The 56,518-nt window shown below is 63.4% G+C and carries 54 protein-coding genes and 1 pseudogene (2 of these 55 running past the window's edge); 29 read left to right on the plus strand and 26 right to left on the minus strand.

Features of this window, described 5'->3' with window-relative positions:
- Nucleotides 1-1,067, minus strand: the 5' portion of a protein-coding gene (locus FAZ95_RS34055) for an ATP-binding protein (protein WP_137336784.1). The gene continues 91 nt to the left of window position 1, outside the view; the window shows 1,067 of its 1,158 coding nt (coding positions 1-1,067); the start codon lies at nt 1,065-1,067; the stop codon falls past the left edge of the window.
- Between the two features lie 52 nt (nt 1,068-1,119).
- A complete protein-coding gene (pdxR, locus tag FAZ95_RS34060; RefSeq protein WP_137336785.1) occupies nt 1,120-2,709 on the minus strand; it encodes a MocR-like pyridoxine biosynthesis transcription factor PdxR in 1,590 nt (529 codons plus the stop codon).
- Between the two features lie 128 nt (nt 2,710-2,837).
- On the opposite strand from pdxR, the gene FAZ95_RS34065 reads away from it, so the two are divergent.
- The 3 genes from FAZ95_RS34065 (at nt 2,838) to FAZ95_RS34075 (ending at nt 6,532) form a co-directional block, all read left to right on the plus strand.
- A complete protein-coding gene (locus tag FAZ95_RS34065; protein WP_137336786.1) occupies nt 2,838-4,124 on the plus strand; it encodes a 4-aminobutyrate--2-oxoglutarate transaminase in 1,287 nt (428 codons plus the stop codon).
- Nucleotides 4,125-4,154: 30 nt separating this feature from the next.
- Nucleotides 4,155-5,624 (plus strand): NAD-dependent succinate-semialdehyde dehydrogenase, encoded by a 1,470-nt coding sequence (locus FAZ95_RS34070; RefSeq protein ID WP_137336787.1) that lies wholly within the window; start codon nt 4,155-4,157, stop codon nt 5,622-5,624.
- A 260-nt stretch (nt 5,625-5,884) separates the two neighbouring features.
- On the plus strand, nt 5,885-6,532 hold the full coding sequence (locus tag FAZ95_RS34075; RefSeq protein WP_137336788.1) for an outer membrane lipoprotein: 648 nt from the start codon (nt 5,885-5,887) through the stop codon (nt 6,530-6,532).
- A 94-nt stretch (nt 6,533-6,626) separates the two neighbouring features.
- Here the strand turns inward: FAZ95_RS34075 and pcaF are convergent, their stop codons facing one another.
- Nucleotides 6,627-7,829: a 3-oxoadipyl-CoA thiolase gene (gene pcaF / locus FAZ95_RS34080; protein WP_137336789.1), complete on the minus strand. Its 1,203-nt coding sequence runs from the start codon at nt 7,827-7,829 to the stop codon at nt 6,627-6,629.
- A gap of 326 nt (nt 7,830-8,155) precedes the next feature.
- Between pcaF and FAZ95_RS34085 the strand changes: the two genes are divergently transcribed.
- Nucleotides 8,156-8,980 carry an IclR family transcriptional regulator gene (locus tag FAZ95_RS34085; protein WP_137336790.1) on the plus strand — a complete coding sequence of 275 codons (825 nt, stop codon included), beginning with the start codon at nt 8,156-8,158 and terminating at the stop codon, nt 8,978-8,980.
- Here FAZ95_RS34085 and FAZ95_RS34090 read toward each other — a convergent pair.
- On the minus strand, nt 8,977-10,566 hold the full coding sequence (locus tag FAZ95_RS34090; RefSeq protein ID WP_137336791.1) for an MFS transporter: 1,590 nt from the start codon (nt 10,564-10,566) through the stop codon (nt 8,977-8,979). The two genes, FAZ95_RS34085 and FAZ95_RS34090, sit on opposite strands and share 4 nt — an antisense overlap.
- A 144-nt stretch (nt 10,567-10,710) precedes the next feature.
- On the opposite strand from FAZ95_RS34090, the gene FAZ95_RS34095 reads away from it, so the two are divergent.
- From FAZ95_RS34095 to FAZ95_RS34130, 8 genes are all read left to right on the plus strand, one after another.
- Nucleotides 10,711-11,601: a LysR family transcriptional regulator gene (locus tag FAZ95_RS34095; RefSeq protein ID WP_137336792.1), complete on the plus strand. Its 891-nt coding sequence runs from the start codon at nt 10,711-10,713 to the stop codon at nt 11,599-11,601.
- Nucleotides 11,602-12,131: 530 nt separating this feature from the next.
- Entirely contained in the window at nt 12,132-12,353 is a 222-nt protein-coding gene (locus FAZ95_RS39650; RefSeq protein WP_175425716.1) for a hypothetical protein, read from the plus strand.
- 419 nt (nt 12,354-12,772) lie between these two features.
- Nucleotides 12,773-13,591 carry a DUF3658 domain-containing protein gene (locus tag FAZ95_RS34105; RefSeq protein ID WP_137336794.1) on the plus strand — a complete coding sequence of 273 codons (819 nt, stop codon included), beginning with the start codon at nt 12,773-12,775 and terminating at the stop codon, nt 13,589-13,591.
- 148 nt (nt 13,592-13,739) lie between these two features.
- Entirely contained in the window at nt 13,740-14,891 is a 1,152-nt protein-coding gene (locus tag FAZ95_RS34110) for an AAA family ATPase (protein WP_137336795.1), read from the plus strand.
- A 205-nt stretch (nt 14,892-15,096) separates the two neighbouring features.
- Nucleotides 15,097-15,837 carry a DsbC family protein gene (locus FAZ95_RS34115; RefSeq protein ID WP_137336796.1) on the plus strand — a complete coding sequence of 247 codons (741 nt, stop codon included), beginning with the start codon at nt 15,097-15,099 and terminating at the stop codon, nt 15,835-15,837.
- Between the two features lie 322 nt (nt 15,838-16,159).
- Nucleotides 16,160-17,356: a macrolide transporter subunit MacA gene (macA, locus tag FAZ95_RS34120; RefSeq protein WP_137336797.1), complete on the plus strand. Its 1,197-nt coding sequence runs from the start codon at nt 16,160-16,162 to the stop codon at nt 17,354-17,356.
- 2 nt (nt 17,357-17,358) lie between these two features.
- Nucleotides 17,359-19,320, plus strand: a complete 1,962-nt coding sequence (locus FAZ95_RS34125; RefSeq protein ID WP_137336798.1) for a MacB family efflux pump subunit — start codon at nt 17,359-17,361, stop codon at nt 19,318-19,320.
- Between the two features lie 13 nt (nt 19,321-19,333).
- On the plus strand, nt 19,334-20,758 hold the full coding sequence (locus FAZ95_RS34130; RefSeq protein ID WP_254700088.1) for an efflux transporter outer membrane subunit: 1,425 nt from the start codon (nt 19,334-19,336) through the stop codon (nt 20,756-20,758).
- Nucleotides 20,759-20,916: 158 nt separating this feature from the next.
- Here the strand turns inward: FAZ95_RS34130 and phnN are convergent, their stop codons facing one another.
- The 3 genes from phnN to phnF are packed head-to-tail and all read right to left on the minus strand — an operon-like array spanning nt 20,917 to nt 23,089.
- On the minus strand, nt 20,917-21,483 hold the full coding sequence (gene phnN / locus FAZ95_RS34135) for a phosphonate metabolism protein/1,5-bisphosphokinase (PRPP-forming) PhnN (RefSeq protein WP_137336800.1): 567 nt from the start codon (nt 21,481-21,483) through the stop codon (nt 20,917-20,919).
- Complete coding sequence (locus FAZ95_RS34140) at nt 21,480-22,325, minus strand: DUF1045 domain-containing protein (protein ID WP_254700090.1); 846 nt, start codon at nt 22,323-22,325, stop codon at nt 21,480-21,482. The genes phnN and FAZ95_RS34140 overlap by 4 nt, the downstream gene beginning before the upstream one ends.
- Nucleotides 22,322-23,089 (minus strand): phosphonate metabolism transcriptional regulator PhnF, encoded by a 768-nt coding sequence (phnF, locus tag FAZ95_RS34145; RefSeq protein ID WP_137336801.1) that lies wholly within the window; start codon nt 23,087-23,089, stop codon nt 22,322-22,324. The genes FAZ95_RS34140 and phnF overlap by 4 nt, the downstream gene beginning before the upstream one ends.
- A 182-nt stretch (nt 23,090-23,271) precedes the next feature.
- Here phnF and phnG point away from each other — a divergent pair, with 182 nt between their 5' ends.
- From phnG to FAZ95_RS34190, 9 genes are all read left to right on the plus strand, one after another.
- A complete protein-coding gene (gene phnG, locus FAZ95_RS34150; protein WP_137336802.1) occupies nt 23,272-23,763 on the plus strand; it encodes a phosphonate C-P lyase system protein PhnG in 492 nt (163 codons plus the stop codon).
- Entirely contained in the window at nt 23,763-24,383 is a 621-nt protein-coding gene (phnH, locus tag FAZ95_RS34155) for a phosphonate C-P lyase system protein PhnH (RefSeq protein WP_137336803.1), read from the plus strand. The genes phnG and phnH overlap by 1 nt, the downstream gene beginning before the upstream one ends.
- Nucleotides 24,383-25,522, plus strand: coding sequence for a carbon-phosphorus lyase complex subunit (locus FAZ95_RS34160; RefSeq protein ID WP_137336804.1), 1,140 nt, complete (start codon nt 24,383-24,385; stop codon nt 25,520-25,522). The genes phnH and FAZ95_RS34160 overlap by 1 nt, the downstream gene beginning before the upstream one ends.
- A complete protein-coding gene (locus FAZ95_RS34165) occupies nt 25,519-26,478 on the plus strand; it encodes an alpha-D-ribose 1-methylphosphonate 5-phosphate C-P-lyase PhnJ (RefSeq protein WP_137336805.1) in 960 nt (319 codons plus the stop codon). The genes FAZ95_RS34160 and FAZ95_RS34165 overlap by 4 nt, the downstream gene beginning before the upstream one ends.
- Nucleotides 26,475-27,245, plus strand: coding sequence for a phosphonate C-P lyase system protein PhnK (gene phnK / locus FAZ95_RS34170; RefSeq protein ID WP_137336806.1), 771 nt, complete (start codon nt 26,475-26,477; stop codon nt 27,243-27,245). Before FAZ95_RS34165 ends, phnK begins: the two co-directional genes overlap by 4 nt.
- 10 nt (nt 27,246-27,255) lie before the next feature.
- Nucleotides 27,256-28,014 (plus strand): phosphonate C-P lyase system protein PhnL, encoded by a 759-nt coding sequence (gene phnL, locus FAZ95_RS34175; protein WP_137336807.1) that lies wholly within the window; start codon nt 27,256-27,258, stop codon nt 28,012-28,014.
- A gap of 31 nt (nt 28,015-28,045) precedes the next feature.
- Nucleotides 28,046-29,179, plus strand: a complete 1,134-nt coding sequence (locus FAZ95_RS34180; protein ID WP_137336808.1) for an alpha-D-ribose 1-methylphosphonate 5-triphosphate diphosphatase — start codon at nt 28,046-28,048, stop codon at nt 29,177-29,179.
- A gap of 268 nt (nt 29,180-29,447) precedes the next feature.
- On the plus strand, nt 29,448-30,233 hold the full coding sequence (locus FAZ95_RS34185; protein WP_137336809.1) for an ABC transporter substrate-binding protein: 786 nt from the start codon (nt 29,448-29,450) through the stop codon (nt 30,231-30,233).
- A gap of 251 nt (nt 30,234-30,484) precedes the next feature.
- The gene (locus FAZ95_RS34190) at nt 30,485-31,600 is read left to right on the plus strand and encodes a succinylglutamate desuccinylase/aspartoacylase family protein (RefSeq protein WP_137336810.1); all 1,116 of its coding nucleotides are present in this window, start codon (nt 30,485-30,487) and stop codon (nt 31,598-31,600) included.
- An 82-nt stretch (nt 31,601-31,682) separates the two neighbouring features.
- Here the strand turns inward: FAZ95_RS34190 and FAZ95_RS34195 are convergent.
- Nucleotides 31,683-31,881, minus strand: a pseudogene (locus FAZ95_RS34195) (MetQ/NlpA family ABC transporter substrate-binding protein); the annotation flags it as partial.
- A gap of 186 nt (nt 31,882-32,067) precedes the next feature.
- Here FAZ95_RS34195 and FAZ95_RS34200 point away from each other — a divergent pair.
- The 4 genes from FAZ95_RS34200 (at nt 32,068) to FAZ95_RS34215 (ending at nt 34,843) form a co-directional block, all read left to right on the plus strand.
- The gene (locus FAZ95_RS34200; RefSeq protein WP_137336811.1) at nt 32,068-33,234 is read left to right on the plus strand and encodes a porin; all 1,167 of its coding nucleotides are present in this window, start codon (nt 32,068-32,070) and stop codon (nt 33,232-33,234) included.
- 303 nt (nt 33,235-33,537) lie between these two features.
- Nucleotides 33,538-33,792 (plus strand): DUF2866 domain-containing protein, encoded by a 255-nt coding sequence (locus FAZ95_RS34205; RefSeq protein ID WP_137336812.1) that lies wholly within the window; start codon nt 33,538-33,540, stop codon nt 33,790-33,792.
- A gap of 142 nt (nt 33,793-33,934) precedes the next feature.
- Nucleotides 33,935-34,321 (plus strand): DUF6232 family protein, encoded by a 387-nt coding sequence (locus tag FAZ95_RS34210; RefSeq protein ID WP_137336813.1) that lies wholly within the window; start codon nt 33,935-33,937, stop codon nt 34,319-34,321.
- A 180-nt stretch (nt 34,322-34,501) separates the two neighbouring features.
- A complete protein-coding gene (locus FAZ95_RS34215; RefSeq protein ID WP_175425835.1) occupies nt 34,502-34,843 on the plus strand; it encodes a hypothetical protein in 342 nt (113 codons plus the stop codon).
- A 56-nt stretch (nt 34,844-34,899) separates the two neighbouring features.
- Here the strand turns inward: FAZ95_RS34215 and FAZ95_RS34220 are convergent, their stop codons facing one another.
- Nucleotides 34,900-37,353 carry a glycogen/starch/alpha-glucan phosphorylase gene (locus FAZ95_RS34220; protein WP_137336814.1) on the minus strand — a complete coding sequence of 818 codons (2,454 nt, stop codon included), beginning with the start codon at nt 37,351-37,353 and terminating at the stop codon, nt 34,900-34,902.
- 302 nt (nt 37,354-37,655) lie between these two features.
- On the opposite strand from FAZ95_RS34220, the gene FAZ95_RS34225 reads away from it, so the two are divergent.
- A complete protein-coding gene (locus FAZ95_RS34225; RefSeq protein ID WP_137336815.1) occupies nt 37,656-37,883 on the plus strand; it encodes a hypothetical protein in 228 nt (75 codons plus the stop codon).
- Nucleotides 37,884-38,083: 200 nt separating this feature from the next.
- Here the strand turns inward: FAZ95_RS34225 and FAZ95_RS34230 are convergent, their stop codons facing one another.
- Nucleotides 38,084-38,707, minus strand: coding sequence for a glutathione S-transferase family protein (locus tag FAZ95_RS34230; protein WP_137336816.1), 624 nt, complete (start codon nt 38,705-38,707; stop codon nt 38,084-38,086).
- Between the two features lie 102 nt (nt 38,708-38,809).
- Nucleotides 38,810-39,115, minus strand: a complete 306-nt coding sequence (locus tag FAZ95_RS34235) for an NIPSNAP family protein (RefSeq protein WP_137336817.1) — start codon at nt 39,113-39,115, stop codon at nt 38,810-38,812.
- A 286-nt stretch (nt 39,116-39,401) separates the two neighbouring features.
- On the opposite strand from FAZ95_RS34235, the gene FAZ95_RS34240 reads away from it, so the two are divergent.
- Nucleotides 39,402-40,757 carry an MFS transporter gene (locus tag FAZ95_RS34240; protein ID WP_137336818.1) on the plus strand — a complete coding sequence of 452 codons (1,356 nt, stop codon included), beginning with the start codon at nt 39,402-39,404 and terminating at the stop codon, nt 40,755-40,757.
- A gap of 15 nt (nt 40,758-40,772) precedes the next feature.
- Here the strand turns inward: FAZ95_RS34240 and ltaE are convergent, their stop codons facing one another.
- The 12 genes from ltaE to FAZ95_RS34300 all read right to left on the minus strand — a co-directional run bounded on the left by ltaE (nt 40,773) and on the right by FAZ95_RS34300 (nt 52,166).
- Nucleotides 40,773-41,777 carry a low-specificity L-threonine aldolase gene (gene ltaE / locus FAZ95_RS34245; RefSeq protein ID WP_137336819.1) on the minus strand — a complete coding sequence of 335 codons (1,005 nt, stop codon included), beginning with the start codon at nt 41,775-41,777 and terminating at the stop codon, nt 40,773-40,775.
- Between the two features lie 211 nt (nt 41,778-41,988).
- On the minus strand, nt 41,989-42,720 hold the full coding sequence (locus FAZ95_RS34250; RefSeq protein ID WP_137336820.1) for a peptidoglycan DD-metalloendopeptidase family protein: 732 nt from the start codon (nt 42,718-42,720) through the stop codon (nt 41,989-41,991).
- Nucleotides 42,721-43,117: 397 nt separating this feature from the next.
- Nucleotides 43,118-43,459 carry a DUF4148 domain-containing protein gene (locus FAZ95_RS34255; protein WP_137336821.1) on the minus strand — a complete coding sequence of 114 codons (342 nt, stop codon included), beginning with the start codon at nt 43,457-43,459 and terminating at the stop codon, nt 43,118-43,120.
- 276 nt (nt 43,460-43,735) lie between these two features.
- Nucleotides 43,736-45,145: an NADP-dependent phosphogluconate dehydrogenase gene (gene gnd, locus FAZ95_RS34260; protein ID WP_137336822.1), complete on the minus strand. Its 1,410-nt coding sequence runs from the start codon at nt 45,143-45,145 to the stop codon at nt 43,736-43,738.
- Nucleotides 45,146-45,470: 325 nt separating this feature from the next.
- A complete protein-coding gene (locus tag FAZ95_RS34265; RefSeq protein ID WP_137336823.1) occupies nt 45,471-46,100 on the minus strand; it encodes a DUF938 domain-containing protein in 630 nt (209 codons plus the stop codon).
- Nucleotides 46,101-46,136: 36 nt separating this feature from the next.
- Nucleotides 46,137-47,000: an NAD-dependent protein deacetylase gene (locus FAZ95_RS34270; RefSeq protein WP_137336824.1), complete on the minus strand. Its 864-nt coding sequence runs from the start codon at nt 46,998-47,000 to the stop codon at nt 46,137-46,139.
- Nucleotides 47,001-47,146: 146 nt separating this feature from the next.
- Complete coding sequence (locus FAZ95_RS34275; RefSeq protein ID WP_137336825.1) at nt 47,147-47,449, minus strand: DUF971 domain-containing protein; 303 nt, start codon at nt 47,447-47,449, stop codon at nt 47,147-47,149.
- A gap of 10 nt (nt 47,450-47,459) precedes the next feature.
- Nucleotides 47,460-48,467 (minus strand): HEAT repeat domain-containing protein, encoded by a 1,008-nt coding sequence (locus FAZ95_RS34280; protein ID WP_137336826.1) that lies wholly within the window; start codon nt 48,465-48,467, stop codon nt 47,460-47,462.
- 20 nt (nt 48,468-48,487) lie between these two features.
- Nucleotides 48,488-48,733 carry a 4Fe-4S dicluster domain-containing protein gene (locus FAZ95_RS34285; protein WP_137337739.1) on the minus strand — a complete coding sequence of 82 codons (246 nt, stop codon included), beginning with the start codon at nt 48,731-48,733 and terminating at the stop codon, nt 48,488-48,490.
- Nucleotides 48,734-48,743: 10 nt separating this feature from the next.
- Complete coding sequence (locus FAZ95_RS34290; RefSeq protein WP_137336827.1) at nt 48,744-50,498, minus strand: fumarate reductase/succinate dehydrogenase flavoprotein subunit; 1,755 nt, start codon at nt 50,496-50,498, stop codon at nt 48,744-48,746.
- On the minus strand, nt 50,495-51,298 hold the full coding sequence (locus FAZ95_RS34295) for a GntR family transcriptional regulator (RefSeq protein ID WP_137336828.1): 804 nt from the start codon (nt 51,296-51,298) through the stop codon (nt 50,495-50,497). The genes FAZ95_RS34290 and FAZ95_RS34295 overlap by 4 nt, the downstream gene beginning before the upstream one ends.
- A 193-nt stretch (nt 51,299-51,491) precedes the next feature.
- Nucleotides 51,492-52,166 carry a type 1 glutamine amidotransferase domain-containing protein gene (locus FAZ95_RS34300; protein ID WP_137336829.1) on the minus strand — a complete coding sequence of 225 codons (675 nt, stop codon included), beginning with the start codon at nt 52,164-52,166 and terminating at the stop codon, nt 51,492-51,494.
- 162 nt (nt 52,167-52,328) lie between these two features.
- Between FAZ95_RS34300 and FAZ95_RS34305 the strand changes: the two genes are divergently transcribed.
- Entirely contained in the window at nt 52,329-52,778 is a 450-nt protein-coding gene (locus tag FAZ95_RS34305; protein WP_137336830.1) for a hypothetical protein, read from the plus strand.
- 33 nt (nt 52,779-52,811) lie between these two features.
- Here the strand turns inward: FAZ95_RS34305 and FAZ95_RS34310 are convergent, their stop codons facing one another.
- The 3 genes from FAZ95_RS34310 to FAZ95_RS34320 form a co-directional block, all read right to left on the minus strand.
- The gene (locus FAZ95_RS34310) at nt 52,812-54,293 is read right to left on the minus strand and encodes a purine-cytosine permease family protein (protein WP_137336831.1); all 1,482 of its coding nucleotides are present in this window, start codon (nt 54,291-54,293) and stop codon (nt 52,812-52,814) included.
- Nucleotides 54,294-54,409: 116 nt separating this feature from the next.
- Complete coding sequence (locus FAZ95_RS34315; RefSeq protein ID WP_137336832.1) at nt 54,410-55,054, minus strand: helix-turn-helix transcriptional regulator; 645 nt, start codon at nt 55,052-55,054, stop codon at nt 54,410-54,412.
- Nucleotides 55,055-55,104: 50 nt separating this feature from the next.
- Entirely contained in the window at nt 55,105-56,070 is a 966-nt protein-coding gene (locus tag FAZ95_RS34320) for an ornithine cyclodeaminase family protein (protein ID WP_137336833.1), read from the minus strand.
- Nucleotides 56,071-56,351: 281 nt separating this feature from the next.
- On the opposite strand from FAZ95_RS34320, the gene FAZ95_RS34325 reads away from it, so the two are divergent.
- On the plus strand, nt 56,352-56,518 hold the start of the coding sequence (locus FAZ95_RS34325) for an ABC transporter substrate-binding protein (protein ID WP_137336834.1). It continues 616 nt past the right edge of the window; only the first 167 of its 783 coding nucleotides appear in the window; it begins with the start codon at nt 56,352-56,354; its stop codon lies off the right edge, out of view.

A 56,518-nucleotide genomic window follows, 5' to 3' on the forward strand; every position in this document is an offset into this window, starting at 1 on the left:
AGATTCTCATTGAGCAGTTCATTGATTAAGGGTTGGATTTCCTCGGGCGCCAAAGGACGGCCGATCGCCTTAGCATAGGCGTCGATCGCATCGGCGGAGTAGAGTCCCTTCACTTCGGTTTTCGCGCTCGCGACCCGATCGAAGATCGCCGCCGCCAAGCTCCCCAATCGTTCGAGCTTGTTCAGCTCCACGTCAGCGGCGGATGCCCGCAACGTCGCAGCGATGACCGGAAAAAACTGATCGGGATCCGCACCGTCAGGCAAGGCGGCGACCTGCCGCAACGCTTTGATCATCTCTTCGGGCCGCGAACCCAGCTTGACGAAGCCCGCGTATGCGGCGTCCCGCGACGGAACCCGGGATATTCCGGCACTGCGTAGCGCATTCAGCAAAAAATCGATGTACGCGATGTCGAGAACCGGGTACTCGATCGAGGTGGCCCCCTGGAATGCCTGGGCGCGCTGGACCGTCAGTTCGTTGACCTTGGCGCGATGCGACCCGGTGCCGATAAGGATGAAGTGTCCCGGCGTGATGGGCCGCAAGTTGACGGCGTCGCGGGCCGCCTTGAGCGCAATCAGCAGCTTGTGGCCATCCTCCGTCGTCGTCGCCTGCTGAACTTCATCGATGATGAGAACCACGTCGGTTTGAGCGACGTCCACCAGTTTCACCAGCACCTGCTCGAGCGTCGCACCCTGGGCCGTACCGATCGCATCCAGATTGAATCCCAGCTTGAAACCCGCTGCCCCGACATCGAGACCTTTGATGCGCCGCAGCTTGCTCAATAGAGATGATGCAGGCGCCTCGAGTTCTTTCAGCGCCTGTTTAATCGAGTTCTGCACCAAAGTCGCCGGATTGGCCTGCGTGTCGGTCCACAAGTCGACGTAGATGACCAGGGCACCGGCGTCCGCCAAGCTCGGAATCAGATCGTTCAACAAAAATGTCGTCTTACCGATTCGACGCAGACCGGACAGGAACAAACCGGAGCGCAATCCCACATCCAAAGGCCCTGGGCGGAGTAACTGCTGCGTCATTTGGGCGGCAAGCGCTTGACGTCGAAAAAGGGTGCTCATCGGGAATTACCCAGAATTATGGGAATTCAATAATTATAGCATTCCAATAATTTCATATAATTTGGCTGCCCTCACCCGGAACGCCCTCCCGCAGCTCCGCTTCGTCAATCGCCCCCGCCAGCAACTCGAACGACGGCACGATCTCCTCATCCGGCACGCACGCGTAGCCGATCAGCAACCCGGACGCCGAGCGCGCCGGCTCCGCGTAATATCCCGACAACGGCCGCACGACGATGTTGCGCTCCAGCGCGGCGGCAGCCACGTGGCGGTCGTCCGCGCCCTCGGGCAATTGCAGCACCAAATGCAGCCCGGCATCGCCGCCGACCGTCGGCAACGCGTCGCCATAGCGCCGCGCGACCGCATCGAGCAAGTTCTGCCGCCGCTGTCCGTAAAGCGTGCGCATCCTGCGGATATGCGAGGTGAAATGCCCTTCGGCGATGAACTCGGCGAGCACCGCCTGCTGCAATAGCTGCCCTTCCCGGTACAACTCGGCGCTCGCGGTCGCGAAGCTCTCCGCGAGCCCCTCGGGCACGACCAGATACCCCACGCGCAAACCTGGAAACAGCGTCTTGCCGAAGCTCCCGACGTAAATCACCTGCCCCGCCGTATCGAGCCCCTGCAGCGACGCGAGCGGCCGGCTGCCGTAGCGGAATTCGCTGTCGTAGTCGTCTTCGATGATCCAGCACTGATGTTGGCGCGCGTACTCGAGCAGCATGCGGCGGCGCGCGAGCGTCATCACCATGCCAAGCGGATATTGATGCGACGGCGTGACGAGCATCAGCTTCGGCGGATTCGCGAGATCGTCGGGCGAAGGCGCGATCCCTTCGGCGTCGACGCCGATCGGACGCGAGCGCAGCCCCGAGACGTGCAGCACGCTGCGCACGCCCCAATAGCACGGGTCTTCGGTCCAGATGAGGTCGCCGGGGTCGGACAAGAGACGCACCGCCAGATCGATCGATTGATGAATGCCCGTCGTGATGATGATCTGCTCGGGCGTGCAGCGCACCGAGCGCGACGTGCGCAGATAGTCGGCAAGCACATGGCGCAGGAGCGCCAGACCGCCGCCCGGCGCATAGGTCAGGAGTTCCGGGCGCAGCCGGCGCCAGTATTTGCTGCTGATGCGGTTCCACACTTGCGCGGGAAAGCGCGACACATCAGGCACGCCGGGCATGAACGCGCCCCATTGGCGCTTCGAGACGCCCGCGCCCGCGACGAGACGCGCGCCGCGCGTCGACAGCGCACGCACCGCGGTTTGCAACGGCAGCGCCGAGGCGTCGAGCCCCGCGCCATGCCCGCCGGCGCGCGCCGCTTTCGCCGCGTCCCCGGCGACGCGCGCCGGCTCCGCCGTCTCAGGCGCGCCCAAGATCTCGTCCGGCGTGCTATCCGCGACGAACGTGCCGCGCCCCGTCCCCGACGTCACATAGCCTTCGAGCGCCAATTGCTCATAGACCTGCGTCACGGTATTGCGCGCAATTCCAAGCTCGTTGGCGAGCAGCCGCGACGACGGCACCTTCGTCCCGGCCGGCAGCTCGCGCGACAGGATCGCCTGCTGCAGCAGCCGATGCAGCTGCCGGTAGACCGGTTGTCCGTTGCCGCGCTCGATCCGCTGCGCAAGCCAGTCCGACAGTACGCTCGCGCGCATAAATTGGCCCCTACATTTTCATTAAAATGGCTCTAATAATTGGAGCCAAACCTGATTATAGTCGTCACATCGGGCGGCTTGATGCCGCACACCTGCTCGAACTCAAACCAACGCGAGGAGATGCCCGCATGACCACCAATTCCGAACTTCAGGCCCGCAAGGACGCCGCCACCCCGCGTGGCGTCGGCGTGATGTGCAACTTCTACGCCGCGCGCGCGGAAAATGCGGAACTGTGGGACATCGAGGGCCGCCGCTTTATCGATTTCGCCGCCGGCATCGCCGTGGTCAACACGGGCCACCGTCATCCGAAGATCGTTGCGGCGATGCGCGAACAGCTCGATCGCTTCACGCACACCGCGTATCAGATCGTGCCGTACGAGTCATACGTCACGCTGGCCGAGAAAATCAACGCGCGCGCACCCGGCGACCATCCGAAGAAGACCGCGTTCTTCACGACCGGCGCCGAGGCCGTCGAAAACGCGGTCAAGATCGCCCGCGCGGCGACCGGCCGTCCCGGCCTGATCGCGTTCTCGGGCGGCTTCCATGGCCGCACGCTGATGGGCATGGCGCTCACCGGCAAGGTCGCGCCGTACAAGCTCGGCTTCGGCCCGTTCCCGTCGGACGTGTTCCATGCGCCGTTCCCGAACCCGCTGCACGGCGTGTCGACGGCCGATTCGCTGCGCGCCGTCGAGACGCTCTTCAAGGCCGATGTCGATCCGAAGCGCGTCGCCGCAATCATCTTCGAACCGGTGCAGGGCGAAGGCGGCTTCTATCCCGCGCCCGCGGAGTTCGTGCGCGGCCTGCGCAAGATCTGCGACGAGCACGGCATCCTCTTGATCGCCGACGAAGTGCAGACCGGCTTCGCTCGCACGGGCAAGCTCTTCGCGATGCAACACTACGACGTGACGCCCGACCTCATGACGATCGCCAAGAGCCTGGCGGGCGGCATGCCGCTGTCGGGCGTGGTCGGCCGCGCCGAGATCATGGACGCGGCCGCGCCCGGCGGCCTCGGCGGCACCTACGCGGGCAACCCGATGGCGGTCGCGGCGGCGCACGCGGTGCTCGACGTGATCGACGAAGAACAGCTCTGCGAGCGCGCGACGAAGCTCGGCGACAAGCTCAAAGCCAAGCTCACGTCGCTGCAACACGACGTGCCGCAGATCGCCGACGTGCGCGGCCCCGGCGCAATGGTCGCCGTCGAATTCCTCAAGGCCGGCACGCGCGAGCCGGATACCGAATTCACGAAGAAAGTCCAGGCGCGCGCGCTGGAACGGGGGCTGCTGCTGCTCGTGTGCGGCGTCTATGGCAACGTCGTTCGCTTCCTGTTTCCTCTCACCATTCAAGACGCCGTGTTCGACGAAGCGCTCGGCCTGCTCGAAGAGGTGTTGAAGGAAAGCGTGGGGATTGCGGCTTAAATTCGCGGCTTAAATGAATCTGGAGTGGAAATGCACAATCTGGAACCGATCAATCTGAAGGACGCGTCGCTCTTGCGCACGCAGGCGTTTATCGCCGGCGAATGGCAAGGCGCCGCCGACGGCTCGACGTTCGAAGTCCGCAACCCCGCCACCGGCAACCTGCTCGGCACGGTGCCGAACATGGGCGCGACGGAAACGCGCCACGCGATCGATGCGGCCAACCGCGCTTGGAGCGCGTGGCGCAAGCAGACCGCCAAGCAGCGTTCGGCGGTGCTGCGCAAATGGCACGACCTGATGCTCGACAACGCGGACGACCTCGCGCTGATCCTCACGACCGAGCAAGGCAAGCCGCTCGCCGAAGCGAAGGGCGAGATCCAGTACGCGGCGTCGTTCCTCGAATGGTTCGCGGAAGAAGCGAAACGCGTCTACGGCGACACGATTCCGAGCCCCTCCGCGGACAAGCGCATCGTCGTCGTGAAGGAGCCGGTCGGCGTTTGCGCGGCGATCACGCCGTGGAACTTCCCGGCCGCGATGATCACGCGCAAGGTCGGCCCCGCGCTCGCAGCCGGCTGCCCGATCATCGTCAAGCCGGCCGAAGCGACGCCGCTGACGGCGCTCGCGCTCGCCGTGCTGGCCAAGCGCGCGGGCGTGCCGGCGGGCGTGTTCAGCGTCGTCACGGGCGATCCGAAAGCGATCGGCGCCGAACTGACCGGCAACGCGACCGTGCGCAAGCTGTCGTTCACGGGCTCGACGCCTGTGGGGCGTCTGCTGATGGCGCAGTGCGCGCCGACCGTCAAGAAGGTCTCGCTCGAACTCGGCGGCAACGCGCCGTTCATCGTGTTCGACGACGCCGATCTCGATGCGGCGGTGGCCGGTGCGATCGCCTCGAAGTATCGCAACAGCGGACAGACCTGCGTCTGCACGAACCGGTTCTACGTGCATGAGAAGGTGTACGACGCGTTCGCGGAAAAGCTGCGCGCGGCGGTCGGTGCGCTGAAGGTGGGTCGCGGCACCGAAGCCGGCGTGACGCAAGGCCCGCTGATCAACGAAGCCGCGGTGCTGAAAGTCGAAGCGCATATCGAGGACGCGCTGGCTAAAGGCGCAAAGGTCGTCGCGGGCGGCAAGCGCCACGCGCTCGGACACGGCTTTTTCGAGCCCACGGTGCTGAGCGGCGTCACGCCCGCGATGAAAGTCGCGAAGGAAGAAACGTTCGGCCCGCTCGCGCCGCTCTTCAAGTTCGCGTCGGACGATGAAGTCGTGCACCTCGCCAACGACACCGAGTTCGGCCTCGCCGCGTACTTCTATAGCCGCGACATCAGCCGCGTGTGGCGTGTGGCCGAAGCGCTCGAGTACGGCATGGTCGGCATCAACACCGGGCTCATCTCGAACGAAGTCGCGCCGTTCGGCGGCGTCAAGCAATCCGGGCTCGGCCGCGAAGGCTCGCACTACGGGATCGACGACTATGTCGTCATCAAGTATCTGTGCATGGGCGAGGTTTGAGGCGCTGAGCGCTTGAACCGCTCGCAGCTTTAAGCAAAACGGCAACGGCTTGCACCGTTGCCGTTTTGTTTTCTGCACGTGCTCAGTGCGCGAACATAGCGAATCGAGACGCGCCGGCGCGCGCCACGCCGCTACAGACTTTACACACTGTTACCCGCGGCCATGCGCCCGTAAACACGGCTTTCCCTATACTTCACGCGCCGATCCGCAATTGGATCAGTCTGCCGCAAGCAAGCGGCGCTTCGATGCCGAGACACCCGATGACGCGCGTATTTCTTCCAAAAGTCAGCCTTCTCGTTTCCCTTGCCGCAGCCGGCGCAACGTTCGCGCTGAGCGGCTGTGTGGCGCCGAATCCGTACGCGTCATATCCGTCCCAGCCGCAATACGCGCAACCTCAGTACACGCAACCGCAATACGCGCAGCCGCAATATGCCGAGCCCGCGTACGCGCAGGATACCGACCCGCAGCCGGTCTACGCCCAACCCGCGCCGATGCCGCCTGCCGGTTACCAGCCGCCGCCTCCGCCTGTGGCCTATCAACCGGCCCCGGCTCCTGCGCCGGCCTACGGCTATTCGACGCAATACGGCACCGTGACGGCCATCCAGCCGCTCAGCAATGCGGCAAGCCCTGGGGGCGTAGCGGGAACGGTGGTCGGGGCGGTGGTCGGCGGCGTGCTTGGCAACCAGATCGGACGCGGGCACGGGCGCGATGTCGCCACCGTGGTCGGCGCCTTGGGCGGCGCAGTGGCCGGAAACTCGATCGGCCAGCAAATGGGTGGGCCATCCGGCTATCGCGTTTCGGTACAACTCAGCGACGGCTCGACGCGCGCCTTCGACTTGCCGAACCCGGGTGATCTGCATCCGGGCGATCGCGTGCGTGTCGACGGCGATCAGATCGCGCGCTATTGATGCTTGATGCGACAGCGGGCCGCTATAAAAGCGGCCCGCTGTCAGCGAGGCAAGGCAAGCGGCGAAGCTTGCCTATTCAGTCATCACACCCTCATCACACCCGCTCGATCGCCATCGCAATCCCCTGCCCGACGCCGATGCACATCGTGCACAGCGCGTAGCGCCCCTTCGTGCGATGGAGTTGATACGTCGCGGTCGTGACGAGCCGCGCGCCGCTCATCCCTAGCGGGTGACCGAGCGCAATCGCGCCGCCGTTCGGATTCACGCGCGGATCGTCCTCGGCCACGCCGAGCATGCGCAACACCGCAATGCCTTGCGATGCAAACGCTTCGTTCAGTTCGATCACGTCGAATTGGTCGATCGTCATGCCGAGACGCGCGAGCAGCTTCTGCGTGGCGGGTGCCGGGCCGATGCCCATCACGCGCGGCGCGACGCCCGCCGTCGCGATGCCGAGCACGCGTGCGCGCGGCGTCAGGCCGAACCGTTTCGCGCTGTCCTCATTGGCGAGCAAGAGCGCGACTGCGCCGTCGTTCACGCCCGACGCGTTGCCCGCCGTCACCGTGCCGTCCGGACGCACCACGCCCTTGAGCTTCGCCAGCGCTTCCAGACTCGTCTCGCGCGGGTGCTCGTCCTGCGAGACCACGATCGGGTCGCCCTTCTTCTGCGCGATCGTCACCGGCACGATTTCCTGCGCGAGCGTGCCGTCGCGCTGCGCACGCGCGGCTTTCTGCTGGCTGCGCAGCGCGAACGCATCCTGCGCCTCGCGGCTCACGTTGTAGTCCTGCGCAACGTTCTCGCCCGTTTCCGGCATCGAATCGACGCCGTATTGCTGCTTCATCAGCGGATTGATGAAGCGCCAGCCGATCGTCGTGTCGTAGATGTCGGCCTGACGCGAAAACGCCGTCGGCGCCTTGCCCATCACGAACGGCGCGCGGCTCATGCTCTCGACACCGCCCGCCACCATCAGCCCCGCTTCGCCCGACTTGATCGCGCGCGCGGCAATGCCGACCGCGTCCATGCCCGAACCGCACAGGCGGTTCACCGTCGAGCCCGGCACCGCCTGCGGCAGACCGGCCAGCAGCAGCGACATGCGCGCGACGTTGCGGTTGTCCTCGCCGGCCTGGTTCGCGCAGCCGTAGATCACGTCGTCGATGGCCGACCAGTCGACGTCCTTGTTGCGCTCCATCAGTGCTTTCAGGGGAATGGCGCCGAGGTCGTCGGCACGAACCGACGACAGGGAACCCGCATAGCGGCCAATCGGCGTGCGGATCGCGTCGCACAGGAAGGCTTCGGTCATGTGATGTCTCCAAGAATTGAATGCCGGCGCACACGCCTAGGCGCGGCGCAGTCGAACGGGCGGCCGTCCGGCGACGTTCTTGGCAAACGAGAAAGCCGTGCGACCGAATTGCGAAATGTTCTATATGCGAACTAAAGATCGTGTATCGAACATTTAAGGCCATCATAGAGGCTGGGAGAAATCCCTGTCAAGCACAGTGGCGTTCCGGCGGCGCGTTCGCCCAAGGCATCGGCAATCGACAAACCTCGGATCGCCCTCGTTGGCCCAAGGTTGGCGAAAGACGAGCCTTGAGCTATCTTCACGGCTGCCCCATTTCGCCACAGGCCATGAGCAAAGCCCCCCAAGTGTCGCCCCCCTCTTCTGACGAAGCCGCCGAAGCGCCGGACAAACCGGGCGACTCCTATGTCCAATCGTTCGCGCGCGGTCTTGCGGTGATCCGCACGTTCAACGCGGAACGACCCGAGCAGACGCTGACCGATGTCGCCGCCGCCGCCGGGCTCACGCGCGCGGGCGCGCGCCGCATTCTGCTCACGCTGCAAACGCTCGGGTACGTCGAAGCCGAAGGACGCCTCTTTCGCCTTACGCCCAGGATCCTCGATCTCGGCTTTGCCTACCTGACGTCGATGCCGTTCTGGAATCTGGCCGAGCCGATCATGGAAGACTTGTCGGCGCAGGTGCATGAAAGCTGCTCGGCGGCCGTGCTCGACCGCACCGAAATCGTCTACGTGCTGCGCGTGCCGACGCACAAGATCATGACGATCAACCTCTCGATCGGCAGCCGCTTGCCGGCCTATTGCACGTCGATGGGCCGCGTCCTGCTTTCGGCGTTGAGTGAGCAAGAACTCGACGCCACGCTCGACGCCACGCAGATCGTCGCGCACACGCCGCGCACGATCGTCGACAGGGACGAGCTCAAGAAGACCATCGCTCAAGTCGGCGCGCAAGGCTGGGCGATCGTCGATCAGGAACTCGAAGCCGGCCTGATCTCGATGTCCGCGCCGATTCGCAACCGGCAGGGACGCATCATCGCCGCGCTCAACATCAGCGGCAACGTACAGCGCAAGTCCGCGAAGCAGATGGTGAAAGCGTTTTTGGAGCCGTTGCAGCAGGCATCGCGGACCGTCTCCGAACTGGTGGCGCGGCGCGGTTAGGCTTCATCTGCGCTTCGGTGCGGCTGCGCGAGCAAGCCGAAGACGATCAGCGCCGACAGCAGCGTGATGGCGATCAACGCGTATAGAAGCATCCGAAACGCATCCGCGTAGACCTTGATGAGCCGCGCGTGACTCAACCCCGGGACCAGAGCCGCCGCATCGCCCAGGTCTCCGGTTGCCGCGCGTTGGGCCGCCATGGCCAAGCTCGGCGCCGCAGCGGCAAGATGCGGCTCGCGCGCGAGCCCGCCTTGAATCAATCCCGCGAGCAGCGCGCCGACAATCGCCAGCGCGATCCCCTCCCCGGCCACGCGCGTCGTGCTGAAGATGCCGGTCGCCATGCCGGCGCGCTCCTTCGGCACGACGCTAACCGACAGGCCGTCCATCAGCCCCCAGGGCATGCCCGTCCCGAAACCGATGACGAACATCGCGAGCATCGTGCCGCGCGGCGACTGCCCGGGCTCGATACGCGACAGCAGATAAAGACCCAAAGCGGCGATCAGCAGCCCGACACCCGACACCACCGCCGGCCGCACCCATCGCGTGACAAGGGCCGCGGCAAACGGCACGAACAAGAGCGGCGCCGATAACGCGATCATCATCAATCCGCCGCTCACCTCGCTGCGTCCCTCGATGCCGATGAAGCGGATCGGCAGCAAGATCAGCAGCACGACAAAGCAATAGCAGGTCGCGACCGGCAGCGCTTGAACGCCCACGAAGCGCGGATAGCGAAAGAGCGTGAGATCGAGCATCGGCCGCGCCGTCCATCGCTCGATCACGAAGAACGCCACGGCGCACGCCGCCGATAACGCGAAGAGCCCGACGACGAGACCACTGGTCCAGCCGCTTTCCGGCGCCTGCAGCACACCCCAGGTCAGCGTCGCCAGGAAGCCGGTGAATGCGACGGTGCCCGTCCAATCCACGCCCGCGGCATCCGGATCACGCGATTCGCGCATGCGCGGCACGCCGAACAGCAGCACCAGCGCGCCAATGAGGGCGCTCGAGACGAAAATCGACCGCCAACCGTAGCGGTCGATGAGGCACCCCGCGAGGATCGGACCAAACGCAAGCCCCACGCCGAAGGTCGTGCCGAGCAGGCTGAACGCGCGCGTGCGCGCGTCGCCGTCGAACTCCTGCGCAAGCGCGGCAGACCCGCCCGACAGCGCCGCAGCCCCAGCGACGCCCTGTGCCGCCCGCAACACGTCGAGCCAGCCGACGCTCGGCGCAAGGCCGATCAGCAGCGACAACAACACAAAGAGCGCAATCCCGATCGCGAAGATCCGCTTGCGGCCGAACACGTCCGCGAGCGTTCCCGCCGCCATGAGCACGCTGCCGAAACTGAGCATGAACGCGTTGGTGATCCAGTTCAGCGCGACGGGACTCCCGCCGAGATCGTGGCTGATCGCCGGGATCGCGACGGGCGCGCCGGCGAAGCTCAGCGGCAGCGTCACCGCCGCGAGGCAGACGGTGCCGAGCACGGCGAGCGGATGGTGGGCGCCCCCGGCCCGTGCGTGCTGCAAGGGCAAAGGCGAGCGCGAAAGCGGCGCGCGGCGGCCGGCGCGGCGTTTGCCAGCGGAATCAGTCGACATCGAATCCTCTTGAATTACGCTCGCCGCGCCATGGCGAAACGAGGCGGTGGATGAGTTCGACCGATGATAAAGTGGCCGCAATCGCGATAAAACGCCCTATTCGCCCGCCATGAACGGACAAAAATTCTCGAATCGAGGGATACGATGGATAGCCTGAGCGGCCTCTTGGCCTTCGTCCACGCCGCCCGGATGCGCAGCTTCGTCGCGGCGGGCGAACGGCTGGGCGTGTCGGCATCGGCGGTCGGCAAGAGCGTCGCGCGGCTCGAGGAAAAAATCGGCGTGCGGCTCTTGAACCGCAGCACGCGGCGCATCAGTCTGACCGAGGAAGGCACGCTGTTTTTCGAGCGGTGTCAGCGCATCGTCGGGGAGATCGAAGAGGCCGAGGCCGAAATGCTGCGCGTCACCGGGACACCTAGCGGACGGTTGCGCGTGAGCCTGCCGGCGGTCGGATACCGGATGCTGATGCCGGTGCTGCCTGAATTCACGCAGCGGTATCCCGACATCGAGCTCGATCTGGATTTCAACGACCGGCTGATCGACGTGATCGCCGAGGGCGTCGACGCGGTGATTCGCAGCGGCGAGCTGAACGACTCGCGTTTGAAGGCGAAGCCGCTTGGGCCGTTTCGCTTCGTTCTTGCCGGCGCGCCTGGGTATTTCGCGCGGCGCGGCGTGCCGCTCGTGCCGCGCGAACTGGAGCAGCACGCGTGCTTGCGCTACAAGTTTCCGACCACCGGGCAGCTTCAACCGTGGAGCCTGCGCTCGCGCGCAGACGAGCCGCCCGTTGCGCTCGCGGGCGGCCTGATCTGCAACAGCGTCGAGGCGTTGATCGCCGCGGCGTCGGGCGGCCTAGGCATTGCTTATCTGCCCGACTTCGTCGTGCGCGAAGCGATCGCGGCCGGAACGCTGACGACTGTGCTTGACGACCATCTGCCTGACACGGGGCGGTTCTCGGTGCTGTGGCCGAGCAACCGGCATTTGCTGCCGAAGCTCAGAGTGTTCGTCGATTATTTGGTTGAGAAGCGGGTGCTGAGGTAGTGCTCAGACAACGCCTCTCAAGGCACTGACTTCCGCAGCAACTTAGCGGGCAGGTGTGGCGTGCGACGCGTGCCCATCACGGAATCGAGCGCAAGACGATCACCGCTCACCGTCACGTACCCGATCAGCATAACTACAAGCACAAAAATGCGCCCCCACGAGCCCGCGTCCTGTGAGCGCGCAGTTTCGCCCCTTGCATTCGAAAGAATTTTGTAATATAAATGTCAGGCCGCGCGTAGATGGACAGATTGATTAGTCATCCTACATTTCTCAAAAAGCAATGTTCGATGCCGTGACATATCACGATTCCTTCCGTGCAAGGCAAAAGGCTGGGGGGGTGACATTTGGGCCACGATGACAAGCCAGCGCATCGGCTTGACAGAAGAAGGAAGTTGGTAGCAAGCAATTTAGACTTTTGCTTTCCAACTACATCATTCCGTAGTCCTACAAAACTGTTCCTCGTCAGACGTTAAGCATGACAATTAACACGTGAGAACCTCCGTTCTCAAAATAGCAAGGAGAGTCGAATCATGATTAAATTCAAGTCCAATTTCTTGCAGCGACATAGCAAGCGCCTTCGCGACATCATCGCAATCGCACTCATCTCATTGTTTTCAATATTTCATGCCCCGGCCGCATTCTCAGAGACGACTACCAGCAATAGCGTGCATTCCGTAAATGGCAGCATTGACTACTTTGCCCCCCCAGAAGAAGATGGATTTGCAGCCAGCTGCATATTTTCCATCTTGTAGCACTGGCTACTCCCAGTGTGTCTCAAAAAATGGCAATCAAGCTGGTAGCATTTGGGGCACATCGAGGTGCCTGGACTGCATGAATCGCTGCAACTCGAGTTTCGGTGCGTGGCCGTGGGGTTCCCCAGGCTGCTAAATTTACTCGTTGCCCGGACGATTTTTGATATGACTTAGTCGGCTTGGATGTCGAGCTAGCTTCGGGCACTTGTGTCGCTTGGCGACGGCGGCAACTACGGCCTCGGTCGTGATTCCGTCGTCGCCAACAATGGATCGTTTTGGAAGGTGCAGTTTGGGCATCACCGCTGCTTTAAGCGGTTACGCCATCCGTGCGACGGGCAGCACGTTGTCTGTCGTGAGTTCACGCTCAGTTTATGGTTGTCGTGTCATAATGACAGACGCAAAGAACTAAGGAGTATTGCATGATGACCGACCCTAGCCTTGCCGCACATGGAGACCCCAATCTTTTCAAAGTCGTCAACGTCACCTTTTCACATGACTCATATTCCCTCGTTAAGGACTTCATAACTAAAAAAGGAATCGATGAGGAGGTTGAGTTTGCGTGCGACGCAATGCACCTAGGACCGATTGAATACAGCAGCATATCTTTCCGCCGGGAGTGGTTAGAAATTCACTTCGGCATCGAAATCACTGAAGATCAGATGCTCACGAGCGAAAGAACATACGCAGCCTTAAAAGAGTCAATTGAGCATGGAATACACATGGTAGCCTGGGTCAACACCAATGACTCCGTTGAATATGCAAATTTTTTGCACTGGATTGATCGCTGCGATCCCAAAAATATTTTGCTAGCGCGCCCGGACTTTCCCGGACGCGATGATCTGAACAACCCCGCTGCGGACCCGGTGACGATAATGAACTCTATCCGCGAGTCGGCAGAACTTATTCAGCCGGATTTGTTAAATAGATATCGAGAACAATGGGCTGGGCTGAAATCGGAAAACGCTGCATTCCGCCTTTTTGATGAAGAAAATAATTTCAGATCTTTTTCCATCGATGCATTTGATCAAATACTAATTTCCTCCATTTCGGCGGACTGGGACAGTATGCCAGAAATTCTGCTAAGAGCAATTCGAAAGTGCTGGGCTACCAAGCTCTCCATTCCCGGCGACTTAATCTTTTGCCATCGAATAATTGAGCTTGCTAAACATTCACCTGGGCTCGAAATGCGAGGTGATTCAAGCGCTCCAATGCAACTCGAATTTCGCTCAATTTCATGACAATTACTTAGCATGCCATGACAGCGACTGCGTTGCGTTCGAGCGAAAGAATTGCAAGCGTGCGACGCAGCGATCCTAACGGAGAGGACGTAATGCATTACCCTTTTCATATCGCGCGCCTCCATCGAAAGGGCCAAGGAAGAACAGAATGTCGTTAGTTGTGAGTGGCTTCTTTGCCGAAGGATATCGATCGCTTCAACGCATCGCCATTCCTCTAGGAAAACTAAATGTTTTCGTGGGTCAAAATGGGGTTGGAAAGACCAACCTCTATCGAGCCTTGGAGCTGCTTCAAGCGTCCGCGTCCGGACAGCTATCGTACGAGTTAGCATCCGAGGGTGGCATGGAGTCAGTTTTGTTCGCGGGGCGGAGGAATAACAGCAAACCTGCTCGGCTCATTTTGCGGGTTGAACTGTCGGATTCGCGCACCGACGAACTTCAATACGAGTATGAAGTCTCGATTGGCCTTGTTCCTCAGATCGGTGGCAATGTATCCGGGGCCGCTTTCGCCTTCGAACCGCAAGTCAAAGAGGAAACACTTCTGCACCACAACCGGGGACGTGAGTATGCTTTGCTTCAGAGACGCAATTCAGCACTGACTGTCGTCAACGACGACGGAGTCAAATCGTCCGTCGGGATTGATCTGCTTGCTTCGGAAACAGCGCTTGCTCACATTCAGGACCCAGACCGTTACCCGGCGTTGCACACGGTTCGTCGCAGTTTGATGGACTGGCGCTTCTATCATGATTTCCGCACCGACTCGGCGTCCCCATTGCGTCGAGACTGCCTTGCCGTCGCCAGTCCAACACTCGATTCGAATGGATCAAACCTTGCCGCGGTGTTTGCAACGCTAGCACATATTCGTGAGGACACAGCAGAGCTCGAGGAAGCGGTCAATGATGCATTTCCTGGCGCCGTCCTTGACATTCCTCGCCCTGGCAGGACGGCGTCATTCGGCCTGCGCTTCCCCGATTACCCGCTCCGAACATTCAATGCGATCGAACTATCGGATGGCACGCTTCGTTACCTTGCGCTGATAGGCACTCTACTTGCGTACCGCCTACCGGCGTTCCTCGCGCTCAACGAGCCAGAGGCGAGCTTGCACCCAGACCTGCTTCGCCCCTTGGCAAGACTAATCGTGCGAGCCTCAAAGCGAACGCAAGTTTGGCTCGTCACCCATTCTCAAGAGCTGGCGGATGCCCTCGCCGAAGAAGGCGGCATACGTGCACTGCATGTAATTAAGGAGAACGGCCGGACATGGATAAGGGGCCTGACGATTACAGGCGAGTTTAGAGATACGTGATTTTCGACACACCTGAATTTTCCATACCAAAATAACGAAAATAGAAAGCAAAACGTATTAATTGAAAGTAAATCCAGATAGATATTTAGCATTACTATATTTATAGGCAACATAAAATAAAAAAACATACCCCCGCAGAAACTACTGCAGCTTGATCGATGCCGCACTTTCACTCCCCCCCACCTTTGAAAGCGGGACATTTAAAATGATTCAACGCAATTTCGTAGTCGTATTGGCGATATTTTTAGTGATGCCGGGTTGTTCAATGAGAGATGATGGAATCATCAGCGATCTCGAAGCGACTTTACGGTCTCGACTTGGCGACGAAATGACAATCAGAAGCGTGCTAAAGTCACCCATCGCCGGACTCTACGAAGTAGATCTTGGAGATCGTATTATTTATAGTGACGCAACAGGTGATCGTCTACTGGTGGGAGAAATTTTTGATAGCAAAAACCGATCAAATTTAACAGAATCACGCTTCTCAGAAATCAATAAGATAGATTTCTCGGCTCTTCCATTTTCTGACGCATTGAAAGTGGTGAGAGGCAATGGTAGTCGCAAGCTTGCAGTATTCAGCGATCCAAACTGCCCGTATTGCAAACAACTAGAAGCGGAGCTGGAATCAATCGATAACGTGACGATTTACACTTTCCTGTATCCGGTGCTATCCCCAGACTCTGTCGAGAAGTCCAGGGCTATCTGGTGCTCGCCCGACCGAACGCAGGCATGGGGGGACTGGATGCTAGATCACCGAAAGCCGACCACCACCAACATTTGCAAGACAGACGTTATAGAAAGAAATATCGCACTTGGCCACTCTTTAAATGTAAAAGGAACTCCGACCGTGTTTCTTTCGGATGGACGTCGACTGCCCGGCGCATTATCAATCGAAAAGCTAGAACAACAACTAGTAGTGGCAGTCGCTGCAAAAAAAGCTGAATAATCGGCTACTCAGGATTATAACCGGCGGGTAGTGTAATAATGAGATTGAACGCAGCCCATTTCAGCCTTAATTGATTAAATTTTCCGTAAATTTACGATGGATTTATTTTCCAATAAGTGAAATCCCTATTTCTGGTGCAGCACCGCTTCAGCATATAAGATCATGTTAATAATGTTTCGCAATTGCAGACCGGTCAAATTGGCGACGGCGAGCATGAAAGTATGCTACGTAATCGGTCCAGCGTTACTTCAGCGCAACTCGTTACCCAATCAAATCCCATAAAATCATCATTAGAGTTGTCTCTCAATCACTTGATTTTCTCATGAAAGAAATTCGACGCCCCCGGATCATGGCGGCGCTAGGCGTCATTGCACTGATTCTGCTTGCCGTGGTCTACCACCTGTTTTTCTCCAGCGACAAGAACCCGCAATACCTGACCGCTCAAGTCGCTCGCGCGGATCTGGAAGACGCCGTTCTCGCCTCAGGCACCCTACAGGCGTTCAAGCAAGTCGACGTCGGCGCTCAGGTCTCCGGCCAATTGAAATCGCTGAAGGTGAACCTCGGCGACAACGTGAAAAGGGACCAGTGGCTCGCCGAAATCGATCCGGTCATTTCCGAGAACACGCTGCGTCAGGCCGTGGCGAACGAAGCGAATCTCGCCGCGCAACGGCTCGCCACGGCCGCCCAACTCAAGCAGGCCGAGCTGGGCCTCAAGCGTCAACAGCAAATGCTCCCCGACGATGCGACCTCGCGGCAAGACTTGGAAGCTGCTCAGGCGCGGTTCGACGTGCAACGCGCGACGCTGGCGTCCCTCGACGCACAAATCCGCGCCGCCCGAATCCAGATCGAGACAGCGCAGGCGAGCCTGGGCTATACGCGCATCAGCGCGCCGATGGACGGCGAAGTGGTGGCCATTGTCACGCAGGAAGGCCAGACCGTGATCGCGCAACAGCTGGCTCCGGTGATCCTCAAGCTCGCCCATCTCGACACAATGACGGTTAAAGCGCAGGTATCCGAAGCGGACGTAATCCGCATCCATCCGGGCCAGAGCGCCTACTTCACGATTCTCGGCGACGCGGACAAGCGCTATCACGGCAAGCTGCGGGCAATCGAGCCCGCGCCGCAGAACTTTCTTGATATGCAAGCCGGCGCGGGCGGCACGGGCAGCGGCTCGTCGAAACCGAACACGGCTGTGTTCTACAACGCACTCTTCGAGGTGCCCAACCCCGAGCACCGTTTGCGCATTTCGATGACGGCACAGGTCGGCATTCTGCTCGGCGCAGCGCAGAATGTGCTGGTGATTCCAGCAGCCGCGCTCGGGCCGAAGGACAAAGACGGCGCGTTTCCCGTGCGCGTGCTTGGCAAAGACAATCGTGTCGAAACACGCAAGGTCAGCACGGGCATCAACAACAACGTGAAAGTGGAAGTGCTGTCTGGCTTGAAAGAAGGGGAAAACGTGATTGTCGGCGAGGCGACCGATCATCCCGAGCCCGATGCGGCCCCCAGCGCGAGAGACTGACAATGTCGGAACCACTGCTACAGCTGACAAACGTCACGCGCCGCTTTCCGGCGGGCGACAAGGATGTCGTCGTACTCGAGAGCATCGACCTGACAATCCACGCAGGCGAAATTGTCGCGATCATCGGCGCATCGGGTTCGGGCAAGTCGACACTCATGAACATCCTCGGCTGCCTCGACCATCCGAGTTCCGGTAGCTATCGAATCGGAGGGCGCGAAACCAGCGAATTATCCAACGACGAGTTCGCGCAATTGCGCCGCGAGTATTTCGGCTTCATCTTCCAGCGCTACCATCTGCTGCCGCACCTAAGCGCGGCGGCCAATGTCGAAATGCCGGCCGTCTATGGAGGCAGCTCGCACGCCGAGCGGCGCGAGCGCGCGCAGCGATTGCTCGAAAACCTCGGCCTCGCCGCACGCGCCGAGCATCGGCCGAGCCAGCTCTCGGGCGGCCAGCAGCAACGCGTGTCCATCGCGCGCGCGCTCATGAACGGCGGCAACGTGATCCTCGCCGACGAACCAACAGGCGCGCTCGATACGAAAAGCGGTCAGGACGTTATCCGCGTGCTGCGCGAGCTGAACTCGCTCGGCCACACCGTCATCATCGTCACGCACGACAAGCAGGTCGCGGTGCACGCGCATCGCATCGTCGAGATCAGCGACGGCAAAATCGTCGGTGACCACGCCAATCCGCAATACGTCGAAAACGCCGCGAGCCGTGACGATACGGACAACAACCCGCCACCGCACGCGGCCCCGCTCGCTGCAGGAATCGGCCGTTTCGCCGAGGCGTTCAAGATGGCGTGGGCCGCTCTCGTCTCCCATCGGCTGCGCACGCTCTTGACGATGCTCGGCATCATCATCGGCATCACGTCGGTGGTGTCGATCGTCGCCATCGGCGAAGGAGCGAAGCGGTACATGCTCAGCGAAATCAGCAGCATCGGCACCAACACCATCGATATTTATCCTGGCCGCGGCTGGGGTGACAGCCGCGCCGGCGATATCCAGACGCTGGCGCCGGCCGACGCGTCGGCGCTCGCCGAGCAACACTACGTCGACAGCGCGACGCCAATCACATCGCGCAGTCTCATGCTGCGATATCGCAACATCGATTTGAACGCGATGGTCAACGGCGTCGGTGAACGTTTTTTCCAGGTCAACAACGTATCGCTCGGCACGGGGATCTCGTTCAGCGCCGAAGACGTCCGCCGTCAAGCGCAAGTCGCCGTGATCGACCGCAACACGCAGCGCCAGCTGTTCGGCACATCAATCAATCCGCTCGGCCAGATCATCCTGATCGACAACCAGCCGTGCGTCGTGATTGGCGTCGCGGCGGAGAAAAAATCGGCGTTTGGCTCGACGAAAGACCTCAACATCTGGGTGCCGTTCACCACAGCGAGCACCCGTCTGTTCGGACAGCAGTTTCTCGACAGCATCCGAGTCAGAGTTCGCGACGGCCAACCCAGCGCCGCCGCCGAGAGCAGCTTAACCACGCTCTTGAGTCAGCGGCACGGCCGAAAGGACTTCTATATGGACAACATGGACAGCATCGTCAAAACAGTCGAAAACACGGGCCGATCGATGACGCTGCTGCTTTCGCTTATCGCGGTGATTTCGCTCGTCGTCGGAGGGATCGGCGTGATGAACATCATGCTTGTGTCCGTCACCGAGCGCACCCGCGAAATCGGCATCCGCATGGCGGTCGGCGCGCGCCAGACGGACATCCTGCAGCAGTTCCTTGTCGAAGCCGTAATGGTGTGCCTGATGGGCGGTGCAATCGGCATTGTGATGTCGTTCGCGATGAGTTTCGTGTTCTCTCTGTTTGTGGATCAATGGAAAATGGTGTTCTCGGCCAGCTCGATCGTCTCGGCATTCTTGTGCTCGACGCTGATCGGCATCGTGTTCGGCTTCATGCCGGCTCTCAACGCATCGCGGCTCGATCCGATCGATGCACTCGCTCGCGATTGATGGAAAGCCGACCATGATTTCGATAGCACGCTTTCCCCACCGCGCCGCCGCATGGGCTGCTGTCGTCGCACTGAGCGGATGCGCGATATCGGCGAAGCAGCCGAGCCCGGCCATCGATATGCCCGCGCAATGGGCCTCGCCTGGCGATACGGAAGCCGAACCCACACCTGCGCAATGGTGGCTAAGTTTCAACGATCCGTTGCTCGACCGTTTGATCGGCGACGTCCTGCGCACAAACAACGATCTGGCGGCCGCGGCCATCCGCGTCTATCGCGCGCAGTTGGAGGCCGGTCTCGTCGACACGAATCTCACGCCGTCCGTTGCGCTCGGCACGAACGGCAGCTTCACGCGCACGCTCGACACGCACCAGATGAGCCGCGCAAGCAGCATCGCGGGATCGCTCAGCTATGAGCTGGACCTATGGGGCAAGCTTGCCGCCGAACGCGACGCCGCACGCTGGGCCGCTGAAGCGACGCAAGCCGACCGCGATACCGTGCAACTGGCGCTGATCGGTACGACGGCCGCGCTCTTCTGGCAGGTGAGCTACCTGAATCAGCAGATCGCATTCGGGGAGTCCAGCATCGTCTATGCCGAGCAAACGCTCGCTCTCGTCAAATCGCGCTACGCGGCGGGGGCCGTTTCGGGCCTTGACATGACACAGGCGGAGCAAAACCTCTCCGAGCAACGCGCGTCGCTAACGCAGTTGATCCAGCAGCGCACCGAAAACCGCAACGCGCTTGCGATTCTCTTCGACGGTCCGCCCCAGGCCCAGGGTCCCGAGCGTGACGCATTGCCCGATACGCCGTTGCCCGCGGTCAGAGCCGGCGTGCCTGCCGAACTGCTCGGACGTCGCCCGGATTTGCGCGCCGCCGAATTTCGCCTGCGTGAGTCGCTTGCCAATGTCGACGTCACGCGCACAAGCTTCTATCCGACGTTGACGCTGACCGGTAGTCTCGGGACGACGAGCCAGAACCTCACCAGCTTGCTGCAGAACCCCGTGGCGACGCTCGGCGCCGGGCTCTCACTGCCGTTCATTCAATGGAACACGATGCAACTGCGGATCAAGGTGTCGAAGAGCGAATATGAGGAAGCCGTCGTGAACTTTCGGCAGAAGCTATATGGCGCGCTGAGCGAGGTGGAGAACGCGCTGTCGGCGCGCGTTCAGCTCGAAAGCGAGGCGACGCAGCGCAACTTGTCACTCATGCAGGCGCAACGTGCGGAAACCCTCGCGAAAGCGCGCTTCAAAGCGGGCGCGACGGGTGTACAGCCATGGCTCGACCAGCAGCAGCGGTTGCGGGACGCACAAAGCGCCCAAGCGTTGAGTCAGTTGAATCGCCTCAACAATCTGATGAACCTGTACAAAGCACTCGGCGGCGGCGATGCCGCTCCCCCTCTGGCCAGCTCCGCCTCGGCTTCCCTCACACTCGGCGAGCGGTAGGCGGCGAGAGGTCGCGCTACTACCCCAAATCGTTCTCGCTGCCGAGCAGTTCGTGCGCTACGCGGCATATGGCATGCGGTATTTGGCATGTTGCATACCAAACGCGAGCCGCTTGTCCTGGGATGGTCCTCGGACGCGTTTCGCGGCGTCGCCGCGCATCACGCGACGCGGCCCGCCGTTTGCGCAACCCCGCGCAACACGTCAACGAACCGCTGCCCAGCAGTTTCAAGCGCTCCCGAATTGTCGATCGACGTCAGCCGCACGCCGTCGGGCACCTGGAACGGCGCATGCCGGGCCAAGCGCGCCGCGACTTGCTCAGCGGTCTCGCGCGCCCGCGCGCCGAGACGTGCCGCGAGGATGTGCGGCGCTGCGTCGACATGGACGAGCTGGGCAAGCGGATAGCGCGCCAACACCTCGCGCAAATGCTGCCGCGAGCCGTTGACGACCACTGCGCATCCCCGTGCGAGCCACGCGTCGAGTTCGATGCCGATTCCATAGCGCAATTCGTGGCTCGCCCATTCGAGCGCAAAGAGGCCAAGGTTCGAGCGGCGCGCGAACTCGTCGGCCGTCAGCGCGATGTGATTTTCTCCGTGGCCTACAGGCCGCGTGATGTAGCGGTGCGCGAAGACGATCGGTTCACCCGCGAGCGTGTCGCGGGCATAGGCGAGCAGCGAGTCCTTGCCCGCGCCGGAAGGTCCCATTACGTAGACGAGGCCGCCGCTCATCGCGCACTCCGTGCTGCGTTGCCGGCCTGCGCGCCATCGCTCGCGTTGCCCGCTTGGGCCGCATCGGCCAGGAACGGCAGCCGCTGCCAGAGCACGAACGGCGCACCCGGCGACGGCTCGACGAACAGCGCCACCCCATCGACCGGCAGCGGCCCCAGACGCGCCGCCTCCGCATGCCAATGGCGAATAAGCGCGTCGCATTCGTCATCGTCGGAAAGGGAATCGGAGAGCGTCATATGAAAACGAAACTCGTCGAGCACATACGGATAGCCCCACTCCAGCAGCAATTCGCGCTGCCGTTCGGTCAAAGGCGCGGCCAGGCGGCGCTCGATGTCGGCGGCTGGCGGGCGGGCGCGCAGGGTGTCGAGCGTGCGCAACGCGTCGGCGGCTAGCGCGCGCAAGGCGTCGTCGCCCGACGCGGCAGCCGGACGCAGCGCGACGAAGCGGCTCAAGAGCGCCGCTTCCACCGGCGGCGAAAACGGCGTCTGGCGGCGTGCCCAGGCGAGCGTGGCGTCGAGCACATCGCCCGAAGCGACACCGTCCGCCAACCTGAACGGAGCAATCAGCGTGCCGTGCCATCCGTAGCGCCGCGGCGCCACAGTCACATCGCCGATTTCCCGATCCAGTGCGGCAAGCCTTGGCGGCGCGTGAATCGTGCCGGTCTCGGGATCGCGCCCGAGCCATGCGCAACCGGCCTGCCACCAGCCCGATTCGCGCGGCGGCGCGTAATAGATCGCAAAGCGCGCCTCAGCCGGCCATTGCGCAGTCGCAGCTTCGGCAGCGTCTGACGTGCCGAATTCGTCGAGCCATGCCGGCGAGCGCATCGAATTGGAAGCGCTCATGCGTCGTGCTCGATCATCAGCTGCACGCGGTCCGCCGCGAAATGCGTGATGCCGTACTTGACCGGCACGCCTTCCAGGTCGGCCTCGACGTTCTCGACCCACAGCACCGGCTGCTGCCGGTTGATATTGAGCCGCCGCGCGACTTCGGCCTCGGGCAGCACACTGCCGATCCGGCTCCACTTGCGCACGTAGTCGTGCACGCCGAATTCGGCGAGCGCCTTCGTGATGCTGTTGGTGCGCGCGAGCACTTCGGGCATGTCCGGAAAGCGCGCGGCCGGGTACCAGTTGCGTGCAAACGTCAGCGGCACGCCGTCCGATTCGTGGCGCGTTTCGATCTTGTAGACGAAGGCGCCCGCGCGAATGGCGAGCGCCTTTGCGACATTCGCATCGGCCTTCACGCGAGCCGCCGAAATCACCGCACCGCTCGGCGCGTGGTTTTGCCTTTGAAGATTTTCAGTGAAGCGCGTGCGGCGTCCGATCGAATAGTCCATCGCGCCGGGCTGCACGAACGTGCCGCGCCCCTGCTCGACGCTCACGAGGCCCAGCGCGGCAAGCCCCAGCATCGCGCGGCGCACGGTGTGGCGGTTCACGTCGAAGCGCTTGGCCAGCTCGCCTTCGCTCGGCAGCCGCCCTTCGGCGCCAAAGCCGCTCGCCGCGATTTCCGCCGCGAGGATCTGCTCGATCTGCCGCCATACGGCGACGCCCGCGCCGCGCTCGACGACGGTTCCCGGGTCCCCGTTGTCGTTCGATGCGTTCGATGTCATGGCGTTGTCATTCCCTTGGGTTTCAATTTCGTTTTGCGCATTGTAGTGCTGCCGGCGTGATGGAAATGTGAAAATCGCGCGGTGGCGCACACTGCCCAAAAATTTTACATCTAAACGTCTAGACGTTTAGACAATTAGATGGTGAAATGTTTGTACTTCAGCTCGCGTCGACAAGGAATTCCATGAGCGCTACCGTCGCCCCATCCCCCCACTCCCGCCGGCGTGCGTGGCTCGCGGTGCTCGCCCGCGCGCCGCGCGCCGACCTGGAAACCGCGCTCACTCACGCGTTCGAGGGCGCCGAGCTCCCGGCGTACGAATGGCTGCGGGCGCCCGAGATCGGGCTCGCGATGGTGCGCGGCCGCATCGGCGGCACGGGCGACCCGTTCAATCTCGGCGAGGCCACGGTCACGCGCGCCACGCTGCGTCTCAAGGGCATCAGCGGCAGCGATGGCGCGGCGCCAGTCGGCGTGGCGTGCCAGCTCGGCCGAGACAAACGCCGCGCCGAGCTCGCGGCGCTCGCCGACGCGCTGCTGCAAGTGCCCGAACGTCATGCGGCGCTCAACGAACGTTTGATCGAGCCGCTCGCCGCCCGCATGGCGGCGCAGCGCGAAACACGCCGGCAGGATGCCGCGTCGACGCGCGTCGAATTCTTCACGATGGTCCGAGGCGACTGATGAATAGCCCTTCGCACATTGCACTTTCGAGCTTGACGCCGGGTTTCGCCGATCCGGTCCACGACACGCAGGCCGTGTTCCGCACGCTCCTCGATGCGCTCGCGCGTCCCGGCACGATCGGCTCCGTCGCCGCCGCGCTACCCGAGTCCGCCGCGAATCAACCGGACGCCGGCCGCGCGGCGTTCGCCACGCTGCTCGCGCTCGCCGACGACACCACGCCGATCTGGCTCGCCACGCCCGATGCGACGCTCGGCGCCACGTTGCGCTTTCACACGGGCGCGACGTTGACCGACACGCCGTCGCGCGCCGCCTTCGCTTACGTGCACGATGCGCAAGCCTTGCCGCCGCTTGGCGCCTTCTCGCTCGGCGAACCCGAGACGCCGGAACAGGCTGCCACGCTGCTGATTCGCGTCGACGCGTTGACAGGCGGCACGCCGATCACCCTGAGCGGCCCCGGCATCGAAACGACCGCGACGATCGCGCCGCGCGGCCTGCCTGAGCGCTTCTGGCACGAGCGCGCCGAACTCGCCGTGCACTTCCCCTGCGGCATCGATTGTTATCTCATGTGCGGCGACGCGCTCGTCGGCCTGCCGCGCACCACCCGAGCGGAGGTGAACTGATGTACGTCGCCGTCAAAGGGGGCGAGCGCGCGATCGAAGCGTCGTGGCGCCTCATCGACCGCGCTCGCCGTGGCGATACGCGGCTTGCCGAGCTGTCCGCCGCGCAGATCCGCGAGCAGTTGCGCCTGGCCGTTGCGCGCGTGATGACCGAGGGCTCCGTGTACGACGAAGAGCTGGCCGCGCTCGCGATCAAGCAGGCCGCCGGCGACCTCGTCGAAGCGATCTTTCTGCTGCGCGCGTACCGCACGACGCTGCCGCGCTTCGGCTTCACCGAGCCGCTCGACACCGAGGCGATGCTCGCCGAGCGGCGCATTTCCGCGACGTTCAAGGACGTGCCGGGCGGTCAGTTGCTCGGCGCGACCTACGATTACACGCAACGTCTGCTCGATTTCGCGCTCCTGGCCGAAGGCGGCGAGGGTGACGCTGCAGCTTCGCAAGAGGCGTTTTCGCTGCGCACCACGCACGACGACGCGTGCAGCCAACCCGAGCCGATGCCCCGCGTCGTGGCCCTGCTCGACCAGGAAGGTCTGATCGAGCAGGAACGCCCCTCGAAAAACGCCGCGGAACCCGGCGACCTTTCACGCGAGCCGCTCGCCTTCCCAGCCCACCGCACGACGCGCCTGCAGAATCTCGCGCGCGGCGACGAAGGCTTCCTGCTCGCGATGGGCTACGCCACGCAGCGCGGCTACGCCCACGCGCACCCGTTCGCGGGCGAGATCCGCTACGGCCACGTCGCCGTCGAAATGGATCTGCCGGAGCTGGGCTTCGCGGTCGAGATCGGCGAGCTCGACGTCACCGAATGCCAGATGGTCAACCAGTTCAAGGGCAGCACGGAAGCCCCGCCCGCGTTCACGCAAGGCTACGGCCTCGTGTTCGGCCATTCCGAGCGCAAAGCGATGGCGATGGCGCTCGTCGACCGCGCGCTGCGCGCGCAGGAACTCGGCGAGACGGTCTCGTCGCCGACCCAGGACGTCGAATTCATGCTGTCGCATAGCGATAACGTCGAGGCGTCCGGTTTCGTCCAGCACTTGAAGCTGCCGCACTACGTCGACTTCCAGGCCGAGCTCGAGCTCGTGAGACGGTTGCGCGCACAACATGATGGCCGCGAGCGCGGCGATGACGAGGAACAAGCCGCATGAACGCTCCCGATATGCAGGTCTTATCCAATACCGATACCGATACCGATACCGATGCCGGCACCGGTCTGGCCGCCGATGCAAGCAGCGCCGCCGAGGGCTACAACTTCGCCTATCTCGACGAGCAGACCAAGCGCATGATCCGGCGCGCGCTGCTCAAGGCCGTTGCGGTGCCGGGCCATCAGGTGCCGTTCGCGTCGCGCGAAATGCCGCTGCCGTTCGGCTGGGGCACGGGCGGCATTCAAGTGACGTCGGCGATCATCGGTCGCGACGATACGCTCAAAGTGATCGACCAGGGCTCCGACGAAACGACGAACGCCGTCAACATCCGCCGCTTCTTTGCACGCACGGCGGGCGTGAGAACGACGCGCAAGACCGCGGAAGCCACGATCGTCCAGACACGCCACCGCATTCCCGAAACGCCGCTGACCGCGAACCAGATCCTCGTCTACCAGGTGCCGAACCCCGAGCCGCTCTTCAAGCTCGAGCCGCGCATCGCCGAGTGCAAGAAGCTCCACTCGCTCGCCGACTACGGCCTCATCAGCGTGAAGCTCTACGAGGACATCGTGCGCCACGGAAGCATCGCGACGACCTATGACTACCCGGTGATCGTCAACGGCCGCTATCTGACCTCGCCGTCGCCGATCCCCAAGTTCGACAATCCGAAAATGCACATGAACCCCGGGCTGCAGTTGTTCGGCGCCGGCCGCGAGCGGCGCATCTACGCGATTCCGCCCTACACGTCCGTGCGCAGCCTCGACTTCGACGACCACCCTTTCGAGATCCAGCGCTGGGAGCATGCGTGCGCGCTGTGCGGCTCGCGCGAGAGCTTCCTCGACGAGATGATCGTCGACGATGCGGGCAAGCGCATGTTCGTCTGCTCCGACAGCGATTACTGCCACGACCGGCGCGATGCACTAGAAGCACAAGAACCACAAGTAGCAGGAGAACGCGCATGACGCCGCTCCTCTCCGCCCGCGCCGTCACGAAGCAATTCGGCGGCCGCAATGGCTGCGCCGACGTCACGTTCGACCTCTATCCGGGCGAGGTGCTGTGCATCGTCGGCGAATCGGGCTCGGGCAAGTCGACGCTCCTGAACACGCTTGCGCTGCGCGCCGAAGCCGATAGCGGCGCGCTCCGCTACACGAACACGAACGGCGAAGCGATCGATCTGTTCTCGCTCAGCGAACCGCGGCGGCGTCTTCTGATGCGCACCGAATGGGGCTTCGTGCAGCAGAATTCGCGCGACGGGCTGCGTCTTGGTGTATCGGCGGGCGCGAACATCGGCGAGCCGCTGATGGCGGTCGGCGCGCGCCACTACGGGCAGATCCGCAATACCGCCTCGCAATGGATGGAGCGCGTCGAACTCGACCCGGCTCGCATCGACGAGCTCCCGTCAGCGTTTTCCGGCGGCATGCAGCAGCGATTGCAGATCGCGCGCAATCTCGTCACCGGACCGCGCCTCGTGTTCATGGACGAGCCCACCGCCGGCCTCGACGTCTCGGTGCAAGCGCGCCTGCTCGATTTGCTGCGCACGCTCACGACCACGCTGCATCTCTCGGTGCTGATCGTCACGCACGACATCGGCGTCGCGCGCCTGCTCGCGCACCGGCTCATGGTGATGCAAGGCGGCAAGGTCGTCGAAGCGGGCCTCACGGATCAAGTGCTCGACGATCCGCAACATCCGTACACGCAGACGCTGGTGTCGTCTGTGCTTCCCGTCTAAAGGATCGACGATGACAACCGTCACTCGCGCACCCGAGCGCGCCTTCCTCGACAACGACGCGCTGATGCTGCGCGCGCAAGACGTCAGCAAGCGCTTCACGCTGCACACGCAAGGCGGCACGAGCATTACGGCGCTCTCAGACGTCTCGCTCGATGTCGAGCGCGGCGAATGCGTCGTGCTCGCCGGCCCTTCGGGCGCCGGCAAGAGCACGTTCTTGCGCTGCCTGTACGGCAACTATCTCGCGACGGACGGCATGATCGCGATCCGCGACGATTCGCGCGCCGAGCGCCACGTGCAGATCACCGGCGCCGAGCCGCACGACGTGATCGCGCTGCGCCGCTCGGCAGTGGGCTACGTGAGCCAGTTTCTGCGCGTGATCCCGCGCGTGCCGACGCTTGCGCTCGTCGCCGAGCCGCTGATCTCGCGCGGCGTCGACGAGAACGAAGCGAGCGAACGCGCCTCCGCCTTGCTCGCCCGGCTGAACGTGCCGCAACGTTTGTGGCCGCTCGCGCCGGCCACGTTTTCCGGCGGCGAACAGCAGCGCGTGAACATTGCACGGGGCCTGATCGCCGGGCATCCGCTGCTGCTGCTCGACGAGCCCACTGCCTCACTCGATGCACAAAACCGGGATATCGTGGCGGAATTGATCACGGAAGCGCGCCGACGCGGCGCCGCGATCGTCGGCATCTTCCACGACGAAGCGACGCGCGAGAGCGTCGCGACGCGCCGCCTCGAATTGAGCGCGCCCGCCGCCTCCCTCATTCACTGACACGCGCAATCCAAGGACAAGGAGCTTGTCGATGTTGATCAAGAACGCTCGCATCGTGACGCGAGACGAAGTATTCATCGGAGTCGTGCAAATCGAAGGCGGCACGATCCGCGAGCTGGCGCACGGCACGACGTCGGCGCCCGGCGCGCAAGACTGGGACGGCGACTATCTGCTGCCGGGCCTGATCGAGCTGCACACCGACAACCTCGAAAAGCACCTGTCGCCGCGCCCCGGCGTGATCTGGAACACCGACGCCGCATTCGTGATCCACGATGCCCAAGTGGCCGCAGCCGGCATCACCACCGTGTTCGACGCGCTCGCGATCGGCTCGATGAGCACCTCCAAGCTGCGCGGACGCGATATCCAGACGTCGTGCGCGCAGGCGCTGCAGCGCTTCTCCGAACGCAACCTGCTGCGCGCCGAGCACTTCCTGCATCTGCGCTGCGAGATCGGCACGGCGGACGTCGTCGAGATTTTCGATTCGTTGTCCGCGCATCCATTGCTGCGGCTCGCCTCGGTGATGGACCACACACCCGGGCAACGCCAGTGGCACGACAAGGAGCAATGGCGCAAGTACCACGAACGCAACGGCAAGTGGACCGACGAGCACATGGCCGCCGCGCTCGCGGAGCTCACCACCGACCAGGAACGCTTCGCCATCGCGCACCGCCGGGAGATCGTCGCGCGCTGCAAGGCGCTCGGCCTGCCTGTCGCGAGCCACGACGACACGGTCGCCGAACACGTCGAGGAAGCCGCGGCCGAAGGCGTCGCGATCTCCGAATTTCCGACCACCCACCTCGCCGCGGCCGCCGCGCACAAGCTCGGCATCGCCACCGTCATGGGCGCGCCGAACATCGTGCGCGGCGGTTCGCACTCGGGCAACGTATCGGCGCTCGAACTCGCGCGCTCGGACTTGCTCGACATCCTCTCCTCCGACTATGTGCCGTCGAGCCTCCTCACCGCCGCTTTCGAACTCGTCGACAAAGCGGGCTGGACGCTGCCGCGGGCGGTCGGCACGGTATCGGCGGAACCGGCGCGCGCCGCGGGCCTTCACGACCGCGGCGCAATCGAGCCCGGCCTGCGCGCGGACTTCCTGCGCGTGACGATGCACGACACGCTGCCGGTGCCGCGCGCCACGTATCGCGCGGGTGAACGGATCGTTTGACGGCGCAAAAAGCGCGTAAAAACAGGCATTTGGCGCACTCAAAGCGCTTAGGCAACCATTCTTGGAGGGTCTTTCGCCTAGAGGTTGCGTTCGGCCGCCATCCGGTGTTCTACTAGCGGCGCCATATTTTTGGCTTGGTATGCTGTGCCGCGCTGCTAGCCGCCCGGCCGGCAGCCGTAATAACCGTTCTGGCAAACCGTTGCGCCGGAAAGGCCTCGAAGCGGCACAATCGCATTCGAGGCCGAACGAACCCCTCCGAGGAGTAAAAATGAAAAAGCTGTTAGCCGCCTTGACCATCTCGCTGCTCGCCGTTTCCGCCGCAGGCGTCGCTCAAGCCAAGGACTGGACCACGATCCGTTTCGGCGTCGATGCGAGCTACCCCCCGTTCGAATCGAAGGGCTCCGACGGCAAGCTGGTCGGCTTCGATATCGACCTCGGCAATGAAATCTGCAAGCGCGTGAACGCGAAGTGCGTCTGGGTCGAAAACGACTTCGACGGCATGATCCCGGCATTGAAGGCGAAGAAGTTCGACGGCGTGCTGTCGTCGATGTCGATGACGCCGCAACGCGAAGAGCAGATCGCGTTCTCGTCGAAGCTCTTCAACACGCCGACGCGTCTCGTCGCGAAGAAGGGTTCGGGCATCATGCCGACGGCGGAATCGCTGAAGGGCAAGTCGGTCGGCGTCGAGCAAGGCACGATCCAGGAAACGTACGCGAAGGCCCACTGGGAGTCGGCGGGCGTGAAGGTCGTCCCGTACCAGAACCAGGACCAGGTTTATGCCGACTTGCTGTCGGGTCGTCTTGACGGCGCGCTGCAAGACGCCGTGCAAGCCGACATCGGCTTCCTGAAGACCCCGCGCGGCGCGGGCTTCGCCTTCGCCGGCGGCGACCTGGACGATCCGAAGACGCTCGGCAACGGCGCCGGCATCGGTCTGCGCAAGGAAGACACCGACCTGAAGGCGAAGATCGACAAGGCCATCGCCGACATGATCAAGGACGGCACGTACAAGAAGATCGAAAAGAAGTACTTCGACTTCGACGTGTACGGCGGCTAATCCGCGACGGCGCGGGACGCTCCCGCGCCTTTCGTTGTGGGATGTGCAAGCGAAAAAGGCTCCGTGTTGCGCGGGGCCTTTTTTGTTTGCCCATCGAGGTCCGCAGTCCGCGCGCCGTCGAGGCCGCGTTGTTGAGTCCACGCTGTTGAATCCGGCCAGCCGCCCCCGCGCAGCCTATCGCGAAGTACAATCGCCTGAGACCTATTTTCCCGTCATCGCGCCCGCATGACCTCCGGCGCGCAAACAAAATCATGCAAACACACACCCATCCGTTGATCGCCCCCGCGCTCGGCACCGAGCGTCATCTGACGAGCTTCCACTACGGCCCCTCCGGCGGGCAAAAGATCTACATCCAGTCCTCGCTGCACGCGGACGAACTGCCGGGCATGCTGGTAGCGTGGGCGCTGCGCAAGCGGCTCGCCGCGCTCGAAGCCGCGGGCAAGCTGCGCGGCGAAATCGTCGTCGTGCCGGTGCCGAATCCGATCGGCCTCAATCAGCATTTGCTCGGCCAGATGCTCGGCCGCTTCGAAACGGGCACCGCGAGCAATTTCAACCGCAACTTCCACGATCTCGCCGCGCTCGTCATGCCGCGCATCGAAGGCCGCCTGACCGACGACGCGCAGCAAAACCTCATCGCCGTGCGCCAGGCGATGCGCGAAGCGCTTAACGAGCAGACGCCGAACACCGAGCTCGAATCGCAGCGCCTCGCGCTGCAGCGCCTGTCCTACGATGCCGACGTCGTGCTCGATCTGCATTGCGACTTCGAAGCTGCGATGCACCTCTACACGAACCCCGATTTGTGGCCCGAAGTCGAGCCGCTCGCGCGCTACCTCGATTCGAAGGCGTCGCTGCTCGCGCTCAATTCGATCGGCAATCCGTTCGACGAGATTCACAGCTTCTGCTGGTCCGAGCTGCGCGCGCGCTTTGGCGACCGCTATCCGATTCCGAACGGCTCGATCTCGGTGACGATCGAGCTGCGCGGCCAGGGCGACGTCACGTATGCGTTCGCCGAGCGCGACGCGCACGCGATCGTCGAATACCTGACGCATCGCGGCGTGATCGACGGCACGCCCGCCCCGCTGCCCCAGCTCGAATTCGCGGCCACGCCGCTCGCCGGCACCGAGCCGCTGCTCGCGCCGATTTCGGGCGTGCTCGTGTTCCGCGCGCCGGTGGGCGTGTGGGTCGAGCCGGGCCAGGAGATCGCCGATATCGTCGATCCGCTGACCGACCGCGTCGTCACGATCTCGAGCAGCATTTCCGGCGTGCTGTACGCGCGGCACCGCGCGCGCTTTGCGACCGCCGGGCTCGAAATTGCGCGCATCGCGGGCGCGACGCCGTACCGGACGGGCTCGCTGCTGTCGAATTAAGCGAGCGCGGCGCGCGGAGAGCAGCCAAGCTGCCCTCCGCGCGCCTGCGTCTCGGGGCTCGACGGCATTTGATGGCGCCCCCTCAAAGCGCCGGCACGATCGCCCCGTTGAACTGTTTGTCGATGTACTGCCGCACGTCGTCCGACTCATACGCGGCCACCCGCTTCTCCACCCAAGGCTTGTTCCTGTCGCCTTCGCGCACCGCGATTAGATTCGCGCCCCTTCACATCCTCAATCGCAATCGCGTCCTTCGTCGACGATAAACCCGCCTTCACTGCCAACGGATATGACCCGGCGGCTGCCTCTCACTGCCCCTCCGAACAGCCGATTGTTGCAGCCGCACAACAAATCCCTGCCGTTCCCTTGCTGTCATCTAGCTTTCGTTTTCGTCCGATAAATTGCCGCCCGTCCTGCGATTCCGCGCCAAGACGGGAAGCCGGGCTCTTACCTTCAAAAACGGAGCATTTGTGAAAAAGAAAATCATCGCCGCCGCTACCATTACAACGATCGCGGGGACCGCACATGCACAAAGCAGCGTCACGCTGTACGGCTTGATCGATGCGGGTATCAGCTACGTGAACAACAGCACGCAGACCAGCACCAAGAGCGGCAGCAAGCTCTACAAGTACGACGACGGCGTCGCACAAGGCAGCCGCTGGGGCCTGCGCGGCACGGAAGACCTGGGCGGCGGCCTGAAGGCACTCTTCGTGCTCGAAAACGGCTTCAACAGCGGCAACGGCACGCTGGGCCAAGGCAGCTCGGAATTCGGCCGCCAGGCGTACGTCGGCATCTCGAAGGACAGCATCGGCTCGTTCACGCTCGGCCGTCAGTACTCGTTCTCGACCGACTATCTCGGCGGCAACTACTCGAACGGCGGCAACACCGTTGCGGGCAACTACGGCTATCACATCAACGACGTCGACCAGCTCACGTCGAGCCGCATCAGCAACTCGGTCAAGTTCACGAGCGCCAACTTCGCGGGCCTGACGTTCGGCGCGATGTACGGCTTCTCGAATCAGGCCGGCGCGTTCTCCGGTGCGGCCGGCAGCTCGTCGCGCGCGTATAGCTTCGGCGCGAACTACGCGACGGGTGCGTTCTCCGTCGGCACGGCCTATACCGACATTCGCTTCCCCGCAGCCGCGACGCCCGCGGCGTTCTCGACGAACCTCGCCAACATCACGCTCGGCTCGACGGCCAATCCGATTCGCGACCTGCACACGGTCGGCCTCGGCGGCCGCTACATCCTCGGCCCGGCAACGCTGTGGGCCCTGTGGACGAACACGCACATCGAGCCGATCTCGGGTGCGCAGACGACGTTCAACGCCTATGAAGCAGGCGGCAAGTACGCGTTCACGCCGGCTCTGACGGCCGGCCTCGGCTACACGTACATGAAGGTGTCGGACGCGTTCTCCGGCCACTGGAACCAGATCGACGCGAGCGTCGACTACGCGCTCAGCAAGCGCACCGATGTGTACCTGCTGACCGTCTATCAGAAGGCGTCGGGCAACCTCACCGGCACGACGACGCCGATTCAGGCGCAGATCGGCGATTCGGCTTCGTCGTACTTCGGTACGTCGGGCACGAACTCGACCAATCAAGTCGCTGTGCGCGTCGGTATCCGTCACAAGTTCTAAAGCGATATCGCCGCTGCTGGTTTTCGGTAGCGGTTGATCATTGCGAAAAGCGCAACGCCCCGCGGATTTCTTAGCGGGGCGTTGCGCTTCAAAGCATTCCTGCACGTGTGTGCAGAGCCTTGCAACCGCGCGGGTGAGTGCGGGCCGCAAAGCGACAGCTCGTTTTAAGTTTGGCTTAATTCTTGGCTGCGACTATGCATCCCATACCACCCCTGTTCAGCCGCCGTAGCTTAGGCGGCATTTTTTTATCCCTCTCACGCAGCGCGCCGCCACAGGCAGCGCCACACGCAAACGGGAGCGACCATGATCGAAGACGCGGTATTCAAGCATCTGCGTACGATGCTCAAGAGCGAGCACAAGCTGCCGGTTCAGAGCTGCCGAGTGTCGATGCCCGTGCAACGTCCGTGGAGCCGGCCGTATCGCCTCGTCGAATGGACCACGCATGGCGACGTCCCGTCGTACCGGTGCGTCGTGCCGGCGGAAAGCACCGATGCGGACATCGCCCGCGTCGTGGCGAGCCACGTGCCGGGACGCCTCTACACCAGCGAGCCGATTTAAGGCTTCGCGCCGCCGTCGCGCGGCGCCCGCCGTTTCCAGCCAACGCCATGGTGCGACCATACGTCACAGCGCGTAGGCCGCGCTGGGCGCATCGCCGCAGAGTCTGATACGCTGCGCGCTTTCAACCCTGCATCTCCGGTCGATGGAAAACGCTTTTAACGAGCGCGGCGTCACGATCACCCGCAACGGCCTCAGCGCAGCCGGACAAGTCTTCGCGCTGCGCGAGATTCGCAGCACTCGGATCTTGACGATCCAGAAGAACAAGGCGTTCCCGTTCACGCTATCCCTCATCGGCCTCGCCGGCGCGGTGGCCGGCGGCATGTTCCGCTCGGGCGCGGGACTGACGCTCGGCGTCATGATGATCGTCGTCGGCGTGCTCGCGTGGTTCACGCAGGACATCACCCACCGCTTGATCGTCGACACGCCGAACGGCGAACGCGAGGCCCTCTCCAGCCCGGACCTCGAGTTCGTGAAGCACGTAGACCTGGTTCTGCGGCAGGCGATCGAAAATCTGGCGGCGCGTGCTTGAATGGCGCGAACGCGCGAAGTGAAAAGCGCGTGAGCTCTGTCCATCTCCGCTTGGCTGCACCGCATTGACAAAAAATTAACGCGCTCGTGCGGAGCCTTTGCGCGCGGTTTAGCTGTGCGAGGCTACAGTGGACTCGTCACAACAACGAACGCCGGCCCGTCTCGCGCCAGCGCTTAAGCCATGTTTCAGTCGTCTGCCGATTACTTTGCACCCGCTGCGCCACGTATCGCCCGTCCGGTCCGCGCGCGCATGCCGGAACGGCTCGTCTCCTATGTCTCGATCGACGTCACGGTGCCCGGCAACGCGTCGAGCGCCGGCCGCCGCGCCTTGCACCAGGCGCTCGGAGACGACCTGCGTCTCTATGTCGTCACGATGGACAAGCTGCGCGATTGCGTGACATTCCGCATCGAAGTCACGTCCCGCCCGCTCGATGACGTGATCGCCGCCCTCACCCGCACACTCGCACGGGCCACGCTCGGCCGCGCGGTCACGACGAAAATTCGCCGCCCTCGGCACGGCTGACGTCGCACGCGGCGTCACGTGCCCTTCGATCCGCGCGAGCGCCGCGTCGATCCGCACTAGCTGACATCGACCGGCTTCACGTGCCAGATGTCGTGGGCATACTCCGCAATCGTGCGGTCCGACGAAAACTGCCCCATGCCCGCGACGTTTTCGATCGCGCTCTCGGTCCATTGGCGCGGCTCGCGGAAACGCGCATCGACCGCGTCCTGCGCCTCCGCAAACGCAGCGAAATCGGCGAGCACCATGTAGTGGTCGCCCCAATCGACGAGCGTATGGAAGATGTCCGAGAAGCGACGCGGATCGTCCGGCGAGAAGTAGCCGGTGCGGATCTGGTCGAGTGCGAGGCGCAGCTCCGCATTCTCCTCGTAGATCTGCCGCGGCCGATAGCCGGTTGCGCGCAAGTCGTCGACCTGTTCCGCCGTGTGGCCGAAGATGAAGATATGGTCGCGCCCCACCGCGTCGCAGATCTCGATGTTCGCGCCATCCATGGTGCCGACCGTCAGCGCGCCGTTCAGCGCGAGCTTCATGTTGCCGGTACCCGACGCCTCCGTGCCCGCCATCGAAATCTGCTCCGACAGATCGGCCGCCGGAATCACGAGCTCGGCCACGCTCACGCCGTAGTTCGGCACGAACACGACCTTGAGCTGGTCGCCGATGAGCGGATCGTTGTTGACCTTCTCGCCCACGTCGTTGATCAGCTTGATGACGGTCTTCGCCATCTTGTACGCCGACGCGGCCTTGCCCGCGAAGATCACGACGCGCGGCACCCAATCGCGCTCGGGCTCGGCGCGGATGCGGTTGTAGCGCACGATCACGTGCAGCACGTTGAGCAGTTGCCGCTTGTACTCGTGGATACGCTTGACCTGCAGATCGAACAGCGCATCGGGATGCACCATGATGCCGGTGTCGTGCATCAGCCGATGCGCGAGACGGATCTTGTTGCGGCGCTTCGCAGCGCGGAATTCGGATGAAAACGCCGCGTCGCTCTTGAGCGCGCGCAGCTTGCTCAACTCGAACAAGTCGCGGCGCCAATGCGTGCCGATATGCTGGTCGATCAGCGCCGACAGCGGCGGGCTCGCCTGCGCGAGCCAGCGCCGCGGCGTGATGCCGTTCGTCACGTTGGTGAAGCGCGCGGGGAACATATGCGCGAAATCCTTGAAGAACTCGCGCGCCATCAGTTGCGAGTGCAGCTTCGAGACGCCATTCACCTTCTGACTCGCGACGATCGCCAGATGCGCCATGCGCACGCGCCGCTGGCCGTACTCATCGACGAGCGAAATGCGGCGGATCACGTCGACATCGTGACCGAAGTGCGCGCTCGCGTCCTTCAGGAATTCGGCGTTGATGTCGAAGATGATTTCGAGGTGGCGCGGCAGCAGGCGCGCCAGCATTTCGACGTCCCACGTTTCGAGCGCCTCGGGCATCAGCGTGTGATTCGTGTACGAGAACACCTGCTGCACGAGCTTCCACGCGCGATCCCACGGCACATGGTGGATATCGACCAGGAGCCGCATCAGCTCGGGAATCGCGAACACGGGGTGGGTGTCGTTCAGGTGGATCGCCACCTTCTCGGCGAAGCGCCCGAACGTGCTGTGCGTGCGCTGGTAGCGGCGAATCAGATCCTGCATCGTCGCCGACACGAAGAAGTACTCCTGGCGCAAGCGCAGCTCGCGTCCCGCGGGGGTTGAATCGTCAGGGTAAAGCAAGCGCGAAACGTTCTCGGAGGTCTCCTTCGCTTCGACGGCGCGACGGTAATCGCCCTGATTGAACGCCGACAGATCGAGCTCCTCCGTCGCGCGCGCGGACCACAGCCGCAACGTGTTCGTCGCGCTCGTGGCGAAGCCGGGGATCACCGTATCGTAGGCCATCGCGTTGACGTGCTCGGTCTCGATCCATTGGACGTGGCCGTCGCGTTCGATCGTTCGTCCTCCGAAGTGAACCATGTACTGCACTTCGGGACGCGGAAACTCCCAAGGGTTGCCCGCGCGCAGCCAGTAATCGGGCGTCTCGACCTGCTCCCCGGCGATGATCTTCTGCCGGAACATGCCGTATTCGTAGCGGATGCCATAGCCGAAGCCGGGAATCGCGAGCGTCGCCATCGAGTCGAGAAAGCACGCAGCGAGCCTGCCCAAGCCGCCGTTGCCGAGCGCGGCGTCGGGTTCGAGTTCGGCAGCGGCTTCCATGTCGACACCGAGTCCCGCGAGCGCTTCCTTCATCTGATCGTAGATGCCGAGCGCGAGCAACGCGTTGGTAAACGTCCGGCCGATCAGGAACTCCATCGACAGGTAGTAGACGCGCTTGACGTCCTGCTCATACTGGTGGCGCGTGGTCTTCATCCAGCGCGCGACGAGCCGGTCGCGCACGGCGAGCGCCGCGGCATTGAGCCAGTCTTGGGGGCGGGCGGTGGCAGCGTCTTTGCCGACGCCGTACATCAGGCGGTTGGAGATGGAGCGCCGCAGCGCATCGACGGTACTGTTGAGCTGGTCGAATTCCAGGTCGACGGCTGTCATCGGAACCTCCTTGTGAGCGCTTGCGGCGCGTGGCTAGGCACGCGCCGCAAAAGCGAGGGACACAGACAAGGGAATAAACAGGTTACGCCATTTTCCGCAGATTCGGCGACAGCGCCACGACACTTGCGCGCTGTTACATCCGATGCGCCGCGCTGGTGCGTACCGGCGCGCGCAGGCTGTCGATGTCGCCGCTTCACGCCTAGTATAGAAACGTGAAAAGCAGCGCACTCGCGCGCAGGCGGCGCCCCGCCGCTTGCGCGGCGACGGCTGTACGCGCGCCATACGTTCAAAGGGAGGCCGCCATGAACACGCATTCGACGCTAGGCATGATTCACGCCCAGGAACTGCTGATGATCTCGCTGATCCGCTCGCTGCCCCCGGAGATGCGCCGCAAGGCCGCCGACGAATTTCAAGCTCAGGTCGAGTTGTCGGAGTTGCCGCACCTCAGTTCGTCGAGCGAGCGCGAAACGGTTGACGCGTTCAAGGCGCATGTTAGACATCTGTCGATTCTGCTCTCCTCGTTTTCGTGATTGGGTCGTTTGATTGCCGCTGCCGCCGGTGCTCGCGGGGGGCTGGCGGGGCTGACCGTTAGTTGCGATATTGGCCGTATTTGACGGCGTTCGGAGAGCCGTTCGTCGAAGCCGAAGGCCGAAGCAGGCAGTGGAGACGCCCGAAACCATCTCTTCGCTGCCCCCTTTGCTGGAGAGCCAGTAAAGGGGGCTAACGTCAATTACGGCGTTCCGTTCTTGCAATACGTTGCGAAGCCGGGGCGATCGGCAAGGCGGTCGAAATACTCGGACACCGCAGGAAGATGGGGATGCTCAAAAGGCGTGCTGAACCAGCGATTCACGGACAACCCGATAGGAATGTCGGCGAGTGTGAACGGCTCCCCGGCAACGAACGCGCCTGTGGCATCAAGTCGACGATCCAGTACGCGCATGTGTCGGGTCCAGCTTGCGAGCGACGTTGCGATTTCGTCTTGCGCCTGATGCGCGGGCGATTTTCTGACCAATGCGAGAAATGCGTAGCTCCAAGACCGATTCAGGTCCGTTGCCTGCCAGTCCATCCACTGATCGACCCGTGCCCGCTTAGTTGGCTCGGTTGGATAAAGCGCTTCACCACCGTAGCGAGAAACCAGATAGCGAATGATGGAGTTCGACTCCCAAAGCACGAAGTCACCGTCCTTGATGACGGGCACAAGTCCATTGGGATTCAACGATAGAAACTCGGGGGTGTCGGTTTCCCTGAAGCCCGTCCCCCAGTCCTCGCGCTCGAAGGGAATGTTCAACTCGGCGCACGCCCAGAGCACTTTGCGGACGTTGATAGAAGACGCTTTTCCGAGAATTTTTAGCATGCGAGGCTCCGATAGCTTGCCAGCAACCCATCAAGGCAAAAATTTGGGTGCAATGCGCGGCCCCTCTCAAGAAGGGTCTCGCTGTATTGGCTGCAAAACAAACTATTCGAATACCGGCCGAAAGAAACTGCGCTCGTAGCTGATGATGCATTGCGTCTCTTGCGCGTACTTGAACGCGGCTTGGCAATCCGGATCGTCCATCGACTTCTGACGATACTGCTCATACGCGGCAAGCGACGGAAACGAGAACAGAGCCAGCGCGATATTGTTCGCGCCCTCGGACGGCATGAAATACCCGTGATGCTGACCGCCAAAGCGCTCGACGAGCGGAATCCACATGCGTCCGTAGTGCTCGAATTCCTTCAGCTTGGCGGGATCGACGACATAGCGCAGATAGCAGGTGATCACGGTCACTCCTGGTTCGGTTGGGATGTGCAGCTTAACGCACACAACTGAAATCAAACCCGCGATCGCCCCTTTGCAAGCCAATCAAGAACCGCCCGAAAGCCAATTGGAAAGCGCCTTCTGCACGATCTCTGCGACTCTGCAACAATCGCTGGTGCGCCGCAGCATCGCTTCGATTCGGCGCACGCCCGCCCACGCCTCAAGACGCTCAATCGTGCAGAACAACATCCCTCCGAACGCCGCGGCGAACGCGGCCCGCGCGCCAGCCGGCCTCCCTGTCGATACCCCGATGAGCGCGCGCGACCGCCGCGCGATCGTCGCGATCATGCTCGCGGTCGCGCTCGCCACGCTCGATACCGCGATCGCCAACACCGCCTTGCCGACGATCGCCGTCGACCTTCACGCCTCCCCTGCCGCGTCGGTCTGGATCGTCAACGCGTATCAGCTCGCGATGGTCGCCACGCTGCTGCCGCTCGCGGCGCTCGGCGACATCGTCGGCCACCGGCGCATCTATATCGCGGGTGTCGCGATCTTCACGGGGGCATCGCTGGTCTGCGGGCTCGCCTCGTCGCTGCCGACGCTCGCCGGCGCGCGCGTGCTGCAAGGGCTCGGCGCGAGCGCAATCATGAGCGTCAATATCGCGCTGATCCGCTTCATCTATCCGCCGCACCGGCTCGGGCGCGGCGTCGGGATGAATGCGCTCATCGTCGGCGTGTCGTTCGCCGTGGGGCCGACCGTGGCGTCACTGATCCTGTCGGTCGCCAATTGGCCGTGGCTGTTCGCCGTGAACGTGCCGATCGGAATCGCAGCGCTCGCGTTCGGGTTGTCGTCGCTGCCGCAGACGCCGCGTGGCAAGCACCAATTCGATGTCGGCGCGGCGCTTTTGAACGTCGTCACGTTCGCGGCGCTGATCCTCGCGCTCGGCGGCGCCGCGCAGCGCGCCGACACGCGCTTCGTGCTCGCGGCCGCGGCGGTCACGCTCGTGTTCGGCTGGATGCTGATCCGGCGCGAAGCGGGACACCCCGCGCCGATGCTGCCCGTCGATCTGTTCAAGCGGCCGGTGTTCACGCTATCGGCGCTCACCGCGGTCTGTTCGTTCGCGGCGCAAGGGCTCGCGTTCGTATCGCTGCCGTTCTATTTCGAGGGCATCCTGCACCGCACGCAAGTCGAGACCGGTTTCCTGATGACGCCGTGGCCCGTCGTCGTCGCGCTGGCCGCGCCGATCGCAGGGCGTCTCTCCGACCGCTATCCGCCAGGGCTGCTCGGCGGCATCGGGCTCGCGATCTTGTCGGCGGGGATGGCGTCGCTCGCGCTGTTGCCGGTGCATCCGCCCGTGGCCGATATCGTCACGCGGATGGCGATTTGCGGCGCGGGCTTCGGCTTTTTCCAATCGCCGAATCTCAAGGCGCTGATGTCGAGCGCGCCGCCCGAGCGCAGCGGTGGCGCGAGCGGGATCATCGCGACGTCGCGGCTCATCGGGCAAGCGACCGGCGCGGCGCTCGTCGCGTTGGGTTTCGGGATTGCGGGCCGGCATGGCCCGACGCTCGCGCTGGCGGCGGGCGCCGTGTTCTCAGGCTTGGCCGCCGTGGCGAGCAGCCTGCGTCTCTTCGCGGCGGACCATCGCGCGGGACGGCAGGCGCGCTAGCGGCATGTGATGCGCTTATTGCGCGAAATAGCCCTTCACTGCCGCAACGAACGTATCGATATCGTCGCGCGTCACATCGCGATGCGTGACGAAGCGCGACGCGTACAGCATCTGCGTGAGGATGCCGCGCTCCTTGAGCCAAGCCTCGAGCGGCGCGCAATGCTCTTGCGGAAACTGCACGAACACCATGTTGGTCGCCTGCGATTGAACGCGGACTTGCTCGATCTGCGCGAGCCCGCGCGCGAGATGCTCGGCGTTTGCATGATCTTCGGCGAGACGCTCGACGTTGTGCTCGAGCGCATACAAGCAAGCCGCCGCCAGCACGCCCGACTGCCGCATGCCGCCGCCCAGCATCTTGCGCCAGCGGCGCGCGCGTTCGAGCAACGCGCGGCTCCCGACGAGCACCGAGCCGACCGGCGCGGCCAATCCCTTCGAAAAGCAGATCGAGGTCGAATCGAACGGCGCACACAACTCGGCGACCGGCCGCCCCGACGCGACCGCCGCGTTGAACACGCGCGCACCGTCCAGATGCGTCGCGAGCCCGCGGCTCTTCGCGAACGCCGTGGCCTCCGCCACGTAGCCGGCCAGCAGCACCTTGCCGCCGATCGAGTTCTCGAGCGCGAGCAGACGCGTGCGCGCGAAGTGATCGTCGATCGGCTTGATCGCGGCCGCAATCTTGTCGATCGGCAGCGAGCCGTCGGCGGCGTTCTCGATCGGCTGGGGCTGGATGCTGCCGAGCACCGCCGCGCCGCCGCCTTCGTATTTGTAGGTGTGGGCGAGCTGGCCGACGATGTACTCGTCACCGCGCTCGCAATGCGACATCAGCGCCGCGAGATTGCTTTGCGTGCCGCTCGGAAAAAAGAGGCCGGCTTCCTTGCCCGTGCGCTCGGCAACGGCTGCCTGCAGGCGGATGACGGTCGGGTCGTCGCCCCAGACGTCGTCGCCGGTTTCGGCGGCGCTCATCGCGGCAAGCATGGCGGGGCTGGGACGAGTAACGGTATCGCTGCGGAGGTCGATCATGTGGCACTTCCTGTGGATGGCGATGAACGCGATCGCTTCGTCCGCGATCGCAAAGGCTGCAGCGCAGCGGCGCGGAAGGCCGCTGCGCGTCTCGATGCGCGCAAGCTAGGAAGTGTACGCAATTTCGCGCCGCGCGTTTGGCGACGACGCGTTTGCGGCGGCGAAGTCTCGCGAAACGAGGTGTGCCGCGCGGCGAACTTGTCAGTCGGCCTCAGCCGCCCGCTCGCGGCAAGTAGTTGAGCGGATCGACCGGCGTGCCGTCGCGGCGGATTTCGAATTCGATGGTGCCGCGGCCGCTGGCGTCGGTGGCCATCTCCCCGATCTGCTGCCCGGCGCGCACCGCATCGCCTTCGTTCACGAGCAGCTTGCCCGCGTGTCCGTAAGCGGAGACGAGATTATCGTTGTGCTTGATGACGATCAGCGGCCCATATTCCGGAATCCCCGTGCCGACATAGACGACACGCCCATCCGCCGCCGCCGTCACCGCTTCGCCTGGTGCGCCCGCGATCACGATCCCTTTCGACTTGCCCGCCTCGAACCGCACGACGACCGCACCGCGCGCGGGCCAAGAGAAGTGAATCGGCGCGGTTCCAGTTGGCGATTGTCCCGGCGCACCGCCGGCAGCCGGCGGCGCAACCGATGCTACGACCGGCGGCGCCACGCGCAGCACCTGCCCCGGCACGACTGGCGCGTTCACCGGCATGCGGTTCCAGCTCGCGAGTTCCTGCGGGCGCTGGCCGTAGGCAGCGGCGATGCTCGCAAGCGTGTCGCCGGCATTCACGCGGTAGTAGCCGGCTGCGACGGGCGCAGGCGCGGGGCGCGGGGCGAACGTGTCGTTCCACGGCGTGGTCGTACAGCCGCCGATCACGGCCGCGCCCGCGAGAAGCAGCGCTGTTCGTGCCAGTGCGCGGTGTCCGCGCGCGAAGAAGCTAGTCGTTTTCATGTTTGCCCCCTATCCACGAATAATCTTAATGAAGCCAGCTCGGTGACCATGCGCCGAGTATGGTAACCGCCTGGCACATTTGTGCGGCGCGTCCGCGCTGGTGCATTTGCTTAATGGCGCCGGGGCGAAAGCCGGTGCAAGAATGACACCTGGCACGCCGGTTGGTTCGAAAGCCGACGCGAGTCCGGGTGTTGTGTCTCTGCGCGGGATCAGCATGCGGAGGCGAGAGCATGCAAGAAAAATTCGACGCCACCAAGACGGGGCGCACAAATAGAAACTGGCTCGCGCTTCTACCCTTGCGGGAGAGCGGCGAGCCAGTCGGGCCTGCCTACTGCTTCGCACAGCTTACGGATGACTTACTGCCTCATCCGCCTTTCAACTGCATGACAGTCAGCGATTAACGGCCGAAGTACAGCGGATGCACGCCGTCGACATTCATCGGACGAGCGATTGCGCCCGATTGCGTCGCACCGCCGGTGCTGCCGCCGTAACCGCTGGTATCGGCAACCGCCTGGACTTGAGCACCGTTTTGCGCGTTCACGCGGGCTTCGGCAGCCTGGATGTCAGCCGGATAGTACGGGTTGTGCGCGGCGGGGTTGAAACCGGCTTGCTCGACCTTCACGAGATCGGCCTTCACTTCAGCGCGGGTAACCGGCTGTTGGTTCGATTGCGCAAACGAAGCGACAGGAGCAGCGAAGACGGCAGCAGCAGCGACGACAGCATAAACGAGCGATTTCATGACCTACCTCCGAGATTTTTTGGTTCACCGCAAACCACATGTCTGCAGCGATTGACGAAAGTCTAGTCCTCGGATTGCCTAGGGAAAACCCCGATTTCACAGAAACAGTTTTCACGAATCCGCAACAATTGAGACCTCAATACCCTCTTTACGATTGCGTTTATGAGTAATCGACGCTCGTTTTCGTGGAGCCGTCGAATAAAAACCGGGGCGGACCCGCCGTTCGGCAAATCCGCCCCGCATGGCTTGCTCGGTCGTGCTGCGACGCCGCGAGAATCAGGACCAGTTGGCGTGGAAACTCCCCGCGCGGTCGATGCGCTCGAACGTGTGGGCGCCGAAGAAGTCGCGCTGCGCCTGAACCAGATTCGCGGGCAGGCGTTCCGAGCGATAGCCGTCGAAATACGCGATCGCCGACGCAAACGCCGGCACCGGCACGCCGGACGCCACCGCCGAGGTCACCACGTCGCGCAAAGCGGACTGGTAGTTCGCCGCGATTTCGCTGAAATACGGATCGAGCAGCAGGTTCGCGAGCGCCGGATCTTTTGCGTAGGCATCGGTGATCTTCTGCAGAAAGCGCGCGCGGATGATGCAGCCCGCGCGGAAGATTTTCGCGATTCCGCCGAATTCGAGATTCCAGTGGTATTCCGCCGACGCCGCGCGCAGTTGCGCAAAGCCCTGCGCGTACGAAATCACCTTGCTGAAATAGAGCGCGCGGCGCACGGCCTCGATGAACGCCGCGCGGTCGCCCGCGAACGATTTCGCAGCGGGCCCGGCGAGCACCTTGCTCGCCGCGACGCGCTCGGTCTTCAGCGACGACAACACGCGCGCGAACACCGATTCGGTGATCAGCGGCAGCGGCACGCCGAGATCGAGCGCATTCTGGCTCGTCCACTTGCCGGTGCCTTTTTGCGCGGCGCGGTCGAGGATCACGTCGACGAGATCCTGGCCGGTCTCGTCATCCTTCTTGCTGAAAATCTTCGAGGTGATTTCGATCAGATAGCTGTCGAGCTCGCCCTGGTTCCACTCGGTATAGACCTTGCCGAGCTCCGCGTTCGAAAGCCCGAGCACGTTCTTGAGCACCGAGTAGCTCTCGGCGATCAATTGCATGTCGCCGTACTCGATGCCGTTGTGGACCATCTTCACGAAGTGCCCCGCCCCGTCCGGGCCCATGTACGCGACGCACGGCTCGCCGTCCGGCGCTTTCGCGGCGATCTCGGTGAGGATCGGCGCAACCAGGTCATAAGCGTCGCGCGGGCCGCCGGGCATGATCGACGGGCCCTTGAGCGCGCCCTCTTCGCCGCCCGACACGCCGGTGCCGATGAAATGCAGCTTCGCCTTCGCGAGATCCTGATTGCGGCGGATCGTATCGGTGAAGTGCGTGTTGCCGCCGTCGATCAGGATGTCGCCCTCGTCGAGCAGCGGCTTGAGTGCCGCGATCGTGGCGTCGGTCGGCTCGCCCGCCTTGACCATCAGTAGAATGCGGCGCGGCTTTTCCAGCGATTCGACGAATTCCTCGAGCGTGTACGCCGGCACGAGCTTGCGCTCGGGGAACTCGGCGATCAGTTCGTCGGTTTTCGTGCTGCTGCGGTTGTAGACGGACACGGCATGCCCGCGACTCTCGATGTTCAGCGCCAAGTTGCGGCCCATGACCGCCAGACCGACTACGCCGATTGCTTGTTTGCTCATTTTCCAATTCTCCTGTCGACCGGAGTTGGCGCTTTAGCGCTTACTCCGGTCCCATGCCGAGGTTGCCTGAAGTTAGCGCTTCAGCGCTTACTTCAGGCCCACGGCGGTCGGTCAGAGTTAGCGCTTTAGCGCTTACTCTGACCCCATGCTGTGGATGTTTGGAGTTGGCGCTTCAGCGCCTACTCCAAGCCCGTAGCGGTCGAATCCTGTCGAAACCCGTGCTGCGCCGGTCAGCACACGGCGCAGCGACAAGGATAAAAGAAATGCGCCGCCGATGCCGTGACGGCGACACACGGCGTATGCCTCAGTGCCGCTTGTTTCCGGCTCAATCGCCGTACGCTTCCTTGCGAAACACGACGCTGAAATTGTTCGCGGGCATCGCGACGACATCGCTCAGCGTGAAGCCCTCTTGCGCCGCGAGATCCGCGACGGCCTCCATGTCGCGCACGCCCCATTCGGGGTTGCGGCTTTTCAATTGCCTGTCGAACGCATCGTTCGACTCCGCGGTGTGCGCACCGTTGCGTCGATACGGTCCGTACAAAACCAGAACGCCGCCCGCGCCGAGTACGCGCCCCGCACCCGCCATCAGCGCCTGCGCCGCAGCCCACGGGGCGATATGAATCATGTTGATGCAGACGACCGCATCCGCCGCCATGATCGGCCACGGCTCACGCATCACGTCGAGATCGAGCGGCGTGCGCAGATTCGGCAGCGCGGCGTGCGTGCGCCAGGCGTCGATCGATGCGCGCGCGTCCGGCGCTGCGTCGCTCGGCTGCCATTCGAGCTCGGGAAGCGCCGCGGAAAAGTGCACGGCGTGCTGGCCCGTGCCGCTCGCGATCTCCAGCACGAGACCGCTCGGCGGCAACACGCGCCGCAACACGGCGAGGATCGGATCGCGATTGCGCTCCGCTGCGGGTGCGCTTTGGCGCGATGTCGAGAGGGAGTCGTCCGGCACGGTGGTTGTCCTTGATCGATCGGGTGGGCGGCGTGGCTAGGCGTCGTCGCCGCTAATCCGCGTAGCGAGTGCGCTCAACACGTTGCCGCAAGGGGCCGGCACCTTCAGCGTCAACAACGCGTCCGCGCGCGTGTGACCGAGATTCACGGCCGCAATCGGCTTGCCCATCTTTTCAGCCCATACGCAAAAGCGATACCCCGAGTAGACCATCAGCGACGAGCCGACGACGAGCATCGCATCCGCTTCCTCCAGCGACGCCGCAGCCGCATCGACGCGTTCGCGCGGCACGCTTTCGCCGAAGAACACGACGGACGGCTTGAGCATCCCGCCGCAATGCGGACACGCGGGAATGCGGAAGTTATCGAGGTCGTGCCATTCGAGGTGGGCGTCGCCATCGGCGGCGGGCGCGGCGATGGCGTCGACGAGCTCGGGATTGTCGGCTTCGAGACGCGGCTGGATCGCCGCGCGCGTGTGCTCGGCGCCGCAATCGAGGCACGCGACATGGCCGATGCTGCCGTGCAGCTCGATCACATCGGCGCTGCCCGCGCGCTGGTGCAGGCCGTCGACGTTCTGCGTAACGAGGCGGCCGACGTGCCCCGCCCTTTCGAGCTTGGCGAGCGCGTGATGCGCGGCGTTCGGCTGTGCCTTGCCGACTACCGGCCAGCCGACCATGCTGCGCGCCCAATAGCGGCGGCGCGCGTGATCCGAGCCGAGGAAGTCCTGCAGTTGAATCGGTTGAGAGCGCATCCATCGGCCGTGCTCGTCGCGATAGCCGGGAATGCCGGAATCGGTGCTGATGCCGGCGCCGGTCAGCACGAAGAGGCGCGGATGGCGGCGCACGAAGTCGTGCAATGCGTCGAGCGAATCGGATGCGGCGGCTACGGGAAGCGAGTCGGACATGGCGTGACGGATCGGGTATACAACATGCCGCCGAACGGTGCGGCGGCGGGCCGGCCTATGACGGCCCCACCTAGAGCGGCCCCGCCGATTTTACGCCGCTTGGCGTGCCCGCGTGTTCTGCGCGCCTTTGCCCAACGGGAAGCGCCTTACGTCTGGAGCACCAGAGCGCGCGGCGCGAGCGCGTCGAGGTAGACCCAAGGGTAGATGCCCTGCGAGTGGCCATCGCTGAACACGAGTTGTATACCGTATCCCATCGGTTGAATGCCGAATACCGCCACCTCGTCCGCAATGGCGATCGTCCCGCCTTGCAGACGGATGCGCCGGCACGCGGAGCATGGGCAATTCGCGCGCAGCGTGGAGTCGCTGAATTCGTCCACGCGGCCATCTTGCCAATGGACCGTGAGGGTGCGCACCGTTCTGTTCAGCGCGATGCGTTGCGGAGTTTCCATCTCGGCACGCTCACCGGTTGCTCGTGTCGATCTGCGCAAGCGCGATGCGCACCGCCTTGCGGACCTCTGGGTCCGCATCCGACGCCGCTGCTTGCAACGCCGGCAACGCGCTGCGCGTGCCGATTTCGCCGAGCGCAAGCGCGGCTTCCTTGCGCAGATTGCTGATTGCGTGCGCGAGCAGCGCCGCAAGCGGTTCGCTCGCGGTCGCATCGCGCAGCTTGCCGAGCGCGCGTGCCGCTTGCAGTCGCACTTGCCAGTATTCGTCGTCGAGCGCGGCGATCAAGGCGTCGCGCGCCGGCTGCGCTTGCAGCTTGCCGAGCGTCGCCGCAGCTTCCTCGCGAACCTGCCACGCGGCGTCGCGCAACGCGCCCAACAGCGCATCGACCACCCGCGCCTCCGGTGCGTGTGCCGCGGCCGCAAACCCCAGCGCGCCGATCGCGGCACGGCGGATCTGCGCGTTCGGTTCGGTCGCGGTCAACGCCGTCAGCGCGGGCACCGCCCGCTCGTCCTTCAGCCAGCCGAGTACACCGACGGCTTCGAGACGCACCGTCGCGTCGTCATCGCTGAGGGCAAACATCGCCGGATCGAACGCGCCGGCATAGCGAAGCTCGCGAAGCGCACGCAGCACCGCGCTGCGCACGAACGCGTCGGCATGCGTGCTCCAGCGCGTGAGAATCGCACCCGATTGCGCGTGCTTCGTTTCGGCGAGACTGTGCGCCGCGGCTTCGCGAACCTCTCGTGACGGATCGACCAACGCCCCGCACAGCGCTTCGACGACGTCATCGCGTTCCCACGCGCCGAGCAGTCGCGCTGCTTCCGCGCGCACTGGATCCGCGGCGTCGTCACGCAACGCGGCGGCGATCGGCTCGATTAGACCCTCGTCTTCGAGATCGGCCAGCTCGATCAACGCAATGCGCCGCACCGCGGCATCGCTCGACGCCAGACGCGGCAGCAGTGCGGCCGCGTCTTCGTCGAGCGCGGCGGGATCGAAATTCAGGGGGCGCGCGGAATGTGTCATCGGCGTTCGCTCGAAAGGGGTTAGCGCAACAAATAGGGAATGTCGACCTTGACCGCGCCCGTCGGGCAATCCTTCTCGCACGGCATGCAGTACCAGCATTCGTCGAACTTCATGTAGGCGCTGCCCTTTTCGATATCGATCGCAAGCAGGTCGAGCGGGCACACGTCGACGCAGACCGTGCAGCCTTTATCGGCAATGCACTTGTCGGCGTCGATCGTGACGGGTGCGGCGCTGCGCTGGAAAATATCGTGCGGCGTATGGGACATCGTGAACTCCTCAAGCGGCAAGCGCTCGCTCGCCGGCGTCAGTGTCGGCGTCGGCGTCGATGCGCAGGTTTCGGTAAGCATCGCTTTCGCGCTCGTCGAGCGCGACGATGTACGGTTCGACGGAACGCTTCACGCTCGTCATGTTGCCGCCCGCGTCCTTTTGCAGATGCGTGTGGCAGAACCATTCGGCGTCGTTGCGCTGCGGGTAGTCGACGCGGTGGTGATACAGCCCCCAGCGGCTCTCGGTGCGAAAGAGCGACGCGCGCGCCGCCATCTCCGCGCAATCGCGAATCGCGCGCACCTCGGCCGCGCGCATCAGCTCGTGCGGACTGTTTGCTTGGATCGCGTCGATGTCGTCGGCGATTTCGGCGAAGCGCCGCAGGCCGATTTCCATCTTGCGTGTGACCTTCGGCGGCTGCAGGTAGTCGTTGACCATGCGCCGCAGCTTGTATTCCACTTGCGACGGCGCAAGCCCCGACTCGCGTTCGAGCGGCGCAAGCGCGCGCGTGCGTTCGGCGGCCACCTGCGCTTCGTCGAGCGGCGCGTGCTCGCGGCCCGCCACATAGTCCGCGGCGTTCTCTCCCGCGAACCAGCCATACGTAAACGCACCGAGCATGTAGTTGTGCGGGACCGCCGCCATGTCGCCTGCCGCGTAAAGCCCCGGCACGGTCGTCTCCGCGCGCTCGTTCACGTAGACGCCCGACGCGCTATGGCCGCTGCAAAAACCGATCTCGGAGATGTGCATTTCGACCATCTGCGTGCGGTAATCGGTGCCGCGCCCCGCGTGAAAGCGTCCGCGGCTCGGGCGCTCGTTCGTGTGCAGGATCTGCTCGATCGTCTGGATCGTCTCTTCGGCGAGATGGTCGAGTTTCAAGAACACCGGGCCATTGCCGCTTTGCAGCTCCTGGTAGAACTCCCACATCATCTGGCCGCTCCAGTAATCGCATTCGATGAAGCGCTCGCCCTTGCCGTTCGCCGTAAAGCCGCCGAGCGGCCCGGTCACGTACGCGCAAGCCGGACCGTTATAGTCCTTGATGAGCGGATTGATCTGGAAGCACTCGAGATTGGCGAGCGCGGCGCCCGCATGGTAGGCCATCGCGTAGCCGTCGCCGGCGTTGGTCGGGTTCTCGTAGGTGCCCATCAAGTAGCCCGATGCAGGCAAGCCGAGGCGCCCCGCCGCACCGCAACTCAGGATCACGGCCTTGGCGCGCACCACATAGAAATCGGCCGTGCGGCAATCGAAGCCGAGCACGCCGCTCACGCGCCCGTCTCCATCGGTCAAGAGCCGCGTCGCGACGATGCGATTCGTGATTGCCACGCGCGAGCGCTTCAACTGCCGGTACAGCACCTTCTTGATGTCGTGACCTTCCGGCATCGGCAGCACATACGAGCCCATGTGGTGCACTTTCTTCACCGCATAGTCACCGGTGCCGTCCTTCTCGAACTTCACGCCCCATCGATCGAGCGCCTCGATCGTCTTGAAGCTGTGCTTCGCGTACGCATAGACCGCGCGCTGGTCGACGATACCGTCGTTCGCGATCGTGATTTCCTTCGTGTACTGCTCAGGCGTCGCGTGGCCGGGAATCACCGCGTTGTTGAGCCCGTCCATGCCCATCGAGATCGCGCCGCTGCGCTTCACGTTCGCCTTTTCGAGCAGCAGCACGTTGAGCTTCGGGTTGCGTTCCTTCGCTTTGACCGCGGCCATCGGCCCGGCCGTGCCGCCGCCGACCACCACCACGTCGTATTCGAGCACATGCGTGTTCATCGCTTCGTTCCTTTCGATTGCTGGGTCTGCTTGGGATGCGTGGCTTTGCGGCGGTCGATGCGCAGGCGGTATTGAAACGCGTCGCCGCGGAAATACAGATGCTCGTAGTCGATCGGCGTGCCGTCGGCGCTGTGGGTCAAGCGTTCGATGCGCAACACGGGCGCGCCAACGCCAACGTTGAGCGCAGCGGCGATTTCGTCATCGGCGAGCATCGCGTCGATCGACACGTCCGCGTGGCCGAGCGGCACGCCGCAATCGTTCTCGATGATCAAGAAGATGTCGCGCGCGATCAGGTCGGCGGCAGCGAGGCGCACGCCAAGCGCTTCGGGCACATAGGTCACTTCGAGCGAAACAGGCTCGCGATTCAGAAACCGCACGCGATGAATCTCGGCGACCTTCGCGCCTTCCGGCAGCGCGAGACGGCTCGCGACATTGCCGTCCGCTTCGATGAAGCGCACGCCGCGCAACTGGTTGACGATCTCATGCCCCATCGAGGACATCGCTTCCGCGAAGCCCTGCAGCGATGTGACGTCTTGAAACGCCTTCGGCTTCGACACAAACGTGCCCTTGCCATGCAGCTTGAAAACGAGCCCTTCCTTTTGCAGATCGCCGAGTGCTTGCCGCACCGTGATGCGGCTTACGTCGAACATCGCGCAGAGTTCGCTTTCGGAAGGCATCCGGCTGTGAGGCGCATAGCGGCCATCGAGGATGCGGGCGCGCAAATCGTCCTTGATTTGCGCGTAGAGAGGCCGCGCAATCGGCGGCACGAGGTTTCCGTTTGGTGGTGATGGGAGCGGCATCGATCAACTTGTCATAACAAGATGATCTGCAGTGTAGGGACAGCGGCTTGCCGGACCAACCAAGTTTTCGTGCTATCGATTTCGCGCGCGGCGCTATAGGTCGCGCGGTTTCATGCTGCCGAGCGAAACGCTCTTGAACGCAGCGGAAAGACCTCTAAACCGAACATCGAGGCCGCTCGCCGAGCGAGGTGCGTCAGCGTAAAAGCGCCAGCAATTGCTTCGCGCCCGCCTCCGATGAAGCCGGATTCTGACCCGTTACCAAGAGGCCGTCGGTGATCGCGAAGCTTTGCCAATCGGCCCCTCGCTCGAAGATGCCCCCGAGCCGCTTGAGCTCATCCTCCACGAGAAACGGCACGACGTTCGTCAACTGCACGGCCTCTTCTTCTGTATTCGTGAAGCCCGTGACACGCCGGTGCTTGACAATCGGATGGCCATCGATCACGGCGCGGCGTAAAACGCAGGGTCCATGGCAGACCGCGCCTACCGGCTTCTTCGTTTTGTAGAAGGCTTCGATCAAAGCGATCGAGTGTTGGTCTTCGGCCAAGTCCCACAGCGGACCGTGGCCCCCTGGATAGAAGATGGCGTCATAGCCACTTGCTTTCACGTCGGCAAGCTTGACCGTATTTGCCAGGGCTTGCTGAGCAGCGGGGTCCGACTTGAATCGCTTTGTCATGTCCGTCTCGCCCTCGGGCGTATCGCTCTTGGGGTCGACCGGCGGCTGACCGCCCTTCGGAGAAGCAATCGTGACCCGCGCACCCGCATCGAGGAAGGTGTAGTACGGGGCGGCAAACTCTTCGAGCCAGAACCCGGTTTTCTTGCCGGTATTTCCCAACTGATCGTGGGAGGTCATCACCATCAGGATCTTCATTGTCGTGCTCCATCGCTAGGCGAACTTTTCCAGCATAGGATGATTTGTCCTCGCGGGAGCAGCTTTTTCATTGACCTATTCACACCAATCGCGCACCAATCGGTAAGCGCCTTTCGCGCACCGCTATAATCGCGCTCGAACATGGCTAGGAAAAATTGACTCATGAAAAAGATCACCGCCTGTGCGCTCGTTGCGCTTTTACTCGCGGCTTGCTCGTCCCCCGAAAAGAAAGCGCAGCAGGAACAGGAATTCGTCCACAACGAAACCAGCCTTGCCGAGGCCCAACGCAATGCGGTGGTCGAGTGCGGCGAACCGGCGACCTGCGACGCCGCGTGGACGCTCACTAAGCGCTATATCGAGAAGCACTCCGACACCAAAGTGACGCGCGCGGATGCGGTCGCTATCGATACCGAAGTGCCTTCGGGTTCGGGCGACGCCGCCTTCTCTGCAACGCGGGTTGCGAAAGGTGCTGGCGCGAGGCTCACCCTCTTCGCACAATGCCGCGACATGTATGGTCCGGACAACGCGAGAGGGTCGGACTATGACAAGTGCGCCGATAAGATCCTGCGGACTCAGAATGGCTATGTGGCGTTCCTCAAGGGACGCCAGTAAGGTCAATCCGCGGATCTATTCAATCCGCGAGCGTCATCGCACTGTATCGCGGCGCACATCGGAGAGCGAAGCCGTCTCCCACTCCGGTGCCGCCGCCACGCTGCCGTCGTCCGGAAGTATCAGCCGATCAGGAATATGGGCCGTGCGCTGCTTGGCGATGACGTAATACAACAGACCCGGCACGACGAGCCCGATGATCCACGAAATATCGGTGCCGCCGAGCCGATCGACGAGCGGTCCGGTATAGAAGCTTGTCGAGATGAACGGCATTTGCACGAGCACGCCGATCGCGTAGATCACGACGCCCGGCACATTCCACTGCCCATAGCGCCCGTTCGGGTCGTATAGCGCGGGCACGTCATAGCGCTCCTTGGTCACGCAGTAAAAGTCGACCAGATTGATCGCGCTCCACGGCGTGAAGAACGCGAGCAGGAACAGGATGAACGCGGAGAACTCCTTGAGGAACGCGTGCCGACCCGCCAGCGCGAGCCACGCCACACAGACGACCATCGCGAGAATGAAGAAGAGCCTCGCGCGGCCCGATATCTGCTTGCGGCCACCCACGCTCGTCACGATCGTGGCGATCGACATCACACTGCCGTAAGCGTTGAGCGTCGTAACCGTCAGTTTGCCGAGCGCGATCGCGAAGTACAGCAGCGAGGCCGCGGCGCCGCTCGCGCCGAGGCCGACGACGAACGCGACCTCGTGCCCCGAGAACTGCTTGCCCGCGAGCGCGGCGGCAAACACGCCGAACACCATCGAGGCTTGCGAGCCGATCACCGAACCGAGCCCCACCGCCCAAAACGTCTTGCGCGCGGAGGTGGTGCGCGGCAGATAGCGCGAATAGTCGGCAACGTAAGGGCCATACGCGATCTGCCACGACGCCGACAGCGACATCGCCAGCAGGAAATTCGCGAGCGAGAATTGACGGATCGCGAGCAGCGCGCCGACATCGTGCCCGGCCATCAGCTTCACGAACATATAGATGAAGGCAAGCACGCCGACGACGCTCGTCACGCGGCCAAGCGTGTGAATCGTGCGATAACCGAGCACGGTCAGCACGACGACGATCGCCGTGAAGATCAAGATGCCGACGGCATTGTCAACGCCGAAGAGCGCGCTGATCGCCTGCCCGGCAAGCACCGCTCCGCTCGCCGAGAAACCGACATACATCATGCAGACCAGCACGAGCGGCACGATCGCGCCATACACACCGAACTGCACGCGGCTCGAGATCATTTGCGGCAAGCCGAGCCGCGGGCCTTGCGCGCCGTGCAGCGCCATCACCGCGCCGCCCAGCAATTGACCGATCAGCAAGCCGATCAGCGACCAGAACACGTCGCCGCCGAGCACGACCGCGAGCGCGCCCGTGACGATCGCGGTGATCTGCAGGTTTGCGCCGAGCCATAGCGTGAACTGGCTCGCCAGGGTGCCGTGCCGTTCGCTTGCCGGGATGTAGTCGATCGTGCGGCGTTCTCTGAACGAGCGAGTCGAGGTGCGGTTGTTGTCGGCCATGGGCTTGTCGTCGTTGCGCATCGAATGCGGAGCAGACAACATACCCGCAACGATTTGTATAGACAACCCAGTGCGACCGTAGGTGTTTACGCGTAAGCCATTGGCGCGCGGCCCCGCTACTCGCCGCCTTCTTTCATCTGCTTCAGATGCTTGTAGACGGTGGCGCGCCCCATTCCGAGCACGTTGGCGACATAGTTCGCCGAGCTCTTGCCGCGAAACGCGCCCTCGGCATAAAGCGCTTCGACCAGTTCGCGCCGATGCTCGCGCGTGAGACCGTTGAGGCCGATCTGCCGCTCGCGCAGCCAGGTGTGCAGGAACGTGTTGATGCGATCCTGCCAGTCGTCGCGGAACAGTTCTTCGGGCGGCGCAACGATGCCCGCGCCCTTGATGAAGAGATCGAGTGTCGAGCGCACTTCCTCGAACACCGCGATGTTGAAGTTAATGCACATCATGCCGGCAGGCACCCCGCGATCGTCGAACAAGACGTTGCTCACGCAACGCATGCGCCTGCCGTCCCAGTTGAGCTTTTCGTACGGACCGATCACGCGTTCGCGCGCCGAATGATCGATTTCCTCGAGCGCGGAATCGTCGCCGACTTCGCGCTTCGACAGATTGTTCGCAAGGTACAGCACCGTCTGATCGTGCAGGTCGTGGATCACGACCTCCGCATAGGGGAAGAACAGCGTGGCGATGCCGTCCGCGATCGGCGCATAGCGGGTCAGCAGCAGGTCTTTGACGGGCGAGACTTTTTTCTTGCGCATCGGAAATGGCGTGTCTTCGGTGAGCGGATACGGGAGAGCCGGCCGTAATACTACCGCGTCAAATAGCGGTAGAGCTCGTAGGCGATCGCGACATCCTCGAGGCCCTGGCCGATCGAGCGGAAGAACACGTGCCGCTCGTACGCGGGCTTTTCGCACTTGCCCGTGACGAGATCCGGCAGGTCGCCCGCGATCTGCTCCGCACGCCAGCCGTGATGCTGCGCCGCCAGCTTCATCTCGCCTGCGCTAAGCGGCGCCGTGCGCTTGTAGTCGCAATACACATCCATGCCGGGCAGCCAGGCGGGCGGAATCTCGTGCGCGGTCGCGACGTTCGTGCTGATCGACGTGACGAGCGCCGGATGCGTGAGCATGCCGTCGGCCAGCACCGGCGAACCCGAGGAGGTACAGAGCATCACGACATCGGCGTCGCGCACGCAGTCTTCGAGGCTCCCGCTCGGCACCGCACGTGCGTCGATGTTGGACAGCGCCGCCTGTTTTTCCGCGTCCTGCGCGAGCCCCGGCGAGAACACGCGAATCGACTCCCACGCCCGCAACGGCGCAACGTGCCGCAGATGCGCGAGGCCGGCTGCGCCCGCGCCCACTACCGCCAGCCGGCGTGCATCGGCGCGAGCGAGCGTATCGACTGCAAGCGCCGTCGTTCCGGCCGTGCGCTCGACCGTGAGCAAGCCCGCATCGCACCACATCAACGGCTCGCCTGTCTCCATCGACATCAGTGCCGTCCATGCCGTCACGATCGGCCGCCCGCCCGTCACGATATACGGCGAAAGCTTCGCACCGAAGACTTTGGCGTCTGCGATCGCGCCCGCGTAGGTGATGAAATCGCCCGCGTTCGCAGGGAACAAGGTCAGCGTTTGCGGCGGTTGCACGGCGTTGCCGCTGCCGAGCGCGCGAAACATTTGCGTCAGCGCGCGGCGCATGTCCAGCGCGGGAAGCGCGTTGCGCACGGTTTCTTCGTCGACGAGCAGCGGAGCGGCTTTGACGGTCGCGGTTGCGTTCATGCGGTTCTCTCCAGAAGCGTTGAAAGTGGACATTAAGTCCAAATTAGACTTTTATAGATTACACGGAAAAATCGTGGATTGCGATCTTCCTGCACCCGTTTCTTGGTCTATGAGTGCTGCAAAAAACGAGGCGTTCTGGCTCGCTTTTCCGTTTTGCTCGGCGCCGACACCGTCTTTTTTGATCAAACGTTGCCCGGAATTATCGTATCCCCTATAGTCCATCGTAGACCTTTCGTCTATATTCTGACCACGCCATATCCCTACCCAAGACAGGACCCGCCATGAACCTGAAGCTCGCTTTCTGCATCGCCGCCGCGTTTGCCGGCATCGCCGGTACCGCTCACGCCCAGTCGTCCGATACGCTGCGCTTCGGTATCGAAGCTTCGTACCCTCCGTTTGAAAGCAAGTCGCCGTCGGGCCAATTGCAAGGCTTCGATATCGACATCGG

It is taken from the genome of Trinickia violacea (genome assembly GCF_005280735.1).
Lineage (GTDB): Bacteria > Pseudomonadota > Gammaproteobacteria > Burkholderiales > Burkholderiaceae > Trinickia_A > Trinickia_A violacea.

Coding starts and splice junctions, on each gene's coding strand:
- pdxR (WP_137336785.1), bottom strand. CDS start 2,709: ATGCGCGCGAGCGTACTGTCGGACTGGCTTGCGCAGCGGATCGAGCGC.
- FAZ95_RS34065 (WP_137336786.1), top strand. CDS start 2,838: ATGACCACCAATTCCGAACTTCAGGCCCGCAAGGACGCCGCCACCCCG.
- FAZ95_RS34070 (WP_137336787.1), top strand. CDS start 4,155: ATGCACAATCTGGAACCGATCAATCTGAAGGACGCGTCGCTCTTGCGC.
- FAZ95_RS34075 (WP_137336788.1), top strand. CDS start 5,885: ATGACGCGCGTATTTCTTCCAAAAGTCAGCCTTCTCGTTTCCCTTGCC.
- pcaF (WP_137336789.1), bottom strand. CDS start 7,829: ATGACCGAAGCCTTCCTGTGCGACGCGATCCGCACGCCGATTGGCCGC.
- FAZ95_RS34085 (WP_137336790.1), top strand. CDS start 8,156: ATGAGCAAAGCCCCCCAAGTGTCGCCCCCCTCTTCTGACGAAGCCGCC.
- FAZ95_RS34090 (WP_137336791.1), bottom strand. CDS start 10,566: ATGTCGACTGATTCCGCTGGCAAACGCCGCGCCGGCCGCCGCGCGCCG.
- FAZ95_RS34095 (WP_137336792.1), top strand. CDS start 10,711: ATGGATAGCCTGAGCGGCCTCTTGGCCTTCGTCCACGCCGCCCGGATG.
- FAZ95_RS39650 (WP_175425716.1), top strand. CDS start 12,132: ATGATTAAATTCAAGTCCAATTTCTTGCAGCGACATAGCAAGCGCCTT.
- FAZ95_RS34105 (WP_137336794.1), top strand. CDS start 12,773: ATGATGACCGACCCTAGCCTTGCCGCACATGGAGACCCCAATCTTTTC.
- FAZ95_RS34110 (WP_137336795.1), top strand. CDS start 13,740: ATGTCGTTAGTTGTGAGTGGCTTCTTTGCCGAAGGATATCGATCGCTT.
- FAZ95_RS34115 (WP_137336796.1), top strand. CDS start 15,097: ATGATTCAACGCAATTTCGTAGTCGTATTGGCGATATTTTTAGTGATG.
- macA (WP_137336797.1), top strand. CDS start 16,160: ATGAAAGAAATTCGACGCCCCCGGATCATGGCGGCGCTAGGCGTCATT.
- FAZ95_RS34125 (WP_137336798.1), top strand. CDS start 17,359: ATGTCGGAACCACTGCTACAGCTGACAAACGTCACGCGCCGCTTTCCG.
- FAZ95_RS34130 (WP_254700088.1), top strand. CDS start 19,334: ATGATTTCGATAGCACGCTTTCCCCACCGCGCCGCCGCATGGGCTGCT.
- phnN (WP_137336800.1), bottom strand. CDS start 21,483: ATGAGCGGCGGCCTCGTCTACGTAATGGGACCTTCCGGCGCGGGCAAG.
- FAZ95_RS34140 (WP_254700090.1), bottom strand. CDS start 22,325: ATGAGCGCTTCCAATTCGATGCGCTCGCCGGCATGGCTCGACGAATTC.
- phnF (WP_137336801.1), bottom strand. CDS start 23,089: ATGACATCGAACGCATCGAACGACAACGGGGACCCGGGAACCGTCGTC.
- phnG (WP_137336802.1), top strand. CDS start 23,272: ATGAGCGCTACCGTCGCCCCATCCCCCCACTCCCGCCGGCGTGCGTGG.
- phnH (WP_137336803.1), top strand. CDS start 23,763: ATGAATAGCCCTTCGCACATTGCACTTTCGAGCTTGACGCCGGGTTTC.
- FAZ95_RS34160 (WP_137336804.1), top strand. CDS start 24,383: ATGTACGTCGCCGTCAAAGGGGGCGAGCGCGCGATCGAAGCGTCGTGG.
- FAZ95_RS34165 (WP_137336805.1), top strand. CDS start 25,519: ATGAACGCTCCCGATATGCAGGTCTTATCCAATACCGATACCGATACC.
- phnK (WP_137336806.1), top strand. CDS start 26,475: ATGACGCCGCTCCTCTCCGCCCGCGCCGTCACGAAGCAATTCGGCGGC.
- phnL (WP_137336807.1), top strand. CDS start 27,256: ATGACAACCGTCACTCGCGCACCCGAGCGCGCCTTCCTCGACAACGAC.
- FAZ95_RS34180 (WP_137336808.1), top strand. CDS start 28,046: ATGTTGATCAAGAACGCTCGCATCGTGACGCGAGACGAAGTATTCATC.
- FAZ95_RS34185 (WP_137336809.1), top strand. CDS start 29,448: ATGAAAAAGCTGTTAGCCGCCTTGACCATCTCGCTGCTCGCCGTTTCC.
- FAZ95_RS34190 (WP_137336810.1), top strand. CDS start 30,485: ATGCAAACACACACCCATCCGTTGATCGCCCCCGCGCTCGGCACCGAG.
- FAZ95_RS34205 (WP_137336812.1), top strand. CDS start 33,538: ATGATCGAAGACGCGGTATTCAAGCATCTGCGTACGATGCTCAAGAGC.
- FAZ95_RS34210 (WP_137336813.1), top strand. CDS start 33,935: ATGGAAAACGCTTTTAACGAGCGCGGCGTCACGATCACCCGCAACGGC.
- FAZ95_RS34215 (WP_175425835.1), top strand. CDS start 34,502: ATGTTTCAGTCGTCTGCCGATTACTTTGCACCCGCTGCGCCACGTATC.
- FAZ95_RS34220 (WP_137336814.1), bottom strand. CDS start 37,353: ATGACAGCCGTCGACCTGGAATTCGACCAGCTCAACAGTACCGTCGAT.
- FAZ95_RS34225 (WP_137336815.1), top strand. CDS start 37,656: ATGAACACGCATTCGACGCTAGGCATGATTCACGCCCAGGAACTGCTG.
- FAZ95_RS34230 (WP_137336816.1), bottom strand. CDS start 38,707: ATGCTAAAAATTCTCGGAAAAGCGTCTTCTATCAACGTCCGCAAAGTG.
- FAZ95_RS34240 (WP_137336818.1), top strand. CDS start 39,402: ATGAGCGCGCGCGACCGCCGCGCGATCGTCGCGATCATGCTCGCGGTC.
- ltaE (WP_137336819.1), bottom strand. CDS start 41,777: ATGATCGACCTCCGCAGCGATACCGTTACTCGTCCCAGCCCCGCCATG.
- FAZ95_RS34250 (WP_137336820.1), bottom strand. CDS start 42,720: ATGAAAACGACTAGCTTCTTCGCGCGCGGACACCGCGCACTGGCACGA.
- FAZ95_RS34255 (WP_137336821.1), bottom strand. CDS start 43,459: ATGAAATCGCTCGTTTATGCTGTCGTCGCTGCTGCTGCCGTCTTCGCT.
- gnd (WP_137336822.1), bottom strand. CDS start 45,145: ATGAGCAAACAAGCAATCGGCGTAGTCGGTCTGGCGGTCATGGGCCGC.
- FAZ95_RS34270 (WP_137336824.1), bottom strand. CDS start 47,000: ATGTCCGACTCGCTTCCCGTAGCCGCCGCATCCGATTCGCTCGACGCA.
- FAZ95_RS34275 (WP_137336825.1), bottom strand. CDS start 47,449: ATGGAAACTCCGCAACGCATCGCGCTGAACAGAACGGTGCGCACCCTC.
- FAZ95_RS34280 (WP_137336826.1), bottom strand. CDS start 48,467: ATGACACATTCCGCGCGCCCCCTGAATTTCGATCCCGCCGCGCTCGAC.
- FAZ95_RS34285 (WP_137337739.1), bottom strand. CDS start 48,733: ATGTCCCATACGCCGCACGATATTTTCCAGCGCAGCGCCGCACCCGTC.
- FAZ95_RS34290 (WP_137336827.1), bottom strand. CDS start 50,498: ATGAACACGCATGTGCTCGAATACGACGTGGTGGTGGTCGGCGGCGGC.
- FAZ95_RS34295 (WP_137336828.1), bottom strand. CDS start 51,298: ATGCCGCTCCCATCACCACCAAACGGAAACCTCGTGCCGCCGATTGCG.
- FAZ95_RS34300 (WP_137336829.1), bottom strand. CDS start 52,166: ATGAAGATCCTGATGGTGATGACCTCCCACGATCAGTTGGGAAATACC.
- FAZ95_RS34305 (WP_137336830.1), top strand. CDS start 52,329: ATGAAAAAGATCACCGCCTGTGCGCTCGTTGCGCTTTTACTCGCGGCT.
- FAZ95_RS34310 (WP_137336831.1), bottom strand. CDS start 54,293: ATGGCCGACAACAACCGCACCTCGACTCGCTCGTTCAGAGAACGCCGC.
- FAZ95_RS34315 (WP_137336832.1), bottom strand. CDS start 55,054: ATGCGCAAGAAAAAAGTCTCGCCCGTCAAAGACCTGCTGCTGACCCGC.
- FAZ95_RS34320 (WP_137336833.1), bottom strand. CDS start 56,070: ATGAACGCAACCGCGACCGTCAAAGCCGCTCCGCTGCTCGTCGACGAA.